The 51,688-nt window shown below is 73.2% G+C and carries 50 protein-coding genes, 1 tRNA gene and 1 pseudogene; 22 read left to right on the forward strand and 30 right to left on the reverse strand.

Features of this window, described 5'->3' with window-relative positions; genetic code table 11:
* Positions 1 to 367: 367 nt before the first annotated feature.
* Positions 368 to 1,417, reverse strand: coding sequence for an LLM class F420-dependent oxidoreductase (locus ABZY31_RS25620; RefSeq protein WP_356414340.1), 1,050 nt, complete (start codon positions 1,415 to 1,417; stop codon positions 368 to 370).
* 122 nt (positions 1,418 to 1,539) lie between these two features.
* On the opposite strand from ABZY31_RS25620, the gene ABZY31_RS25625 reads away from it, so the two are divergent.
* Together ABZY31_RS25625 and ABZY31_RS25630 are read left to right on the forward strand one after the other, a co-directional pair.
* A complete protein-coding gene (locus ABZY31_RS25625) occupies positions 1,540 to 2,532 on the forward strand; it encodes an aldo/keto reductase (RefSeq protein ID WP_356414343.1) in 993 nt (330 codons plus the stop codon).
* A 293-nt stretch (positions 2,533 to 2,825) separates the two neighbouring features.
* A complete protein-coding gene (locus ABZY31_RS25630) occupies positions 2,826 to 4,997 on the forward strand; it encodes a helix-hairpin-helix domain-containing protein (RefSeq protein WP_356414465.1) in 2,172 nt (723 codons plus the stop codon).
* Between the two features lie 336 nt (positions 4,998 to 5,333).
* Here ABZY31_RS25630 and ABZY31_RS25635 read toward each other — a convergent pair whose 3' ends face one another.
* Entirely contained in the window at positions 5,334 to 5,981 is a 648-nt protein-coding gene (locus ABZY31_RS25635; protein ID WP_356414346.1) for a hypothetical protein, read from the reverse strand.
* Positions 5,982 to 6,028: 47 nt separating this feature from the next.
* Here ABZY31_RS25635 and ABZY31_RS25640 point away from each other — a divergent pair, with 47 nt between their 5' ends.
* Complete coding sequence (locus ABZY31_RS25640; protein WP_283452490.1) at positions 6,029 to 6,217, forward strand: DUF5703 family protein; 189 nt, start codon at positions 6,029 to 6,031, stop codon at positions 6,215 to 6,217.
* Between the two features lie 57 nt (positions 6,218 to 6,274).
* Here ABZY31_RS25640 and ABZY31_RS25645 read toward each other — a convergent pair whose 3' ends face one another.
* The 3 genes from ABZY31_RS25645 to ABZY31_RS25655 all read right to left on the reverse strand — a co-directional run bounded on the left by ABZY31_RS25645 (position 6,275) and on the right by ABZY31_RS25655 (position 8,779).
* A complete protein-coding gene (locus ABZY31_RS25645) occupies positions 6,275 to 6,892 on the reverse strand; it encodes a chaplin (RefSeq protein ID WP_356414349.1) in 618 nt (205 codons plus the stop codon).
* 186 nt (positions 6,893 to 7,078) lie between these two features.
* Positions 7,079 to 7,312 (reverse strand): chaplin ChpH, encoded by a 234-nt coding sequence (gene chpH, locus ABZY31_RS25650; RefSeq protein ID WP_283452488.1) that lies wholly within the window; start codon positions 7,310 to 7,312, stop codon positions 7,079 to 7,081.
* A gap of 141 nt (positions 7,313 to 7,453) precedes the next feature.
* On the reverse strand, positions 7,454 to 8,779 hold the full coding sequence (locus ABZY31_RS25655; protein WP_356414352.1) for a M20/M25/M40 family metallo-hydrolase: 1,326 nt from the start codon (positions 8,777 to 8,779) through the stop codon (positions 7,454 to 7,456).
* A 168-nt stretch (positions 8,780 to 8,947) separates the two neighbouring features.
* Between ABZY31_RS25655 and ABZY31_RS25660 the strand changes: the two genes are divergently transcribed.
* A tRNA-Leu gene (locus tag ABZY31_RS25660) sits at positions 8,948 to 9,035 on the forward strand.
* Positions 9,036 to 9,123: 88 nt separating this feature from the next.
* Here the strand turns inward: ABZY31_RS25660 and ABZY31_RS25665 are convergent.
* From ABZY31_RS25665 to ABZY31_RS25690, 6 genes are all read right to left on the reverse strand, one after another.
* Positions 9,124 to 9,342, reverse strand: coding sequence for a hypothetical protein (locus tag ABZY31_RS25665; RefSeq protein WP_356414354.1), 219 nt, complete (start codon positions 9,340 to 9,342; stop codon positions 9,124 to 9,126).
* 281 nt (positions 9,343 to 9,623) lie between these two features.
* Complete coding sequence (locus ABZY31_RS25670; protein ID WP_356414357.1) at positions 9,624 to 9,983, reverse strand: hypothetical protein; 360 nt, start codon at positions 9,981 to 9,983, stop codon at positions 9,624 to 9,626.
* A gap of 28 nt (positions 9,984 to 10,011) precedes the next feature.
* A complete protein-coding gene (locus ABZY31_RS25675) occupies positions 10,012 to 10,479 on the reverse strand; it encodes a hypothetical protein (protein ID WP_356414360.1) in 468 nt (155 codons plus the stop codon).
* Positions 10,480 to 10,561: 82 nt separating this feature from the next.
* Complete coding sequence (locus ABZY31_RS25680) at positions 10,562 to 10,786, reverse strand: DUF397 domain-containing protein (RefSeq protein ID WP_356414363.1); 225 nt, start codon at positions 10,784 to 10,786, stop codon at positions 10,562 to 10,564.
* Positions 10,787 to 11,060: 274 nt separating this feature from the next.
* Positions 11,061 to 11,279 (reverse strand): hypothetical protein, encoded by a 219-nt coding sequence (locus tag ABZY31_RS25685; RefSeq protein WP_356414366.1) that lies wholly within the window; start codon positions 11,277 to 11,279, stop codon positions 11,061 to 11,063.
* On the reverse strand, positions 11,279 to 11,479 hold the full coding sequence (locus ABZY31_RS25690) for a hypothetical protein (RefSeq protein WP_356414468.1): 201 nt from the start codon (positions 11,477 to 11,479) through the stop codon (positions 11,279 to 11,281). The genes ABZY31_RS25685 and ABZY31_RS25690 overlap by 1 nt, the downstream gene beginning before the upstream one ends.
* Before the next feature lie 188 nt (positions 11,480 to 11,667).
* Here ABZY31_RS25690 and ABZY31_RS25695 point away from each other — a divergent pair, with 188 nt between their 5' ends.
* Genes ABZY31_RS25695 through ABZY31_RS25705 form a run of 3 tightly spaced genes read left to right on the forward strand, consistent with a single transcriptional unit; the run spans position 11,668 to position 13,272 of the window.
* A complete protein-coding gene (locus ABZY31_RS25695) occupies positions 11,668 to 11,922 on the forward strand; it encodes a hypothetical protein (protein ID WP_356414369.1) in 255 nt (84 codons plus the stop codon).
* Positions 11,894 to 12,409: a DUF6879 family protein gene (locus ABZY31_RS25700; RefSeq protein WP_356414372.1), complete on the forward strand. Its 516-nt coding sequence runs from the start codon at positions 11,894 to 11,896 to the stop codon at positions 12,407 to 12,409. The genes ABZY31_RS25695 and ABZY31_RS25700 overlap by 29 nt, the downstream gene beginning before the upstream one ends.
* Positions 12,410 to 12,423: 14 nt before the next feature.
* Complete coding sequence (locus ABZY31_RS25705; RefSeq protein WP_356414375.1) at positions 12,424 to 13,272, forward strand: helix-turn-helix transcriptional regulator; 849 nt, start codon at positions 12,424 to 12,426, stop codon at positions 13,270 to 13,272.
* 351 nt (positions 13,273 to 13,623) lie between these two features.
* On the opposite strand, the gene ABZY31_RS25710 is transcribed toward ABZY31_RS25705, so the two are convergent.
* From ABZY31_RS25710 to ABZY31_RS25720, 3 genes are all read right to left on the reverse strand, one after another.
* On the reverse strand, positions 13,624 to 15,105 hold the full coding sequence (locus ABZY31_RS25710; RefSeq protein WP_356414378.1) for an amino acid permease: 1,482 nt from the start codon (positions 15,103 to 15,105) through the stop codon (positions 13,624 to 13,626).
* 215 nt (positions 15,106 to 15,320) lie between these two features.
* Positions 15,321 to 16,871 carry an APC family permease gene (locus tag ABZY31_RS25715; protein WP_356414381.1) on the reverse strand — a complete coding sequence of 517 codons (1,551 nt, stop codon included), beginning with the start codon at positions 16,869 to 16,871 and terminating at the stop codon, positions 15,321 to 15,323.
* A gap of 64 nt (positions 16,872 to 16,935) precedes the next feature.
* Positions 16,936 to 17,892 (reverse strand): hypothetical protein, encoded by a 957-nt coding sequence (locus ABZY31_RS25720; protein WP_356414383.1) that lies wholly within the window; start codon positions 17,890 to 17,892, stop codon positions 16,936 to 16,938.
* 226 nt (positions 17,893 to 18,118) lie between these two features.
* Here ABZY31_RS25720 and ABZY31_RS25725 point away from each other — a divergent pair, with 226 nt between their 5' ends.
* Complete coding sequence (locus tag ABZY31_RS25725) at positions 18,119 to 18,556, forward strand: ASCH domain-containing protein (protein WP_356414386.1); 438 nt, start codon at positions 18,119 to 18,121, stop codon at positions 18,554 to 18,556.
* Between the two features lie 518 nt (positions 18,557 to 19,074).
* Here the strand turns inward: ABZY31_RS25725 and ABZY31_RS25730 are convergent.
* Positions 19,075 to 20,730 (reverse strand): FAD-binding dehydrogenase, encoded by a 1,656-nt coding sequence (locus ABZY31_RS25730; protein WP_356414389.1) that lies wholly within the window; start codon positions 20,728 to 20,730, stop codon positions 19,075 to 19,077.
* 85 nt (positions 20,731 to 20,815) lie between these two features.
* Here ABZY31_RS25730 and ABZY31_RS25735 point away from each other — a divergent pair, with 85 nt between their 5' ends.
* The 6 genes from ABZY31_RS25735 to ABZY31_RS25760 all read left to right on the forward strand — a co-directional run bounded on the left by ABZY31_RS25735 (position 20,816) and on the right by ABZY31_RS25760 (position 25,794).
* Positions 20,816 to 21,355 carry an NUDIX domain-containing protein gene (locus ABZY31_RS25735; protein ID WP_356414391.1) on the forward strand — a complete coding sequence of 180 codons (540 nt, stop codon included), beginning with the start codon at positions 20,816 to 20,818 and terminating at the stop codon, positions 21,353 to 21,355.
* 257 nt (positions 21,356 to 21,612) lie between these two features.
* Positions 21,613 to 22,011, forward strand: a complete 399-nt coding sequence (locus tag ABZY31_RS25740) for a DUF202 domain-containing protein (RefSeq protein WP_356414394.1) — start codon at positions 21,613 to 21,615, stop codon at positions 22,009 to 22,011.
* On the forward strand, positions 22,008 to 22,313 hold the full coding sequence (locus ABZY31_RS25745; protein WP_356414397.1) for a DUF202 domain-containing protein: 306 nt from the start codon (positions 22,008 to 22,010) through the stop codon (positions 22,311 to 22,313). The genes ABZY31_RS25740 and ABZY31_RS25745 overlap by 4 nt, the downstream gene beginning before the upstream one ends.
* Positions 22,314 to 22,439: 126 nt before the next feature.
* Positions 22,440 to 23,351: an MBL fold metallo-hydrolase gene (locus ABZY31_RS25750; RefSeq protein WP_356414400.1), complete on the forward strand. Its 912-nt coding sequence runs from the start codon at positions 22,440 to 22,442 to the stop codon at positions 23,349 to 23,351.
* Between the two features lie 146 nt (positions 23,352 to 23,497).
* The gene (locus ABZY31_RS25755) at positions 23,498 to 24,529 is read left to right on the forward strand and encodes a phosphotransferase family protein (protein ID WP_356414402.1); all 1,032 of its coding nucleotides are present in this window, start codon (positions 23,498 to 23,500) and stop codon (positions 24,527 to 24,529) included.
* Positions 24,530 to 24,540: 11 nt separating this feature from the next.
* Positions 24,541 to 25,794, forward strand: a complete 1,254-nt coding sequence (locus ABZY31_RS25760) for an acyl-CoA dehydrogenase family protein (protein WP_356414405.1) — start codon at positions 24,541 to 24,543, stop codon at positions 25,792 to 25,794.
* Between the two features lie 63 nt (positions 25,795 to 25,857).
* On the opposite strand, the gene ABZY31_RS25765 is transcribed toward ABZY31_RS25760, so the two are convergent.
* Genes ABZY31_RS25765 through ABZY31_RS25775 form a run of 3 tightly spaced genes read right to left on the reverse strand, consistent with a single transcriptional unit; the run spans position 25,858 to position 29,253 of the window.
* Positions 25,858 to 26,532, reverse strand: a complete 675-nt coding sequence (locus tag ABZY31_RS25765; protein WP_356414408.1) for a TetR/AcrR family transcriptional regulator — start codon at positions 26,530 to 26,532, stop codon at positions 25,858 to 25,860.
* Positions 26,533 to 26,587: 55 nt separating this feature from the next.
* Complete coding sequence (locus ABZY31_RS25770; RefSeq protein WP_356414411.1) at positions 26,588 to 28,390, reverse strand: AMP-binding protein; 1,803 nt, start codon at positions 28,388 to 28,390, stop codon at positions 26,588 to 26,590.
* A complete protein-coding gene (locus ABZY31_RS25775; protein ID WP_356414414.1) occupies positions 28,387 to 29,253 on the reverse strand; it encodes an SDR family oxidoreductase in 867 nt (288 codons plus the stop codon). Before ABZY31_RS25775 ends, ABZY31_RS25770 begins: the two co-directional genes overlap by 4 nt.
* A 111-nt stretch (positions 29,254 to 29,364) precedes the next feature.
* Here ABZY31_RS25775 and ABZY31_RS25780 point away from each other — a divergent pair, with 111 nt between their 5' ends.
* The 3 genes from ABZY31_RS25780 (at position 29,365) to ABZY31_RS25790 (ending at position 32,762) form a co-directional block, all read left to right on the forward strand.
* On the forward strand, positions 29,365 to 30,621 hold the full coding sequence (locus ABZY31_RS25780; protein WP_356414417.1) for a DUF1343 domain-containing protein: 1,257 nt from the start codon (positions 29,365 to 29,367) through the stop codon (positions 30,619 to 30,621).
* 124 nt (positions 30,622 to 30,745) lie between these two features.
* Entirely contained in the window at positions 30,746 to 32,080 is a 1,335-nt protein-coding gene (locus ABZY31_RS25785; RefSeq protein WP_356414420.1) for a serine-threonine protein kinase, read from the forward strand.
* Between the two features lie 139 nt (positions 32,081 to 32,219).
* Positions 32,220 to 32,762, forward strand: coding sequence for a hypothetical protein (locus ABZY31_RS25790; RefSeq protein ID WP_356414422.1), 543 nt, complete (start codon positions 32,220 to 32,222; stop codon positions 32,760 to 32,762).
* Positions 32,763 to 32,813: 51 nt separating this feature from the next.
* Here the strand turns inward: ABZY31_RS25790 and soxR are convergent, their stop codons facing one another.
* Positions 32,814 to 33,272: a redox-sensitive transcriptional activator SoxR gene (gene soxR, locus ABZY31_RS25795; RefSeq protein WP_356414425.1), complete on the reverse strand. Its 459-nt coding sequence runs from the start codon at positions 33,270 to 33,272 to the stop codon at positions 32,814 to 32,816.
* Between the two features lie 161 nt (positions 33,273 to 33,433).
* Here soxR and ABZY31_RS25800 point away from each other — a divergent pair, with 161 nt between their 5' ends.
* Complete coding sequence (locus ABZY31_RS25800) at positions 33,434 to 33,895, forward strand: MaoC family dehydratase (protein ID WP_356414428.1); 462 nt, start codon at positions 33,434 to 33,436, stop codon at positions 33,893 to 33,895.
* Between the two features lie 85 nt (positions 33,896 to 33,980).
* Here the strand turns inward: ABZY31_RS25800 and ABZY31_RS25805 are convergent, their stop codons facing one another.
* The 3 genes from ABZY31_RS25805 to ABZY31_RS25815 all read right to left on the reverse strand — a co-directional run bounded on the left by ABZY31_RS25805 (position 33,981) and on the right by ABZY31_RS25815 (position 36,297).
* Positions 33,981 to 34,607, reverse strand: a complete 627-nt coding sequence (locus tag ABZY31_RS25805; protein ID WP_356414431.1) for a TetR/AcrR family transcriptional regulator — start codon at positions 34,605 to 34,607, stop codon at positions 33,981 to 33,983.
* Between the two features lie 124 nt (positions 34,608 to 34,731).
* Positions 34,732 to 35,043: a YiaA/YiaB family inner membrane protein gene (locus ABZY31_RS25810; protein WP_356414434.1), complete on the reverse strand. Its 312-nt coding sequence runs from the start codon at positions 35,041 to 35,043 to the stop codon at positions 34,732 to 34,734.
* Between the two features lie 96 nt (positions 35,044 to 35,139).
* Positions 35,140 to 36,297 carry an acyl-CoA dehydrogenase family protein gene (locus ABZY31_RS25815; RefSeq protein ID WP_356414437.1) on the reverse strand — a complete coding sequence of 386 codons (1,158 nt, stop codon included), beginning with the start codon at positions 36,295 to 36,297 and terminating at the stop codon, positions 35,140 to 35,142.
* A 90-nt stretch (positions 36,298 to 36,387) separates the two neighbouring features.
* On the opposite strand from ABZY31_RS25815, the gene ABZY31_RS25820 reads away from it, so the two are divergent.
* Complete coding sequence (locus ABZY31_RS25820; RefSeq protein ID WP_356414440.1) at positions 36,388 to 37,032, forward strand: TetR/AcrR family transcriptional regulator; 645 nt, start codon at positions 36,388 to 36,390, stop codon at positions 37,030 to 37,032.
* Positions 37,033 to 37,267: 235 nt separating this feature from the next.
* Here the strand turns inward: ABZY31_RS25820 and ABZY31_RS25825 are convergent, their stop codons facing one another.
* From ABZY31_RS25825 to ABZY31_RS25860, 8 genes are all read right to left on the reverse strand, one after another.
* Positions 37,268 to 38,347, reverse strand: coding sequence for a Zn-dependent alcohol dehydrogenase (locus ABZY31_RS25825; protein WP_356414442.1), 1,080 nt, complete (start codon positions 38,345 to 38,347; stop codon positions 37,268 to 37,270).
* A 26-nt stretch (positions 38,348 to 38,373) separates the two neighbouring features.
* Positions 38,374 to 39,786 (reverse strand): aldehyde dehydrogenase family protein, encoded by a 1,413-nt coding sequence (locus tag ABZY31_RS25830; protein ID WP_356414445.1) that lies wholly within the window; start codon positions 39,784 to 39,786, stop codon positions 38,374 to 38,376.
* 106 nt (positions 39,787 to 39,892) lie between these two features.
* On the reverse strand, positions 39,893 to 41,380 hold the full coding sequence (locus ABZY31_RS25835; protein WP_356414448.1) for a citrate:proton symporter: 1,488 nt from the start codon (positions 41,378 to 41,380) through the stop codon (positions 39,893 to 39,895).
* Positions 41,381 to 41,453: 73 nt separating this feature from the next.
* Complete coding sequence (locus tag ABZY31_RS25840) at positions 41,454 to 43,652, reverse strand: molybdopterin oxidoreductase family protein (protein WP_356414450.1); 2,199 nt, start codon at positions 43,650 to 43,652, stop codon at positions 41,454 to 41,456.
* 217 nt (positions 43,653 to 43,869) lie between these two features.
* On the reverse strand, positions 43,870 to 44,496 hold the full coding sequence (locus tag ABZY31_RS25845) for a TetR/AcrR family transcriptional regulator (protein WP_356414471.1): 627 nt from the start codon (positions 44,494 to 44,496) through the stop codon (positions 43,870 to 43,872).
* 18 nt (positions 44,497 to 44,514) lie between these two features.
* Positions 44,515 to 45,834 carry a hypothetical protein gene (locus ABZY31_RS25850; protein ID WP_356414453.1) on the reverse strand — a complete coding sequence of 440 codons (1,320 nt, stop codon included), beginning with the start codon at positions 45,832 to 45,834 and terminating at the stop codon, positions 44,515 to 44,517.
* Entirely contained in the window at positions 45,831 to 46,661 is an 831-nt protein-coding gene (locus ABZY31_RS25855; RefSeq protein ID WP_356414474.1) for a hypothetical protein, read from the reverse strand. Before ABZY31_RS25855 ends, ABZY31_RS25850 begins: the two co-directional genes overlap by 4 nt.
* A 146-nt stretch (positions 46,662 to 46,807) precedes the next feature.
* On the reverse strand, positions 46,808 to 49,063 hold the full coding sequence (locus ABZY31_RS25860; protein ID WP_356414456.1) for a right-handed parallel beta-helix repeat-containing protein: 2,256 nt from the start codon (positions 49,061 to 49,063) through the stop codon (positions 46,808 to 46,810).
* Between the two features lie 157 nt (positions 49,064 to 49,220).
* On the opposite strand from ABZY31_RS25860, the gene hmgA reads away from it, so the two are divergent.
* From hmgA to ABZY31_RS25875, 3 genes and pseudogenes are all read left to right on the forward strand, one after another.
* Positions 49,221 to 50,534, forward strand: coding sequence for a homogentisate 1,2-dioxygenase (gene hmgA / locus ABZY31_RS25865; RefSeq protein ID WP_356414459.1), 1,314 nt, complete (start codon positions 49,221 to 49,223; stop codon positions 50,532 to 50,534).
* A 44-nt stretch (positions 50,535 to 50,578) separates the two neighbouring features.
* Positions 50,579 to 51,328, forward strand: a complete 750-nt coding sequence (locus tag ABZY31_RS25870) for a GntR family transcriptional regulator (RefSeq protein WP_356414462.1) — start codon at positions 50,579 to 50,581, stop codon at positions 51,326 to 51,328.
* 96 nt (positions 51,329 to 51,424) lie between these two features.
* Positions 51,425 to 51,688: pseudogene (locus tag ABZY31_RS25875) on the forward strand (DNA methyltransferase); the annotation flags it as partial.

Genomic DNA, 51,688 nt, shown 5'->3' on the forward strand with positions numbered 1-51,688 from the left:
ACGTTCGACCAGGAGGCGCCTGCCGAAGACGGTCAGGCGGGCGTTACGGTGGGACACGAAGACCTCCGTCGTGCAATGGGTTCCTAGACAGCTCCCACCACACCGGAGGTCTTCGTCATGTTCAAGACCTACCGAGTGTCAACAACGCTCGTGATCAATACAGCTAGGGCGTGTTTTAAAAGTAGCGCCGGGGCGCCCGGAGGGCGCGGGCCTGCGGCGTCTGGTGCCGTGCATCGCAAGGCGGAGGGGCGCCCGTGTACTGGAGTACTCGGGCGCCCCGACAACGCAGGGGGCACCTCCCAGCGGTAGCTGGGGGAGAGGTGCGGTGCCAGGCGTCGCAGGCCAGGCGGGACTTTTAAAACACGCCCTAGGCGAGTCCGGCCCGCTCCAGGGCCTCGGTGCCGGTGCGCAGGGCGGTGACCCGCTCCTCCAGGGTGAATCCGGCGGGGGCCAGGGTCAGGGTGGTGACTCCGGCTTCGGCGTAGGCCGTCATCTTGTCCGCGATCCGCTCCACGGAGCCGAGCAGCGTGGTGGAGTCGATGAGCGAGTGCGGGATCGCGGCGGCCGCGCCCGGCTTGTCGCCGGCCAGGTACTTGTCCTGGATCTCGGCGGCTTCCTTCTCGTAGCCCATGCGCTGGGCGAGCTGGTTGTAGAAGTTCTGCTTCCGGCTGCCCATGCCGCCGACGTACAGGGCGGTGTAGGGGCGGAACATGTCGGCCAGCGCGTTCACGTCGTCGCCGACGGCGAGCGGGACGGTCGGGCAGACGTCGAAGCCGTCCATGGTCAGTCCGGCCTTCTCGCGGCCCGCCCGGATGTGGGTGAGCGCGGTGGCCTCCAGGTGCTCGGCGGCCGGGAAGATCAGCAGCGCGCCGTCGGCGATCTCGCCGGTCTGCTCCAGGTTCTTGGGGCCGATGGCGGCGATGTAGAGCGGGATGTGCTCGCGCGTGGGGTGCACGGTGAGCTTGAGCGGCTTGCCGGGGCCGCCGGGCAGCGGCAGGGTCCAGTGCTCGCCGTCGTGCGAGAGGCGCTCGCGGCTCATGGCCTTGCGCACGATCTCCACGTACTCGCGGGTGCGGGCCAGCGGCTTGTCGAACTTGACGCCGTACCAGCCCTCGGAGACCTGCGGCCCGGAGACGCCGAGGCCGAGACGGAAGCGGCCGCCGGAGAGCGAGTCGAGGGTGGCGGCCGTCATCGCGGTCATGGCGGGCTGGCGGGCCGGGATCTGGAGGATCGCGGAGCCGATGTCGATGCGCTCGGTCTGGGCGGCGACCCAGGCCAGGACGGTGGGGGCGTCGGAGCCGTAGGCCTCGGCGGCCCAGCACACGTCGTAGCCGAGGCGGTCGGCCTCCTGGGCGACGGCGAGGTTGTCGGCGTCCATGCCCGCGCCCCAGTAGCCGAGATTGATGCCGAGCCGCATGTCGTCCCCTTTGAGCCGGTACACGTCTGTACTGATGAGTAACGTCGCTGTTCCCCGGGACTCTAGCGCGCCGGGGCGCCATCCGTCAGTGCCTCGGGCGTCCCGCAGTACGCTCAGCGCTCATGGAGCAGAGGCATCTCGGCCGCACCGGCCTGCGCGTGTCCCGGATCGGCCTCGGCACCCTGACGTGGGGCCGCTCGGCGGGGGGACAGGGCGAGGAGGCCGCCGCCGAGCAGCTCAAGGCCTTCTGGGACGCGGGCGGCACGCTGGTGGACACCGCGGACGTGTACGGGGACGGCGAGGCGGAGTACCTGCTGGGGCGGCTGCTGGACGGGCTGGTGCCGCGCCGGGACCTGGTGATCTCCACCAAGGCGGGCGGGGTGGCCGATCCGGAGCGCCGCTTCGACTGCTCGCGCGGGCACCTGCTGGCGGCGCTGGACGACTCGCTGGCGCGCCTCGGCACCGACTACGTCGACCTCTGGCAGGTCCATGCCTTCGATCCCTGGACCCCGCTGGAGGAGACCCTGCACGCGCTGGACCTCGCGGTCGGCAGCGGGCGGGCCCGGTACGTGGGCGTGGCCAACTTCTCCGGCTGGCAGCTTGCGAAGGCCGCGACCTGGCAGCGCGCCGCGCCCGGCGTCAGGACTCCGCTGGCGTGCACCCAGATGGAGTACTCGCTGCTCCAGCGCGGTGTGGAGCGGGAGGTGCTCCCGGCGGCCCTGGACCTGGGGGTCGGGCTGCTGCCCTCGTCCCCGCTGGGGCGCGGGGTGCTGACCGGCAAGTACCGCGAGGGCGTCCCGGCGGACTCCCGGGGCGCCTCGGAGACCCTGGCCGCCTTCGTGGACCCGTACCTGGACCAGGCCGCGAGCCGGATCGTGGAGGCGGTGGCGACGGCGGCCCACGGGCTGGCCGTCACCCCGCTCCAGGTGGCGCTGGCCTGGATCCGTGACCGCCCGGGGGTCGCGGCGCCGGTCGTGGGGGCCCGTACGCCGGCCCAGCTCGCGGCGGCCCTGTCGGTGGAGGCCCTTAGTCTTCCGGAGGAGATCTGCCGCGCGCTGGACGACGTCTCGGCGCCCGTGCACCGCTATCCCGATCCTGACTGGAGCACGCTGTGAGTACGGACCGTACGGACCCGCCCCCGGAGGCCACCCCCACCACCGAGGGCGGCCCCGGGGCCGACGCGGCGCCGGTCGCCTCCGGCGCGGCGGCGCAGGACGGCCACCCGGACCCGGCGGCCGCGGACAGTCCGGCCGGCGCGCCCGCCCCGGCCGAAGATCCCGCCGGGCCCGGGACGGGCGCACCCGCCGAGGACGGCGCCGGGCCGGGGATCACCGCGGGCAAGGACGACGGCGACCGCGCCACCGGCCCCGAGGCAGCGGGCGACGAGAACGACGCCCGGACCGGCGCGATGGGTGACGAGGCGGAGGCCGACGGCGGGCCCGGCGCGGCCGGTGAGGAGCCCCCCGCTGGGGACGAGGCGGCCGACGGCTCCGCCGAAGGGGACGGCGCGCGCTCCGGCGCGGAAGCCGTTGGGGACGCCGGAGCGGCCGAGGGACAGATCCCCGGTCAGGCGGACGGGGGCGAGGCGCCCGCGGCCGGGATCAGCGAGGCCGCGGCCGAGCTGGCCGCGCAGAAGATCGAGCGGGAGCGCATCGCCCGGCGCAAGGCGGAGCGGACCGCTCCGGTCGAGGCGGGGGCCAAGCTCAGCGGCACCGCGGCGGACCTGCTGGCCGCCGTCCGCGCCGTGGAGGGCGGGGAGAAGCCGCCCTCGCGCTATTTCGACGACGCCCCCGCCGCACCCCGCCGGACCCCGGCCCCGGCGCCCGTCGCAGAGCGCCCCCGGAGCGCGCCGCGGCCCCCCGCCCCGGCCGAGGCCGTCGACGCCGTACGCGCGCTGCTCGCCCGGACCGGAGGCCCCGAGGCGGTCGCCGCCAAGGCCGCCGAGGCGCTCGGCGAGGACGCCGCCGGGCGGCTCACCGAAGACCCCTGGCAGCTGCTGGCCGTGCCCGGCGTCCGCCCCACCCAGGCCGACGGCTTCGCCCGCGCCCTGCTCGGCGCGGACTGCGGGCCCGGGGACGAGCGCCGCACGGCCGCCCTGGTGGCCTGGCTGCTCGCCCAGGCGGCCCTGAAGGGCCACACCGCGCTGGAGGCCTCCGTGCTGACCGGCGCCCTCGGCCAGTACGCCGTGCCGGACCCGGCCGAGGCCCTGGAGCAGGCCATCGGCGACGGCGCCGTCCTCGTCTTCCAGGAGCCCGTGGGCGAGCCCGTCCCGGAGGGCGAGGAGCAGCCCGTCACGATCCTGGTGGGCCTGGAGGGCTGCGCCCTGGCCGAGGAGAGCCTCGCCGACGGCCTGGCCCGCCTGGTCAACACCTTCGGTGCGGCCGCGGACCCCGCCGAGTGGACGGCTGCCGCCCCCGCCGGGCCCGGACCCGCCGCCGCGGAGCTGATCCGCGCCGTCGCGGGCCACGGCCTGGTGACCCACACCGGTGGCGAGGCCGCCCGCGCGGAGCCGCTGGTCCTGCTGGCCACCGCCCGCGCGCTCGGGCTGCGCGCCTGGCTCGCCTGCCACGCCCCCGCCGCCCGTGACCGCGCGGGCGAGGGCGCCGCGACCGTCGCGGGGCTGCTCGACGGGACCGAGGGCCCCGGACGCGACCAGGACGGGCAGCTGGCCCTCGACCTGCTCGTCGTCACCGACGCCCCGCAGCTGGACGTGGAGAGCGCCGCCGCGCTCGTCGAGTCCGTCCCCGACGGGGCCCGGCTGGTGCTGTCCGGGGATCCCGGAGTGCTCGGATCCGCGGGACCGGGGCGGGTGTTCGCGGACGTGCTGGCGGCCCGTGCCTGCCCGCAGGTCGCCTCCCGCGTGCCCGATCCCGGTCCGCTCGGCGAGCTGGTCTCGGGGATCGGCGTCGGGGAACTGCTCGCGGTCGACGCCCCCGGCAAGGAGGTCGTCATCGTGCCGGTGCGCGACGCCGGGGAGGCCGTCCACCGCACTGTTCAGCTGGTGGCCGAGTCCGTGCCGCGCGCCTTCGGGCTCCCGGCCGAGGGGGTCCAGGTGATCACCCCCGGCCACGGCGGCTCGGCGGGTACGCGGGCGCTGAACGCCGCGCTCAAGGAGCGGCTGAACCCCGGGCCCGGGCGGTTCGGCGGGTTCGACCCCGGTGACCGGGTCGTGTACGTGCCCTCGCCGGGCCGTGCGCTGCCGGGGCGGGTGGTCACGGCCGACGCCGAGGGGCTCCACCTGGACTGCCCGGGCGCGGCGGGCGGGCGGGTCGTCGTACCGAAGGAGCGGGTCGAGTCGGCAGTGCGGCACGGGTGGGCGGTGACGGCGCACCAGGCGGTGGGCTCGCACTGGCCCGGTGTGGTCGTCGTGCTGCCCGGGGACGCGGCGGACGCGCTGTCCCGGGACTGGGTCTACACCGCCTTCGGGCGGGCCGAGCGGCACCTGTCCGTGGTGCACGGGGTGGACCAGGCGCTGCCGCGGGCGGTGGCGGAGGTCCTGCCGAAGCCGCGGACCACGCGGTTGGCGGGGCTGCTGCGGGGGCTGGCCGCCGCCGCGGCGGGTGCGGACCGGCCGGAGTGACGCCTTGGTCCCCGGGGCCCGCGCCCTGAGCGTGCGCGGGCCCCGGGACCCGGCCCGGTCGCGTCCGGGCCCGCCGGGCCACCCGCCGCCGCCGCTGTCACCGTCGCCTGCCTGGGTGCCGGTGTGCCTCCGGCGGGAGTGCCTCCGGCGGCGCCTCAAACGCCGGCGGGGCTGGATGTGGCTGGGCCCCGTTGGGCGAGCCTCACCGGGGCTGGATGTGGCTGGGCTCCGTGCGGACCCACGGGGGCTGGAATTCGCTGGGCGAGGTCGAAATTCGCTGGGTGAGGTCGGATTTCGCTGGGCTCCGTGCGGTTCCAGGGGCCCGCCGGGTGGGGGTCAGGGACCCGCCGGGTGGGGGGTGTCGAGGTCGGCTTCGTCTTCCTCGAACTCGTCGTCGAAGACGGAGCTGACGTCGAAGCGGTGCAGCACGTGCTCCGGATCGGCGTGCTCGAAGGGGGCGTTGAGCCACTCCCCCGGTTCCGCCGCTTCCTCCGACGGTGCGAGCCAGAGTGTGGAGTCGCCCTCTTCGAGACCGAACTCCTTGTAGCGGGAGGCGATCTCGTCCGGCTCGTACTCGCCGAAGAGCACGCCGAGCGCGCCCCCCGTGCCGCCGTCGTGGACCGGCTCGGCGTCCGGGTCGTGCGCGGCCACGCGTTCGGCCTGGGCGATCAGGCGCTGCGGTTCGGCGACGACGTAGTCGCGGCGGATCAGCACGCTGAAGGCGCTGGGATCGGCGGGGCCGGTGTACGCGACACCGTCCTCGGCGGCGGGAATCTCGAAGGGGGTGACCTCGTCGTAGCGGTCGTAGAGGAGTTCGTCGTACTCCTCGGCGGCGGCGGCGAGTTCGTTGAAGGCGGCGTAGACGGCCGGATCCTCGTCTCCGGACCTGCCCTCGACCGCCGCAAGGTGACGGTCCAGCGCGGTCTTGACCGCCTCGGCGGCGGCGCGTACCTCGGCAACAGTGGGCAGAGCGGCATCAGACATAGAGCAGACGCTATCCGTAGCAGGGGTCCGTCTGCACAATAGATGCGATGCCGGAATACGAATTTGTCGACGTGTACGTGCCGCGCGGGGTGCCTCGCAAGGAGGCGACCCGGCTGCTGACCGATCATGCCGAGTACGGGAACTGGGAGCTGGACCGGCTCACGCTGCACCGGGACGGGAGTCGCCGGGTGAGACTGCGGCGCCGGATCATCCGGCAGATACGCGCGACCTGGTGAGGTGCGGCGCGGGCCCCGGCGGGGGCCCGCGCCGCGTGTGGCCGCCGGACCCTCTCGTCAGGCGGCGTTGCGGGCGCGCCGGTAGAGCACGGCGCCGGCCAGCAGCATGCCGGCGGCGAGCGGTACGGCCCCGCCGAGGAGGTCGCCGGCCCCGGTGGCGGCGAGCGACTCGGTGCCGCCGGTGTGGCTGCCGCTCGGGGCTCCGGGGTAGGTGACCGGCGTTCCGGTACCCGTGCCCGTACTCGGGCCCGTCCCATGGCCGCTGCCCGTGCCGGTGGTGCCGCCCGGGTTCCCGCCGTGGCCTCCCGGCGTGCCCGGGTTCTGCCCGTGGTGGCCGCCCGGCGTGCCCGGGTTCCCGCCGTGGTGGCCCTCGTGGCTAGCCGGCTTGCCCGCGTTGTTCGCGCAGAAGGCGCCGAAGGCGGGGTTCAGCGCCCCCACCACCGTCACGGTGTTCCCGCAGAGGTTGACCGGCGCGTCCACGGGCGCCTGGAGGGCGTTCCCGGACAGCAGTCCCGGTGAGCCCGCCGCGTGCCCGGAGGCGACGGCCCCGCCGCCTCCGGCGCCGTCCGCGTGGGCGTAGCCGCCGCCCAGCGCGAGCATGCCGCCCGCGGCCGCCACCGTGATCAGCGTCTTCCTGGCGCCCTGGTTCCCGTGGGTGTGTCGTGCGTGTCGCATGTGTACGTGTCCCCAACCTGGTCCGCTGTGCGCGGCCGCAGCTCTGTACGTTCGTTACGGATCGACGTACTGGCCGTGCAGGCTCCCCCGCCTGGTACGCCGAAGGGACGGCCCGAAGGGCGCGGCCCCGGAAAGCCCGGCGCCCCGGAGCGCTGGAATGCGCTCCGGGGCTGAGGACTTCAGGCGTCAGCTGTTGACGCAGGTGTTGCCGAAGGCCGGGTTGAGCAGGCCGATCACGGAGATCGTGTTACCGCACACGTTCACCGGGACGTGGACCGGGACCTGGATGACGTTGCCCGAGGCGACACCGGGGGAACCGATGGCCGCACCCTGGGCACCGGCGTCGGCGACGGCCAGACCCGCACCAGCGAGTACGAGGCCACCAGTGGCAGCCGCAGCGGCGACAACCTTCTTGATCATTGTTCCTCCTAGTAGGCAATGCGGTACCAGCCGCGGACCGCACCACCTGTAACGAGGAGTTCCCACCGGGGCTACGAGCGTATGAGCGCATTCACTCTTCTCAGTGGCCTTCGCACGCGCTCGCGATTCCCCTCGACCGGCTCAGGCGTTGTCGATGAAACGGTCCAGGACCCGCACGCCGAACTTGAGGCCGTCGACCGGAACCCGCTCGTCCACCCCGTGGAACATCCCGGCGAAGTCCAGCTCGGGCGGCAGCTGGAGCGGTGCGAAGCCGAAGCAGCGGATGCCCAGGTCGTCGAAGGACTTGGCGTCCGTACCGCCGGAGAGCATGTACGGGACCGCGCGCGCGATCGGGTCCTCGGCCCGCAGGGCGCCCTGCATGGCGTCGACGAGCTTCCCGTCGAAGTCCGTCTCCAGCGCCTTGTCCCCGTGGACGTCCTCCCGCTTGACGCGCGGGCCGAGGATCCGGTCGAGGTCGGCGAAGAACTCGTCCTCGTAGCCGGGCAGGAAGCGGCCGTCCACGTGCGCGGTGGCCTGGCCGGGGATGACGTTGACCTTGTAGCCGGCGCCGAGCATGGTCGGGGCCGCCGAGTTGCGCAGGGTGGCGCCGACCATCTTGGCGATGCCGCCGAGCTTGGCGAGCGTGGCGTCCATGTCCTCGGGGTCGAGCGGGGTGCCGAGCGCGTCCGAGAGTTCGTCCAGGAACGACCGTACGGTCTTGGTCACCCGCACCGGCCACGTGTGGCGGCCGAGCCGGCCCACGGCCTCGCACAGCTCCGTGATGGCGTTGTCGTTGTTGGTCATCGACCCGTGGCCGGCGGTGCCGTCCACGGTGAGGCGCATCCAGTGCATGCCCTTCTGGGCGGTCTCCACCAGGTACAGCCGCAGGTTCTCGTTCACGGTGAAGGAGAAGCCGCCGACCTCGCCGATCGCCTCGGTGACCCCCTCGAAGAGCCCGGGGTGCTTGTCGACGAGGTGGCGGGCCCCGTACGTGCCGCCGGCCTCCTCGTCGGCGAGGAAGGCGAGCACGATGTCCCGGGGAGGCTTGCGGCCGCTGCGCATCCGGTCGCGCACGACCGCGAGGGTCATCGCGTCCATGTCCTTCATGTCGACCGCGCCCCGGCCCCACAGGCAGCCGTCGGCGATCTCGCCCGCGAAGGGGTCGTAGGTCCAGTCGGCGGCGTTCGCCGGGACGACGTCGGTGTGGCCGTGGATCAGCAGCGCGGGCCGTGAGGGGTCCTCGCCCTCGATCCGGGCCACGGTGGAGGCCCTGCCCTTGTGGGACTCGAAGATCTGCGGCTCCAGGCCCACCTCGGCGAGCTGCTCGGCGACCCACTCGGCCGCCTTGCGCTCGCCGGGACCCGAATGGTCGCCGTAGTTGCTGGTGTCGATCCGGATGAGGTCCCGGCAGAGGTCGACGACCTCGTCCTCGCCGGAGACGGTCCTGCCCGCGCTCGACTCGCTCACGCTGCTTCCTCCCACTGATCAGTACCGAACTCCCCCCATCCTCCCGCCCCGGACCGCTGCGCCCAAGGGCGATCCCCGGTCAGTGGGGGGCGTGATCGGGGCCCCCGGAATGTTTGGTAATGTTTTCCCTGTCGGAACGGCCCGCGAGGGACGCGAGACAGACACCTTGTCCGGGTGGCGGAATGGCAGACGCGCTAGCTTGAGGTGCTAGTGCCCTTTATCGGGCGTGGGGGTTCAAGTCCCCCCTCGGACACCAGCTAAGACCCCACTTCATGTGGGGTCTTTTGCTTTTCCAGGCTGTGGCGTGACCAACCACGTGACCAACAGCCCAGAGATTCCCCAGGTCAGACCGGGGATGACAGGCCGAGTCGACCCGCTCCGGAGGCGGCGAGCTTCCGCGCTCGATGGATACGGAAGTTCTCCGGCAGGTGCAGGCGCGTCCGGAGCGTGCGCCAGCGTGCCGAGACCTTCTTGGGGTCCTTGGGCCCACGTACCTCCCCTCGGTAGAGCTTGAAACCGTCCCGGGCGAACACGAGGTCATGGTCCGTCCATGCGGTGTCCATGCGGGCACGGTCGGCGTCCTGCCGGGCCTTCTGCCACTTGAGGACCACTCATCACGCTCTGATCCACATAGATGATCGCGTTGGCCTCACCATCCTTGGTCAGCTTCCGAAGCCGGTACGCGTTGCCCTCCTCGACCATCACCCAGTCCAGTTCGATAGCTCCCTCATCCCAGCGCACGAGAGACCACTTCATTCCCAGAGCCTCACTGCGCCGGACACCGGTCGCGGCGTAGACCGTCCACAGCGGAGCGTCCCGAGGGCAGTGGTGAGTCAGGCCGCCGTCACAGGTCCGGTTGCCGCACGGCTCCCACAGAGCCCAGAAACCGCGCTGTCTGGCCGTCGTCCACGGTCGGATAGCTCTGCTCCTGCGCCTTGATCTGCCGGGCCGTGGGCGGGTGTGCCGTCGCGGCCGGATTGGCAGGGATCAGCTTGGGTACCGCTGCCCCGAGAGCGCCGGACAGGATGTCGTGAACGTGCCGGACACTCTTGGCTCCCAGAGGTTTCCCCTTACTGGTGGGACACGGAGCGGTCTCCAGAAGCGGGTAGAGGTCGTCCAGGGTGTCATCCGTGACCTCGCACAGCTTCACACCGCCGATGTGCGGCTTGATGTGCAGACGGATCTTCGTCTCGTACCCGGCCACGTAGGCCGGGGCTTGTTCGTTGCTTCGACTACCCAAGTGGGCAGGAAAGTTCGGGACTGGAACGGTTCGGGGAGCAGGACACCAGGGCAACCGAATGGAACACGGTTCCTTTGAGGTAGTGCCCCAGTGAAACATCCCCTCCCCAGGCCACCCGTTCCACGGCCGACTTCATGAGCAGCACCAGACGGGTAGCTTCCCGGTCCTCTTCCGAGGCGAAGCGGGGGGCGAACTCGGTCAGCTGAAGCCCGAGCCATTCCCCGGCCTCCTTCGGCTCCTCCCAGGTGCCCCGGACCATTGAGGGCGGTTTGATCAGCCAGTGCGCCGTCTGGAGCGGCGGCACGTCCGTGGTGGGGAACTCGGCAACGGCCTGCCGGTGCCGGTCCATCACTTCCACCGGACTGTGCACTGTCGGCGCCTGACTCGGCGGGGGCCGCCGGATGCTCTCCTTGTCGAAGACCTGTTTCTCGCCCAGCCATGCGTATCCGTGGTGATGCACTACTACGCTCCGTTCCTGGGAGTGGCGACGGCCCCACCCGTCGGCGTGTGGGCGGGGCCGTCAGTCAGGTGGCGCTCAGGGATCAGGCGGAGAGGTCGAACCGCGCGCGGTCGATACCCGCCGCGTCCAGCTCCGCCGTGGTGAACCGCAGCGGCTCAGCACTCGGCCGCTTGCTGTCACCCAGCGCCCACGCGTCCGGGCCGATCTTGGCGAGCGTCACGCACGCCTCGCCGTCCGGGTGGGTACTGCCGCCGCATGCCTTGGAGAACTCGGCTCCCTCGATGGGAAGCCCGTACAGGTCGGTCATCGTCGTGCCCTTCTGATCTGCTTGACAGCCCCAGACAGGGCCGTCCCCCGCCCGTAGCGGACGGAAGTCTTGGAAGTGGATGCCCCGGCTTCCCTGGGTCCGGAGCGGTGCCCTCACCGCTTAGGGCGGCACCCCAGCCAAGGGGCGGACCGGGGGGAGAACCTGAGCACGTCAACCCAGACGGGACACGTCCTGTCCCTGTTCAAGCCTTGTCCGGTCGGGGGTCTGCCCGTCTCCCGTCGGGGGGTGACGGAGACCGGATTCTGTGAGTGCTTCAGTGCGCCGAGGGCAACCGCAGTGCTTCAGCGGTCTCCTCCACCACTTCAGCCTGGACCGTCCCCAGCTCCACATATGCGCGACCGGTTTTCGTCACCACCGGCCGAACGCTCGTCCAGGCGGCCTCGGGGACACCCAGCGCGGCCAGAGCCGCCCGTATCGCCTCGGCGGCGTCAGTGGCCCGCGTCCAGTCGTCTCGCCACGTCTGCATGTCCATCAGTGCCCGGTCCCGTGCATCCGCAGCAGGATGTTGCAGTCGGCAACCGTCGTGCCGTCGCCCTCCAGCCCTGCGGCCTTGCGAAGCTGCCCCAGCCGCGCGCACTCGGCGCAACCCGGCACCGGACGAGGCCGAGGCCGTTCCACCCGCACTGGCAGCACCACCGGCTTTTCCTGCCACCGATTCGGTTCCGTCTTCATCACGCCGCGCCCTCCCGATCGCTTCCGAGGTCGATGCAAGGACCCTAGGAAGTGAGCAGTGCCGGGCTCCACAAACTTGCATGAGCTTGCACAGCAATTCGCTTGACTGGTAGCACCATTGACGCTGCCTCCGCTGCTCAGCCAAGCTCATGCAAGCCCGAGCAAGCACCTATACCGGGGAGCCGGCCATGGCCGTAGAGTTCGTCGGAATCGACCCCAACACCGACCGGGACCACTGCCCCACCGTGTGGGCGGACGCGGAAGCTCAGGAGATCTTGTTGCAGGGATGGAAGCCGAGCCCCGAGACTCAGGCGGAGTGTGAGGGGAGCAGCCCCGCGAACGGTCCGGTACCCGACAGCGAAGCCATCGTCAGGATTCCGGCCCGGATGATCCCGATGATCAGGGAGGCGTGTGATGCCGTCGAGCGTGCCCAGCTTCGCTGAGCTGCTTGGCCAGTGCGAGCGGTCCGCCGTCCACCTGGAGCTGCGTGACTCCTACGGCCCGACGGACCGGTTCGAGGCATGGAAACGCGGTGAGCGGATCAATTGGGAGGATCGCGAATCCTGGTGGCACCCCTATGACCAGTTGATCACGGATACCGTGGCCCGGGGCGTGGCGATCCGCCGGGCCAGGGTTATCTCCGAGCCCGTATCGGAGTACATCCGCTGGGAGCACTACGTCACCCACGCCAACGTCACTGCGGGCGAGGAAGTCCGGTGGCTGCCACGGCGACGGGCCACGAGTATCCCCCTGCCGGGGAATGACTTCTGGCTGTTCGACGGTGTGTTTCTCCGGGTGCACCACTTCTCGGGTGACGGCGTGGTGGTGGAGGACGAGGTCACGGCCGACCCGGAAGCCCTGAAGCTGTGCTCCCAGGCCTTCGAAACGGTCTGGGAGAGAGCGATCCCGCACCACCTGTACGAGATCTGACGAAGGCCGGCTCCATGCCCCCACACCCCTCTTCCAGCGTGCAGAAGGCCCGCGAAGACCTTGCCGGGCGTCTGCGCGAGATCCGCAAGGATGCAGGGATCAGCGGGCGGGAGCTGGCTGTCAGGTGCGGCTGGTCCGAGTCAAAGTCGTCCCGGATTGAGAACGCGAAGACCCCTCCCTCGGACGCGGACATCAGGGCGTGGTGCCGAGCCTGCTCCGCCGACGATCAGGCCCGTGACTTGATCGCGGCAAACAGGCAGTCCGCCAATGCTCATGTGCAGTGGAGAGGACTCCAGCGAAGCGGTCTCCGTCGCCTGCAAGAGTCCACAGGGGACCTGTACCAACAAACCAAGATGTTCCGGGTCTACGTTTCCGACGTGATCCCCGGATTCCTCCAGACGCCCGGATACGCCTCTGCCCTTCTGTTGTCCATCGCGGACTTCCGGGGAACCCCCAACGACGTGAGTGACGCCGTGGCGGCACGCATAAGGCGTAACGCGGTGCTGAGCAACGGCGCACGCCGGTTTTCGTTCGTCCTGGAGGAGTCGGTGTTGCGGTACCGACTGTGCAGCGCCGAGACCATGGCGGCGCAGCTAGGCCACCTACTCGGGGTTATGGATCTCCAGAACGTCGCCGTGGGTATCGTCCCGTTCTCAGCGCAACGGACCGTGTGGCCCATGCCCACCTTCACGATCTTCGACGAAACCAAGGTGCACGCGGACACGCTGGATGCTGCTTCCACCCTCACACAGCCCAGCCAGGTCGAGCTGTACGCCCGAGCCTTTGAACGGCTCTCGCAGGGAGCCGCGCGGGGAGCTGCGGCACGGTCTCTCATAGGGGGTGCGTTGGCTTCCTTGGACTGAGTCCGGTGGCGGCCAGCAGGAGGCGCCATTGCCCGGCGCTGGACCGGTTGGCCACGTGACCAACACATGGCCAACAACGGTCGGAAGCAGCGAGAAACGGCAGGGGAAGGTGATCAACCGTGGGAGGCTCCGGATGGTCTCCACGGGGGCGTTCGTGCAGGTCAGCGAACTAAGAGGCTGGTGCCCGGGTGGAGTGTTCAAGTCCCCCCTCGGACACAAGAGAAGGACCCCGCTGCGGCGGGGTCCTTTTTCGTGCTCCGGCCGCGGTGGTCCGGTCGCCGGCCGGAGCCTGCGCGCGAGGGCCCCCGCCGGGTGGCGGGGGCCCTCGTGGTCAGGGGCGCGGCGGGCCGGTCAGTCGCGGGGCTGCGCGGCGGCCTCGCGCGCGGCGGCGATCTCGGCGACCCGGCGGCGGACCAGGAACCAGCCGCCGACCAGGGCAGCGGCGATGACCGGCAGGAAGAGGATGGTGCGGCGGCCGACGCCGCCGTCGCTCCACATCAGGACCAGCACGGTGACCAGGAAGACCAGGGTCACGATCTGCGTGTACGGGGCCCAGGGCAGCCGGTAGGACGGGCGCTCCACCCGGCCCTCGCGGGCCCGGCGCCAGAAGTGCAGGGAGCAGAGCATGACCATCGCCCAGGTGCCCAGGATGCCGATGGACGCGAAGTTGAGGACGATCTCGAAGGCGTCCTCGGGCATGAAGTAGTTCAGGCCCACGCCCATGACGCCGAAGGCGGCCGTGAACAGGACGCCGCCGTAGGGGACCTTGCCGCGGTTCATCTTGGCGGTGAACTTCGGGGCGGAACCGGCGGTGGCCATCGAGCGCAGGATGCGGCCGGTGGAGTAGAGGCCGGAGTTCAGGCTGGAGAGGGCCGCGGTCAGGACGACCAGGTTCATGATGCCCGCGGCGCCCGGGACGCCGAGCTTGTCGAAGACCGTGACGAAGGGGCTCTGGTCGGCGGAGTACGAGGTGTAGGGCAGGAGCAGCGCCAGCAGGACCACGGAACCGACGTAGAAGACGCCGACGCGCCACATGATCGAGTTGATCGCCTTCGGCATGATCTTCTCGGGGTTCTCGGTCTCGCCCGCGGCGACGCCGCACAGCTCCACGGAGGCGTACGCGAAGACGACGCCCTGGACCACCAGGAGCATGGGGAGCATGCCCGCGGGGAAGATGCCGCCGTTGTCGGTGATGGAGCCGAGGCCCGGGGTGTGGCCGTCGATGGGGTGGCTGGTGGCGACCAGGTAGATGCCGACCAGGAGGAAGGCGACGAGGGCGCCGACCTTGACGATCGAGAACCAGAACTCCATCTCGCCGAAGTACTTCACCGAGATCAGGTTCACGGAGAGGACGACGGAGAGGGCGATGAGGGCGAGGATCCACGGCGGGATGTCGCTGAACATCGACCAGAAGTGGGCGTAGGTCGCGGCCGCCGTGATGTCGGCGACGGTGGTGGTGGACCAGTTGAGGAAGTACAGCCAGCCCGCCGTGTACGCGCCCTTCTCGCCCATGAACTCGCGCGCGTAGGAGACGAAGGCGCCCGACGACGGCCGGTAGAGGACCAGCTCGCCCAGGGCCCGCACGACGAAGAAGGCGAAGACGCCGCACACCGCGTAGGCGATGGCGAGGGAGGGGCCGGCGTTGGCCAGGCGGCCGCCCGCGCCGAGGAACAGGCCGGTGCCTATCGCTCCGCCGATCGCGATCATGTTGATGTGGCGGGACTTCAGGTCCTTGCTGTAACCCTCGTCACCGGCGTCCACGTGGACGGCCCGGCCGGCCGTCGGTGCGGCGGGGGCCCGGGACGCGGCCTCTTTCAGGGTGCGGTCACTCATCTACGACGTCGCCTTCGTGGGGTGGACGGGCAGGTCCGGGCCGCCGCACAGGAGAGCTGGGTGGTATCGCCTGGGCCCGCGGTCCGGATTTGATCGACCCAGGAGACCATGTGTGCCGCGCTCGGACCAAAACCGGCCCTTTACCCGCCAGAGGCCCCCGGCTCCCCCCGAAAGGGGTGCCTGGGGCCTCCGCGGCCTTCTCGGGCGTACGCCGCTCAGGCGTGCGGGGTCGCCTCGGCGGCCTGGTCGAGGCGGAAGGCCTCGTTGCCCAGGCCGATCCGGGCGTGCACCTCGGGGCGCCGGGAGCGCAGGAGCGACCCGTAGGCCAGCCCGCCCGCGGCGGCGACGCCGATGATGGCGGGCAGCGCCCAGCTGAGCGCGGAGCCCTCACCCGCGCCGACCAGGACGGCGAAGTCCTTGACGGTGTAGGCGGCGATGCCGAGCAGGGCGAGGCCCGCGGCGCCCGCGGCGGCGAGGCGCCAGACCTGGGCGGAGGCGGTGCCGCGACGGACGAAGAAGGCGATGACGGCGAAGGAGGCGGCGGCCATCAGCAGGGTGATGCCGAGGGCGCCGACGCTGCCCATCCAGGTGAACAGGTGCAGGACGGGGGCGGTGGGGTCACCGACCGGCTTGTCGTCGGTGAGGGCGAAGCCGGCGACGACGAGGGCGGAGACGCCGGTCTGGAGCAGGGAGCCGGTGCCGGGGGCGCCGGTGCCCGCGTTGGTGCGGCCGAAGGCGGCGGGGAGCAGGCCCTCGCGGCCCATCGCGAAGGCGTAGCGGGCGACGACGTTGTGGAAGCTGAGCATGGCCGCGAACATGCCGGTGACGAAGAGCACGTGCAGGACGTCGGTGAAGGCACTGCCGAGGCGGTCCTCGGTGAGCGCGAACAGCAGCCCGGGGCCCGCGGCGCCGGAGGCCTTGACGACCTGGGAGGGGCCGGTGGCGACGGTGAGGGCCCAGGCGCTCAGCGCGAAGAAGAGGGCGACGAAGCCGACGGCGAGGAACATGACGCGGGAGACCACGATGTGCGGCTTGCTGGTCTCCTCGGCGTAGACCGGGGACTGCTCGAAGCCGACGAAGGCGGCGATGCAGAAGCACAGGGCAGTGCCCAGGCCCGGACCGCTGAGGGTGGCCGGGTTGAAGGCGTGCAGGGAGAGGCCTTCGGCGCCCGGCTTGCCGAGGGCGGCGGCGTCGAATATGACGACGAGCGCGCACTCGATGAGGATGAGGACGCCGATCACCTTGGCGTTGAGGTCGATCTTGAGCCAGCCGAGGGCGCCGGTGGCGGCGACCGCGAGCAGGGCGGGTATCCACCAGGCCACCTCGATGCCGAGGTAGGTGGTGAGGAGGCCGGAGACCTCGAAGCCGAGGATGCCGTACACGCCGACCTGCATGGCGCTGTACGCGACGAGGGCGACCATGGAGGCGCCCGCGCCCGCGGTGGCGCCCAGGCCGCGCGCGATGTAGGCGTAGAAGGCGCCGGCGTTGTGGACGTGCCGGCTCATTTCGGCGTAGCCGATGCTGAACAGGGCGAGGACGACGCCGAGGACGACGAAGAGCAGCGGCTGGCCGACGACGCCCATGACGCCGAAGGTGGTCGGCATCACACCGGCCACCACCATCAGGGGGGCGCTGGCGGCCAGTACGGAGAGCAGCAGTCCCGCGGTGCCGAGGCGGTCGGCGCGCAGTGCGCGGTCCTGCCCCTTGTACGTGCGGATCTCGGCCGCGGTGCTGCGCGGGGACGTCGTGGAACTGCCCGTCGCCATGGCGGGGGTCCTTTCGGAGAGGGAAGTTCAGGTCGGAGGGGGACGATCAGGCGGAGCGGGTGCTTCAGGCGGAGCCGAGCGCGGCATGGCGCGCGGCGAGGAAGGCCTTGTGCGGGTCGAGGTCCGGATAGGACCAGGGGGCCCGCGTGGCATGGCTGCCGATGCGGTGGAAGAGCGCGGCGGCCTCGGCGGGGCGGCCCTCGCAGAGTTTCGCGTGGGCGAGGAAGTTGAGGTCGACGCGGTTGCGCGGGTGGTCCTCGCGCTCCCATTCGAGCCACCAGTCGAAGGCGTGGCGCAGCACCTGGCGGGCGCGGCGGCCGGACCAGTGCTCGGCGGCCGCGGTGGCGCCCGGGCCGGTGGTGCCGTGGGCGGCGGCGAGGACGCGGTAGCGCTCGGCGTGGGCGATGACGGGGAGGACGGCCAGCGGCGAATCCGCCGGGGACTCCTCGGCGGCCCAGGCGGCGAAGTCGTAGACCTCGTGGAGCGGGTCCTGGCCGCTGCCGGGGAGGCGCTCGGCAAGCCGGGCGACCATCACGTGGTGGGCGTGGTGGTGTTCCCGGTGGCGGGCGCGGACCTGGTCGAAGTGCCGGCTGAACTCCTCCTCCGTGCCGAAGGCACGGGACAGCAGCAGCAGGCCGAGCCAGGGAGTGGGGTCGGCGGGCAGCAGGGCGGCGGCGCGGCGGCAGGCCTCGTCGGCCGCTTCGGGGGTGCCCTTGCGGCGCAGGGCGGTGAAGACGGCGGCGCAGGCGAGGAGGGTGGCGGCGTCGGCGCTCTCGGGTTCGGCGAGCAGCCATTCGCGGGCCCAGGCGGTGGCGGCGGGGGTTTCGGCGAGGACGACGACGCGGTGGCCGCGGCGGTCCCAGTCGTCGGCGGTGGCCGCGAGCAGGCTGCGGGCGGTGGCCCAGCGGCCCTGGGTGAACTGGGAGCGGACGTCGACCAGTTCGGTGTCGCACAGCGCCGGGTCGAAGAGCTGGGCGTCCCGCTTGCGGGCGCGGCCGAGGGGCGGCGGAGGCGGAGACATCCGCGGTTTCCCTCCAGAACGCGAGCGCGGGTCGACGAGCGGCGGACGAATGGCGGCCGGGCGGTGGCCGACCGGTGGATGATCACGCACAGCAAACCGGTAGGCACAGCTCCGCGTCAAGGTCCAGTCCACTGGGTGGCGAGTTTCAACTGCTGGGGTGAGACCGTCGAGTTGGGGCGGTCGCGGTGGTTCCGCGGGGTGCGCGCGCCGGCGTTAGGCTGGCCGGATGATGATCCCCGAGGACGTCCCCGCGGACCTTCCGCCGTACCTGCTGGGCTTTCCCGGGCCCCTGCGCGACCGGTTGGTGGCGGCGGTGCTGAGCGGGGCGAAGACCACCACGACGGGGCTGTTGGCCGGTTACGAGGCCGAGAACGAGCCGTTGCCTCGGCCCGGTGACCGCCGGGTGCTGATCGACTCGGCGGAGGCACCGGTGGCGGTGGTGGAGGTGCTCGACGTCCGGGTGCTGCGGCTCGCGGACGTCGACCTGCGGCACGCGGTGGACGAGGGCGAGGGGGACACCTCCGTGGCCGAATGGCGCGCCTCGCACGAGGAGTTCTGGCACAGCGCGCCGGTACGGGAAGAACTCGGCGATCCCGGCTTCACGGTGGACGAGGACACGATGGTCGTCGCGGAGCGGTTCCGTGTGCTGGGGCCGCGGAACTGACGACGCGGGCCGCTCCGGTCCGGGCGGAACTGGCCGGGGGCGCGGCCCCGACCCTGCGGCCCTGGGGCCGCAAATCCAGCCCGCCCGGCGTTTGAGGCCCCGCCGGAGGCGACGCCGACCCGCAGGGCACAATCGTCGGACCCCACCCCCCGGTCGATGGGCCCTCCGGGGGCGCCTCAAGCGCCGGCGAGGCTGGATAGGCACTCCGGGCCACCCGCCGGCAGGGCAGGAAGGGCACGCGTCCGGCCCGGCCTGCGGACGCAAAACCAGCCCGCCCGGCGATTGAGGGCCCGCCGGAGGCGACAGCCACCCGCAGGGCACAACCGTCGGACCCCACCACCCGATGGGCCGGCCCTCCGGGGGCGCTTCAAGCGCCGGCGAGGCTGGAAGGGGGCAGGGCGGCCCGTCGGCGAGGCTGGATGGGGCGCCCGGTAGCCCGGCCTGCGGCCCCGGGGAAGGGCCGCCGGGGCCGAGGCGCGTTCAGCCCGCCCGGCGCTTGAGGGCGAGGGCGGGGCCCGTCAGGTCACCGACGTGGCCGCTGCGCGGCCTGCGGCTCGGCCCGAGTAGATGCAGCCCCCGAGGAAGGTCCCCTCCAGCGCCCGGTAGCCGTGCACGCCACCGCCCCCGAACCCCGCCGCCTCCCCCGCCGCGTAGAGACCCGGCAGCGGCGCCCCGTCCGCGCCGAGGACGCGCGAGGACAGGTCGGTCTCCAGGCCGCCGAGGGACTTGCGGGTCAGGACCGAGAGCCGGACCGCGATCAGCGGCCCCGCCTTGGGGTCCAGGATCCGGTGCGGGGCGGCCGTACGGATCAGCTTGTCGCCGAGGTACCTGCGGGCCCCGTGGATCGACATCACCTGGAGGTCCTTGGTGAAGGGGTTCGCGATCTCCCGGTCGCGCGCGGTGATCTCGCGCCGCAGCGCGTCCTCCTCGATGAGGTCTTCCTTCGTGACCGCGTTCATGCCGCGGACCAGGGCGCCGAGATCGCGCTCGACGACGAAGTCCGCGCCGTTGTCCATGAAGGCCTGGACCGGTCCGGGGACGTCCTGACGGGCCCGGTTGATCACCTCGCGGACCGACTTCCCGGTGAGGTCGGGGTTCTGCTCGGAGCCGGAGAGCCCGAACTCCTTGCCGATGATCCGCCGGTTGAGGACGAACCAGGTGTGGTCGTGGCCGGTCTTCATGATGTGGTCGAGCGTGCCGAGCGTGTCGAACCCGGGGAAGAGCGGTACGGGCAGCCGCTTGCCGGTGGCGTCCAGCCACAGCGAGGAGGGGCCGGGCAGGATCCGGATGCCGTGCCGGGCCCAGATCGGGTTCCAGTTCTCGATGCCCTCGGTGTAGTGCCACATCCGGTCCTTGTTGATGTGACGGGCGCCCGCGCGCTCGGCGATGCCCAGCATCAGGCCGTCCACGTGGGCCGGGACCCCGGACAGCAGCCGCTCCGGCGGCGTGCCGAGCCGCTCGGGCCACTGGGCGCGGACCAGGTCGTGGTTGCCGCCGATGCCGCCGGAGGTGACGATGACCGCCTGGGCGCGCAGCGAGAACGCGCCCGCGACCCCGCGGCCGCTCGCGGTGCCGCGCACGGCGTCGGACGGCTCCAGGACCTCGCCGGTGACGGTGTCCAGGGTCCCGGCGGTGGAGGAGAGGCCGGTGACCCGGTGGCGGAACCGCAGCTCGACCAGCCCGCGGGCCACCCCGGCCCGGACCCGCCGCTCGAAGGGTTCGACCAGCCCGGGGCCGGTGCCCCAGGTGATGTGGAAGCGGGGTACGGAGTTCCCGTGCCCGGTGGCGTCGTAGCCGCCGCGCTCGGCCCAGCCGACGACGGGGAAGAAGCGGACCCCCCGCTGGTGCAGCCAGGACCGCTTCTCCCCCGCCGCGAAGTCGACGTACGCCTCGGCCCAGCGGCGCGGCCAGGCGTCCTCTTCCCGGTCGAAACCGGCGGTGCCGAACCAGTCCTGGAGGGCCAGCGCGTGGCTGTCCTTGATGCGCATGCGGCGCTGCTCGGGCGAGTTCACGAAGAACAGCCCGCCGAAGGACCAGTGGGCCTGGCCGCCGATCGACGCCTCGGGCTCCTGGTCGAGCAGGATGACCTTGCGGCCCGCGTCCACCAGCTCGGCGGTGGCCACGAGCCCCGCCAGCCCGGCGCCGATCACGATGACGTCTGCGTCGTACCCCATGCGTTTCCCGTCCTGCCCTCGGTGGATGGGAGTGATCCTGACTACCTGGCGGTAACCAGTCAACACCGAGGAAGGAATGCCCGACATGAACACCAACAGCCCGGTGGAAGAGCCGGCGGACGAGGTACTGGACGTGGTGGACCGGGAGGACCGGGTGACCGGCCGGGCCCGACGGGCCGAGGTCTACGCCCGCGGCCTGATCCACCGCTGCGTGTTCGTCCGGGTCCGGGACCCCGAGGGGCGGATCTTCGTGCACCGGCGCACCGCGACGAAGCTGGTCTTCCCGTCCCGCTACGACATGTTCGTGGGCGGGGTGCTGGGCGCGGGCGAGAGCTACGCGTCGGCCGCGCTGCGGGAAGCCGAGGAAGAGCTGGGGGTGAGCGGGCTCGGGCAGCCGGAGCCGGTGCTGAAGTTCCTGTACGAGGGCGAGGGCGGCACCTGGTGGTCGTACGTGCACGAGGTCCGCTGCGACCTGCCGGTGCGCCCGCAGGTCTCCGAGGTGGACTGGTACGCCTTCGTGGACGAGCCGGAGCTCACCCGCCGGGTGGCGGACGGTTCCTGGCCCTGGGTACCGGACGGCCTGGAGGCCTACCGAAGGCTGGAGGAGCACCGGCGGGGGGCGTGACCCCGAAGCCCCACACGGCGGATCGCGGCCGTGGACGGGACCGATCGGCCGCCCCCACGGCGGGTCGCGGCCGGGACGGGGACACGCAGGAGTGTCCCCGCAGGACGAGCGGCCACCACTGGTGCCCTTCCCCGACCCGGTGGGGCCGCGAGCCGAGGAGACGCTCGTGCGGGGCACCGGCCCGGCCGCGGCCCGCCCACCCCGAGCCGCCCCGACCGCTCCCGCGCTCACCCCGCTCCGCCCGCTAGATTGGCCGGATGATCGACTTCGTCAGGGACGTGCGCCTCTGGTTCGCCCCGCGGCGGCTGCGGGACGAGGGGGCGACCCCCGACTACCGGTTCTCCCTCGCCAACGAGCGGACCTTCCTCGCCTGGATCCGGACCGCGCTGGCCCTGGTCGGCGGGGGTTTCGCGGTGGACCAGTTCCTGCCGGACCTGCGCTGGGCGGTCCGGGTCGGGCTGGCGTTCGTCCTCCTGGCGGTCGGTGCGGCCTGCGCGCTGCGCGCGGTGAACCACTGGGTGCGCTGCGAGCGCGCGATGCGGCGCGGTGAGGACCTGCCCCTGTCGCCGTTCCCGGTGGTGCTGAGCCTCGGCGTGGGGGTGGTCGCCGTCGCGATGGTGGTGGTCGTCCTCATGGGCTGGACGACCGGGCGGTGAGCGCGCGCGACCCCGGGCTGCAGCCCGAACGCACCCGGATGGCGTGGCGGCGTACGACGCTGAGCGCCTCGGTGACCGCCGTCCTGGGGGTGCGGCAGGCGCTCCGCGGGTCCGGGTCGCCGTCGGCGGTGGCCGTGACGGCGGTGATCGTCGTGGTCTGGCTGGCGCTCCTGGTGGTGGCGCACCGCAGGATGACGGAGCTGGCGGACGGACGGCCCCCGGGGCTCGCCCCCCGCACCGCGCTCGCGGCCGCCCTGGGGACCGTGGCCCTCGCGGTGTGCGCGGCCGGCCTGGTCGGATGACCGGGCTTCCGCGCACCGCGGGACGTCACTGACCGGCTCCGACGAGCGGCGCCCCCGCCCTCCCCCGGCCCCGCGACGACTGGCAGGATGCTGCCCGCCCGTCAACGCGACCCGGGGAGAGCGCAGATGACCGCAGAGAAGCCCTACCTCGTCCAGCCGGCGCCCGGCGTCTTCGCCTACATACAGCCGGACGGCGGCTGGTGTCTGAACAACGCCGGGCTCGTGACCGGCGGCGGCCGCAGCCTGCTGGTCGACACCGCCGCCACCGAGCGCCGGGCGCTGGCGCTGCGGGACGCCGTCCTGTCGACCGGGTCACCGCTGCCGCGCACGGTGGTCAACACCCACCACCACGGCGACCACACCTACGGCAACGCCGTGTTCACCCCCGAGGCCCTCGTCCTCGGCCACGACCTGTGCCGCTCGGAGCAGCTCGACGCGGGCCGCCAGCTCGAACTGATCTGGCCGGAGACCGACTTCGGGGCCCTGCCGCTGACCGCTCCCGACCTCACCTACAGCGAGCGCGTCACCGTGCACGTGGGCGACACCGAGGTGGAGGTGATGCACCCGGGCGTCGCGCACACCGTCGGCGACTCCGTGGTGTGGCTGCCCCGGCAGCGGACCGTCTTCACCGGGGACCTGGTCTTCGCCGAGGGCACGCCGTTCCTGGCAATGGGTTCGCTGGCGGGCTCGCTGCGGGCGCTGGAGCTGCTGCGGGCCCTGGACGCGGAGACCGTCGTACCGGGGCACGGGCCGCTGACGGACCCGTCGGCGTACGAGGCCACCGAACGCTACCTGCGCTACGTCGACCACCTCGCCCAGGAGGGCCGCGAGCGCGGGGACACCCCGCTGGAGACCGCGCGCCGGGCGGACCTCGGGGAGTTCGCGCACTGGAGGGAGAGCGAGCGGCTGGTGGCGAACCTGCACCGGGCGTACGCGGAGCTGGACGGGGGCGTCCTCGGCGAGCCGCTGGACATCATGGCGGTGCTGCGGGACATGACGGTGATGAACGGCGGAGTGCCGGTCGCCTGCCACGCGTGACGGCGGAGTGCGCACCGGGCCGCGGCCTCGGGGGCGAAGTTCCGGTCCGCACCCTGGACGACATACCGACTGGTCGGCATGATGGCTCCGAGACACCTGCCCCCGGCCGACTGGCACCCGCCCCACCCTTCACGGAGGTCCGCACCATGACCACACCACCGGCCGACCCCCGGGGTCTCGACCTGGAGCGGCTGCGCGGCCACCTCGACCGCACGCGTCCCGGACTGGTGACCGGGCCGCTGAGCGGCCGGCTGATCGAGGGCGGCCGGTCGAACCTCACCTATGAGATCACCGACGGCGCCGGCCGCTGGGTGGTCCGCCGCCCGCCCCTCGGGCACGTCCTGGCCACCGCGCACGACATGCGCCGCGAGCACCGGGTGATCGCGGCGCTGGCGGGCACGGCCGTGCCGGTGCCCGGAGCACTGCTGCTCTGCGAGGACGAGTCGGTGCTCGGCGCCCCGTTCTACGTCATGGAGCACGTGGAGGGGGTGCCCTACCGCACGGCGGACCAGCTCGCCGCGCTCGGCCCCGACCGGACCCGGCGGGCGGTGCTCGGCCTGGTGGACACCCTGGTCGACCTGCACGCGGTGGACCCGGAGGCGGTGGGCCTCGGCGACTTCGGCCGCCCCGAGGGATTCCTCGACCGGCAGCTGCGCCGCTGGGGCAAACAGCTCGCGGCCTCCCGGGGGCGCGAGCTGGCCGGGATCGACGAGCTGCACGGAGCGCTCGGCCGGGCCCTGCCCCACTCCCCCGCGCCGACCGTCGTGCACGGCGACTTCCGGCTCGACAACGTGCTGATCGGCGGTCCTGACGACACCATCCGCGCGGTGCTGGACTGGGAGATGTCCACCCTCGGCGATCCGCTGACCGACCTCGGGCTGCTGGTCATGTACAGCTCCGACCTGGGGCTGACCGAGTCCCCGGTGAGCACGACGAGCGGCGCGCCCGGCCACCCGGCGCCCGCCGAGCTGATCGAGCGGTACGCGGCCCGCTCGGGCCGGGACACCGGGGCGATCTCCTGGTACACGGCCTTCGCCTGGTTCAAACTCGCGGTGATCCTCGAAGGCATCCACTACCGCTTCACCCTCGGCCAGACCGTGGGAGCGGGTTTCGACCGGATCGGCGAACTGGTCCCGGTCTTCATCGCACACGGTCTGACGACCCTCCAGGAAGGCTGAGGCACGCGCTCATGGACTTCGCATTCGACGCCCGGACCGAGGAACTCCGCGAGCGGCTGCTCGCGTTCATGGACGAGTACGTCTATCCGGCGGAGGCGGTGGCGGCCGAGCAGCGGGCGCTGCTCGCCTCGCCCTGGGACACTCCGGCGGTCTTCGGCGAGCTCAAGGCCGAGGCCCGCCGCCAGGGCCTGTGGAACCTCTTCTTCGTGGACGGGCACGGCGCCGGCGGACAGGGTGCCGACGGCGAGCGGTACGGCGCCGGGCTGACCAACCTCCAGTACGCGCCGCTCGCCGAGATCACCGGCCGCAGCCCGCACCTGGCCCCCATGGCCACCAACTGCGCGGCCCCGGACACCGGGAACATGGAGCTGCTGGCCCAGTTCGGCGACGACGAGCAGAAGAAGCGGTGGCTGGAGCCGCTGCTGGCCGGGGAGATCCGGTCCGCGTTCGCGATGACCGAGCCGGAGGTGGCGTCCTCGGACGCCACCAACGTCGAGACGCGGATCGAGCGGTCCGCCGACGGCGCGAGCTACGTGGTCACCGGCCGCAAGTGGTACATCTCCGGAGCCATGAACCCGGACTGCGCCGTGTTCATCGTGATGGGCAAGACCGACCCGGACCACGCCGATCCGCGCCGCCAGCAGTCGATGATCCTGGTGCCGCGCGACGCCCCGGGCGTCGAGGTCCGGCGGGCGATGAGCGTGTACGGCTACCAGGACCACGACCACGGCGGCCATGCCGAGGTGGTCTTCGACGGCGTACGCGTCCCCGCCTCTCACCTGATCGGCGAGGAGGGCGGCGGCTTCGCGATCGCCCAGGCCCGGCTCGGCCCGGGCCGCATCCACCACTGCATGCGGCTGATCGGGATGGCGGAGCGCGCCATCGAGCTGATGTGCCGGCGCGCTCTGGCGCGGACCGCCTTCGGCAAGGAGCTGGCAGCGCAGGGCGTGGTGCAGAACTGGATCGCGGACGCGCGGGTGACCGTGGAGCAGCTGCGGCTGCTGGTGCTGAAGACGGCCTGGCTGATGGACACGGTGGGCAACCGGGGCGCGCACACCGAGATCCAGGCCATCAAGATCGCGACCCCGCGCGCGGTGGTCGGGATCCTGGACCAGGCGGTGCAGTTGCACGGGGCGGGCGGGGTCAGCCAGGACTTCCCGCTCGCGGAGCTGTGGGCGGCGGCGCGGACGCTGCGCCTCGCGGACGGCCCGGACGAGGTGCACCAGCGCTCGCTGGCCCGGCGGGAGCTCAAGCGCTACCGCTGACCCGCCGGGCGCACACCCGGTGCCCCCCGACCCGCCGGCCGGGGGCACCGGGGTCACCGGGCGTCAGGGGCGCAGGGCGCGCAGCAGCAGGTCGGCGAGGTGGTCGGCCACCTGCTGCGGGGTGAGCGGGCCGTCCTCGCGGTACCAGGTGGACAGGTGGTGGACCGACCCGAAGTGGTAGTCCACGATCAGGTCGGCGGGGGTGGCGGTGGCGAAGACCCCGGCGAGCTGGCCCTCTTCGACCAGGGCCCGGAAGCGCTCGTGGTAGCGCCGGCGCTCGGCCCGTACCTGCTTGTACTTCTCCGGGCTGAGCTGGTGCATCGACCGGAAGAAGATCATCGCGTCGTCGAGGTTCTCGATCGTGGTGACCACCACGTCGGCCGCGGCCGCGCGCAGCCGCTCCTCGACCGGGGCCGGCGAGTCGGCGATCGCGTCGAGCCGCTGCTGCTGGAGGCGCAGCATGCGCGCGTACACCTCGTGGAGCAGGTCGTCCTTGGAGCCGAAGTAGTGGTAGAGCGCACCCTTGGTGACCCCGGCCGCCTCCACGATCTCCTGGACCGAGGTGCGGTCGTAGCCCCGCTCGGCGAAGAGCCGGGTGGCGACGGCCAGCAGCCGCTGCGGGACCGGCGCGTCCTGCGCGGCGGCGGACTCCTTCGGCCGTGCGGCCCCCTCGGGCGGCCGGTTGGACTCCTGCGGGCGTGCGGACTCCTGCGACCGCGCGGGCTCCCTGGTTTCCATGGCCTTCGCCTTCCCTTCGGCTTCACCTACGACATGACGCGCGCACCGCTGGTTTTCAGCCGCGCTCGCGCAGTTCCCGTCGCAGGATCTTGCCACTGGTCGTCTTCGGGAGAACAGGCAGGATCTCGACCTGGCGCGGGTACTTGTACGCGGCGATCCGCTCGGCGCAGTACGCGGACAGCTCGGCGGGCTCCACGGACATACCGGGGCGAAGGCTGACGTACGCCTTCACACTCTCCCCCCTGTACGGGTCCGGAACGCCCACGACGGCCGCTTCGCGGACCGCCGGATGGGTGTAGAGCAGGTCCTCGACCTCGCGCGGCCAGACCTTGAAACCGGAGGCGTTGATCATGTCCTTCTTGCGGTCGACCACATAGAGCCAGCCATCCGCGTCCATGAACCCCACGTCGCCGGTGCGCAGCTCGCCGTCCGGGAAGGCCTTCGCGGTGGCGTCGGGCAGCCGCCAGTAGCCCGGCACCACCTGGGGGCCGCGGACGGCGATCTCGCCGCTCTCGCCGAGCGGCACCTCGGCGCCCCGCTCGTCGAGGATCCGGACGAGCGTCTCCGCGCCCGGCAGCCCGACGGAGAGGGTGCCGGAGGCGGGGTCGACCGGCGCTTCGAGGTGCGGGGGCACCGAGGCGCAGGGGGCGGTGCACTCGGTCAGCCCGTAGCCGTTGCGGAGGTAGCAGCCGAAGGCGGCGCGCAGCCGCTCGACCAGCGCGGGCGGCAGCGGGGCCCCGCCGGAGGAGACCACCAGGAAGGAGGCGAAGTGGTCGCGGGTGACGTCCGGGTGGGCGGCCAGGGCCATGAAGGCGGTGGCCGGGCCGACGGTGTAGGCCGGGCGGTGTTCGAGGAAGGCGTCCAGGACCACGCCGGCGTCGAAGCGGTGGGCCAGGGCGAGGGTGCCCGCGTTGCGGAAGCAGGCGGCGAGTTCGCAGACCAGGCCGGTGATGTGGAAGAGCGGGGCGAGGGCGAAGTAGGTGGCGCCCTCGGGGACGGGGTGCCCGGTGACCTGCCGCTCGGCGTTGTAGGTGACCGCGCCGTGCGGGTTCATGGCGCCCTTGGGGGTGCCGCTGGTGCCGGAGGTGTAGCTGATCAGGGCGGTGTCGGCGGGGCCGGCGCCGGGGAGGGCGGGCGCCGGGTGACCGTGGCGGGCCACGGTCAGGAAGTCCTCGGCGGGGGCGCCGGGGGGCGGCGGCTCGTGCTCCGGCTCCGGTGCCAGGACCCGGGTGTCGCCGCGGCTCTGGAAGTCCAGGTCACTGGCGGTGAGCACGGTCCGTACGCCCGTGCCCGCGGTCGCCGCGGCGAGGTACGCCGACCAGGCGCGGGGCTCGCACACCAGCGCGGCGGCGCCGGAGTCGCGCAGGATGTGGCCCACCTCGGCGGACTTGTACATGGGGTTGAGCGGGACCACGACGGCCCCGGCCTTCCAGACGGCCAGGGCGGCGAGCGCGAAGTGGGGGGTGTTCTGGAGCATCACCGCGACCCGGTCCCCGGCCCGCACCCCGCGCTCCGCGAGGTACCCGGCGACGGAGTCGGAGAGCGCGTCGGCCTCGGCGTAGCCGATCCGCCCGTCGAAATAGGCGAGCGCGGTGCGGCCCGGGGCCCGGGCCACTGCGGCGCGGAAGGCGTGCAGCACGGTGGGCGGCGCATCCACCGGGGCCCGCTGCGCGGCGGTGAGCCGGCCGAGCCAGGGGCGCGCGGCGTACGGCGAGTCGGGCGCGGGGGGCTGCGTCGGGCGGGCACCGGAGGGCGCGTCCGGGGCCGGGTGCGTGTCCGGGTGTGCGTCCGGGGTCGGGGCCGGGCGCGTGTCCCGGGTCGGGTGGGCGTCCGTAGGCGGCTGCGCGTCCGGGGTCACTCCGTCTCCCACTTCTGCTGGAGGTGGTTCATCCCGGCGAGCCAGCGGTCGGGGTCGGCGGCGCGGGCGGCGGCGTACCCGGCGACCTCGGGGTGCGGGAGGATCAGGAACCGGTCCCGCGCCATGCCCTCGAAGAGGGCGTCCGCGACCGCCTCGGGCTCGATGGCGGTCGGCGCGAGCACCAGCTCACCGGCGGACCCCGCGGCCGTCAGCATGTCGGTGCGCACTCCTTGCGGGCAGATGGCGTGGACCCGGATCCCGCGGTGGCGGTAGGTCAGCGACAGCCATTCGGCGAAGGCGAGTGCACCGTGCTTGGTGACACTGTACGGCGCGGCCCCGATCATGGTCAGGAGCCCGGCGGCCGAGACGGTGGAGACGAACCGGCCGCTCCCGCGCTCCAGCCAGTGCGGCAGCAGCGCGCGGGCCGCGCGGACGTGGGCCATCACGTTCGTCTGCCAGGCCGCGTCCCAGACCGCCTCGTCGGCGAAGGCGTCGCCGCCCGAGGCCAGCCCGGCGTTCGCGCAGTAGACGTCCACCGTCCCGCCGAGCGCCTCGCGGGCCGCCTCCGCGACGGCCGAGGCGTCACCGGCCAGCGCGGTCGCCCGGGGGCCGATCTCCGCCGCGACGGCCGCGGCCTTGACCGGGTCGAGGTCGTTGACCACGACGGTCGCGCCCTCGGCGGCGAACCGGCGCGCCAGGGCGGCGCCGATCCCGCCGCCCGCGCCGGTGACGACGACGCGCGCCCCCTCGTGGGCGTTCCGGACGCCGCCGCCCCGGGTGTCCTCCCGCTCCTGCGCCTGCCCGCGCTCCCCGTATCCGCCGTCCCCGTGTCCGTCGTGCCGGCCGTACTGGTCCGTGCCCACTGGATCGCTCCTCGTCGCCTGCCGCGGCCCGCGCCGGATCGCGCCGGTCGACGGCAGACTAACCAGTCGGTATGCCGGGACGGAAGAGTGCCGACGCCTAGCGTGAGGTCGATGGATATGTCGCGGCGGGGACTGCTGGGAGTGGCCGGAGCGCTGGGCGCCGTGGGGGTGGTGGGAGCCGCGCCGCCCGCGCGGGCGGGCTCGGAGCGGTCTCCGGAGCGGGTGGTGACCGGGCTGGAGCGGCTGATGGCCGACGGGTACGCGGAACTCGCCGGTCAGCGGGTCGGCGTGCTCACCAACCCCACCGGGATCACCGCCGACGCGCGCCACCTGGTGGACGTACTGCACGCGGACGAACGGGTGCGCCTGGTCGCGGTGTTCGGGCCGGAGCACGGGTTCCGCGGGACCGCGCAGGCGGGCGGGTCGGAGGGGACCGCGCGCGATCCGGCGACCGGGCTGCCCGTGTACGACGTCTACGGCAAGAGCGGCCAGGCACTGGCGGACGTCTTCACCGCGGCCGGGGTGGACACGGTGGTCTTCGACGTCCAGGACGTGGGGGCGCGGTTCTACACCTACATCTGGACGCTCTACGACTGCATGCGGGCGGCGGCCCTGGCGGACAAGGCCGTGGTGGTGCTGGACCGGCCCAATCCGGTCGGCGGGGCGCGGGCCGCCGGTCCGGTGCTGGAGCGGGCGTACGCGAGCGGGGTGGGCCGGGAGCCGATCGCGCTCGCGCACGGGATGACCGCGGCCGAGCTGGCGCTGCTGTTCAACGGCGAGTTCCTGGCGGCGCGCCCGGCCCGGCTGCGCACGGTCCGGATGTCCGGCTGGCGGCGCGGCGCCCGGTTCGGGGCGACGGGGCTGCCGTGGGTGCCGCCGAGCCCCAACGTGCCGACCCCGGAGACGGCGCTCGCGTATGCCGGGACCTGCCTGTTCGAGGGGACGAACCTGTCCGAGGGGCGGGGCACCACCACCCCCTTCCACCTGCTGGGCGCGGAGGGCGTGGACCGGCGGTGGGCGCGGGAGGCGGAGGCACTGGGGCTGGCGGGGGTGTGGTTCCGGGAGGCCTGGTTCACGCCGTCCTTCTCCAAGCACGCGGGCCGCGTGTGCGGCGGGGTGCGGCTGCTGGTGCACGATCCGGAGGCGTTCGACCCGGTGCGGACCGGGGTCGGGCTACTGGTGAGCGCGCGCCGCGCCTGGAGCGGGTTCGCGTGGCGGGAGGACCACTGGATCGACCGGCTGACCGGCTCGGACCGGGTGCGGCGGATGGTGGACGCGGGGGCCGGGGTCGCGGAGATCGCGGCGGACTGGGAGGCGGGGCTGGCGCGGTTCGCGGCGGTGCGGGAGGGGTACCTGCTCTACCGCTGAGCCCGGCCGCGCGCGGGGCGCGTACGGCGGTCCGGCCGGGGGTCTGGCCGGACGGGGGTGGCCGCAGGATGCTGTCGGCACCGGCCGCGCGGCGGCCCGGCGGTGCGACGCGGAGGGGGACGTCATGGCGGGTGCGGGGATGGCGGGCGCGGGGGTCGCGGGGATGGGCGTACGGCCGTACGCGGAGCTGGTCTTCGACGCGGACGGGGACGTGGATCCGGCGAGCCGGGACGCGGTGGCCGGGCTGGACGTGACCGACCTGCTGGTCTTCGCGCACGGCTGGAACAGCTCCCGGGCCACCTCGACCCGGCTCTACGACCGCTTCTTCGCGCCGTTCCCCGGGCTGCTGGGGCCGGGGGTGCGGCCCGGGTACGTGGGGGTGTTCTGGCCGTCGACGGCCTTCTCCGACGAGCCGGCACCGGACTTCGAGCACCAGGGAGCGGCCGCCGGCGCCGGCTACGCGATACGGCTGGATCCGCCGACGCGACGGGCGCTCGGGGAGTTCTGGCCGGGCCGGGACGCCGAGCTGGACCGGGTGGCGGAGCTCCTGGACGAGCAGCCGGAATCGACCGCCGCCTTCGTCGAATTCGGTGCGCTGATACGGGAGTTGAGCGGCACGGACGGAGCGCCGGGCCAGAATGCCGCCGTATCCGGCGGGGTGCCCCTGATGTTCACGGCGGACGTGCTGGAGGTGTGCCGGGCCTTTACGGACGCCCTCGCGGAGACCGGGGCGCTGGACGGCGCGCCGCCGGAACCGGGGGCGCGGGGCCTGTCGCCCGGCAGCGCCGCGCACTCGCTCTGGAACGGGGCCAAGGAGCTGCTGCGGCAGGCCGCCTACTACCGGATGAAGAAGCGCGCGGGGGCCGTCGGGGAGCACGGGCTCGGCCCGGTCCTGGCGGGTCTGGCCCGGACCGCGGGCGGCGGGACCGGCCCGCGGGTGCACCTGATCGGGCACAGCTTCGGGGCGCGGGTGGTGGCGTTCGCACTGCGCGCGATGCCCGCGGGCGGCCCGCGGCCCGTGCGCTCGGTGACCCTGCTGCAAGGCGCCTTCTCCCACTACGCGTTCGCCGCGCGGCTGCCGTTCGGCCGGGGCGCGGGGGACCTGCGCGGCCTGCAGGCGCGGGTGGACGGTCCGGTGGTGGCCTGCCATTCGGACTTCGACACGGCGCTGAAGGTGTTCTACCCGCTGGCCTCCCGGCTGGCCGGGGACGCGACCGGTTTCGCGGGTTTCGACAGCCGGTGGGGCGCGCTGGGGCACGACGGCATCCAGGAGGTCCCGGGCGCGGCGCGGCTGACCCTGGAGGCGGCGCTGCGCGGCGGGCTGCCGGCGGCCGGATGCGTCAGCGTGGACGCGGCGTCCGTGGTGCGCCGCGGAGGGGCGCCTTCCGGGGCGCACAGCGACGTCTGCCACGAGGAACTGGCCCGTCTGGTCACCCTGGCGGGGCGCGTGGGGCGCTGATTTCCGGCCATGTGCCACCCACACGCATCGACCGCCCCCGCATGCGCCTGCGGATGGGCGGGCATGTTGGGCACATCAACGACATGTGACGTCACTCGATGCCCCATGCGAGCACGAGCGCGACGGAGGTGCAGGTGAGATGGCGGGTTTCCGTAGTCTGGCGTACCAGGTGCGCGACGCGGCCAACGACCGGGCCCTGCGGCGCCATTCCCTGCGCCGCTGCCTGGAGCGGTTCGCCCCGTACGGGCACCGGGCGACCTGGTCGCACCTGTGCGACCGGCACGGGATCGGGCCCGACGACCGGGGCGCGGACCCGCTCCGGCTGGTCGCGGCGCTGGAGGAGCTGGAGGACGCCCGGGCGGTGTGGCTGGAGTACGAGCGGCACTTCGCCGAGCGCAGGCGGCGGGAGAAGCACGACGGGCTGCGCCGGCCGGAGTGGGCGTGGAGCGGCGAGGCGGTGGTGCGGTGCGCCGACCCGGACGTCCGTCCCGACGGCGCGCTGGGCGAGGTGCTGCGGCGGCTGGTGAAGGCGCTGGAGTCGGAACCAAGCACGGGGTGCCCGGTGTGCGGGGACGAGGAGCTGCGCTGGCAGGCCCCGGCCGGGCCGGGCCACTGGGTCGGGCCGGTGTGCGCGGGCTGCGGAATCGTGGTGCCGAGACCCGCGCTCGCGGAGACGGCGTGAGGGGCTGCCCGTAGGTTGCCGCGTTGTGCGGACGGGGCTGCCCGTACGGGGTTACCGGGGCGTGACGTAGAGGCGGGAGCCGGTGATGCGGTCGCCGAAGACGTCGCCCGGGTTGGACAGCACGCAGGTCTCCAGGGAGAGGCAGCCGCAGCCGATGCAGTCGCTCAAGTGGTCGCGCAGGCGGCTGAGCTGCTCGATCCGCTGATCGAGTTCGGCGCGCCAGTTCTCGGACAGCCGGGCCCAGTCCTCGTGGGTGGGGGTGCGCTCCTCCGGCAGCTGGGCCAGGGCTTCGCGGATGGTGACCAGCGGGATGCCGACGCGCTGGGCGGCGCGGACGAAGGCGACCCGGCGCAGGGCGTCACGGGTGTAGCGGCGCTGGTTGCCCGCGGTGCGGCGGCTGCTGATCAGGCCCTTGGTCTCGTAGAAGTGGAGCGCGGAGACCGCCGCGCCGCTGCGCGCGGACAGCTGGCCGACGGTGAGTTCGTGGACGTTTTCGGGAATCTGCGGCACCGGGCCGAGCGTAGTCGGTGCCGTCGGGGGTGCGGTGGGGGTGCCGGAGGCCGTGGGGGGCGGTGGGCGCGGGCGTCCGTTGACAGGGCCTTGCGGCCCCAGCATGCTGAGCAAGCGCTTATTCCGTTGATCGACAGCTGTTGAGAGGCAGGGGCACCCGCATGGCCGAGCCCAGGATCTTCACGTCCGCCGAGGAGCTGCGCGCAGGGGTCGGTGAGCCGCTCGGGCCGAGCGAGTGGCTGGAGATCGACCAGAAGCGCATCGACCTCTTCGCGGACGCCACCGGCGATCACCAGTGGATCCACGTCGACCCGGAGCGGGCCGCGTCGGGGCCCTTCGGGACGACCATCGCGCACGGCTATCTGACGCTGGCACTGCTGCCGACGCTGGTGCCGCAGACGATGCGGGTCGAGGGCATGAAGATGGGCATCAACTACGGGGTGGACAAGGTGCGCTTCCCGGCGCCGGTGCCGGTCGGCTCGCGGCTGCGGTCCACCGCGGTGATCACCGCCGTCACGGAGGCGGGCGGCGGGGTGCAGGTCGCCGCCACGGTGACGATCGAGCGCGAGGGCGGCGACAAGCCGGTGTGCGTGGCGGAGACGGTGTCGCGCTACTACTTCTGACGGCGGCCGGGGCGGGCGGCGGGCGTTCGGCCGGCGCGGCGGATCAGGGAGGCCGAGGCGCGATCACCCGGGCGGCGCTACGGCGTCACGGGCGCGCCCCGACCATGCGGAGCACGAGGCCGGCATAGAGGGCGCCGACCTCCTCGGGCGTGCGCTGCCCGGACGCGCTGAACCAGCGGGCCACGTCGATGCACAGCGACAGCACGGCGAGGGTGGTGCCGGGCACGTCCGGGACGTCGAACTCCCCCGCGCGCACCCCGTCGGCGAGGATCCGGCGGACGGCGGCGTCGCTGCGGCGGCGCAGTGCCACGATCTCGGAGCGGTGCCCCGGAGCGAGAGCATCGAGCTCGTACTGGACCACCCGCGCGGTGGTGTGGTGCGCGGCGTGCCACAGCACGAAGGACCGGACGGCGGCGTCGAGCCGCTCGGCGGCGGTGCCGGCGCCGTCGGCGGCCGTCTCCAGGATCTCCAGGGCCTTGTCGTGGCCGATCCGGCTGATCCGGTGGAGCAGCTCTTCCTTGGTCTTGTAGTGGATGTACAGCGCGGCCGGGCTCATCCCGGCCCGGCCGGCGATGTCCCGCGTGGTGGTGGCGTGGTAGCCGCGCTCCGCGAAGGCCTCGACGGCCGCGAGCAGCAGCCGGCGCGCGGCGTCGGGGGTGACCTCCGACCACGGCCGGTAGCCGCCGGTCGTCGCCTGGTCCGCGATGTCCATCGCCCGCTCACCCTCTTCGCCCTGCTCGTCCCCGTGTGGAAGTGAACACCTTACCGGAGGGTGAGCAAGCGCTTAGGTCGTCCGGCGCCGGCACGGCGGTGACGCTCCGCGGCCGGCGCCGCGCTCAGCGCTCCTGCGCGGGCTTCGGCGGCCGCGGCGTGAAGGGGTCGTACTCCGTCATGATCTTCTCCATCCGCGCCTGGTCGACCCGGGTGACGATCTGGGTCACCTCCTGGCGGTCGCGGACCACCTTGGCGAGCGTGAAGGCGGAGGTGGTGAGGTAGAGCACCGCGATGCCGAGGAAGGCCCGGACCCAGGCGTTCGCCTCCAGGTTGTAGATCCCCAGGGCGACGGCGCCCATCGCGACGCCGAAGGAGGCGACGGCCTGGCCGTAGTAGGCCCCCGTGTTCTGCTGCTTGACCGGTGTCTCGTTCATGGCTCCAGCATCGCGAGCCGGCGCGGCGGGGGTAATCCGCTCGCGTACTCAGGTGCGTACTCAGGAACGGCTCGCGGGAGGCCGCGCGGCGGGCGCTCAGAAGGCCGAGACACCGGTGAGGGCGCGACCGATGAGCAGCTTCTGGATCTGGCTGGTGCCTTCGTAGAGGGTCATCACGCGGGCGTCGCGCAGGAGCTTGCCCGCCGGGTACTCGTCGATGTAGCCGTAACCGCCGTGCACCTGGAGGGCGTTGCTCGCGGCGCGGACGGCGGCCTCCGAGGCGAAGAGCTTGGCGGTGGAGGACTCGGCCGCGAAGGGGAGCCCGCGGTCGATGAGGTCGGCGACGCGCCAGGTGAGCAGCCGGGCGGCGTCCACGTCCACGGAGATGTCCGCGATCAGCTCTTGGACGAGCTGGTGACCGGCGATCGGCTTGCCGAACTGCTCGCGCTGGGCCGCATACGCGAGGGCGGCGTCCAGCGCGGCCTGCGCGATGCCGACGCAGCCCGCGGCGACCGACATCCGGCCCTTGGCCAGCGCGGACATCGCGACGGAGAAGCCCTTGCCCTCGGGGCCGAGCATCGCGGTGGCGGGCACGCGCACGTCCTCGAAGGCGAGTTCGGCGGTGGCCTGGCCGCGCAGGCCGAGTTTGCCGTGGATCTCGCGGCGGGTCAGGCCGGGGGCGTCGGCCGGGACGAGGAAGGCGGAGACGCCGCGGTGGCCCGGCTCGTCGTTGGTGCGGGCGAAGAGGAGGACGACGTCGGCCCAGGTGCCGTTGGTGATGAACTGCTTGGCGCCGTTGACGGTGTACGTGCCGGTGGCCGGGTCGAGGACGGCGCGGGTGGTGAGGTTCCCCGCGTCGGAGCCGGTGCCGGGCTCGGTGAGGCCGAAGCAGCCGAGGGCGTCGCCGGAGCACAGCCGCGGCAGCCAGGACCGCTTCTGCTCCTCGTCGCCCCAGGCTGCGATGGTCTTGGCGACCAGGCCGAGGGAGACGGAGACGATGCCGCGCACGGCGGAGTCGGCACGGCCGAGTTCCTCGGTCACCAGGACGTAGGAGAGGTGGTCGCCGCCGGAGCCGCCGTACTCCTCGGGGACGGTCAGGCCGAGGAAGCCGACGGAGCCGAGCTTCTCGACGATCCCCCGGTCCACGCTCTCGGTGCGGTCCCACGCGGCGGCGTACGGGGCGATCTCGCGGTCGGCGAAGTCGCGCGCGAGCCGGCGGACCGCCGTCTGCTCCTCGCTGAGTTCCAGGTTCATGGCCACCCCTCGCACGTCGCTCGGACGCATGGGACGACGCCTTAAATTAGCGCCGCTAGTTTAATTCGGGCAGGCCCTACTATGTGGCGCATGGCCAGACCGCGCAAGCCCCTCCTGAGCAGAGAACGCATCGTCGAGGCGGCGGGCGCGCTCGTGGACGCGGAGGGACTGGAGGCGGTCTCGACCCGGCGGCTGGCCGCGGCCCTGGGGGTCAGCGGCCCCTCCCTCTACAACCACTTCCGCACCAAGGACCAGATCCTGGAGGCGGTGGCGGACGCGGTGAGCGCGCGGGTCGACCTGTCGATGTTCGAGGCCGGAGACCCCCGCGACTGGCGCACGGCGCTGGCCGACTGGGCGCACTCCTACCGGGACGCGCTGGCCGACCACCCCCACATCGTGCCGGTACTGGCCCGGGGACCGGGGCGGCGGCCAGCCGGCCTGCGGGTCGCCGACGCGGTGTTCGGCGCGATGACGCAAGCGGGCTGGCCGCCCGCCCAGGCGACCCGCATCGGCGCCCTGATGCGCTACTTCATCCTGGGCTCGGCCGTCGCCTCCTTCGCCCGAGGTTTCGTGGACGACGAGGCGGCGTACGACCCGGCGGACTACCCCCACCTCGGCCAGGCCCACCTCCTGGCGGACCGCCAGCGCGAAGTCGACCAAGGCGCCTTCGAAACCGGCCTGACGGCCCTCCTGGACGGCCTGACCCTCCAGTACGAGGCCTTGCGGGGCGAGTAGACCAGCCCCGCCGGCGTACGAGGGGCCACGGAGGCAGCACCGGCCCGGCACCTACGCGCAGGCGCACACACCGGGCCGGGGCCAGCCAAATCCAGCCCCGCCGGCGTTTGAGGCGCCGCCGGAGGCAGCACCAGCCCGGCACCCACGCGCAGGCACCGCACCGGACCGGGCCCCCTCGTCCAAGGCCGGTACCAAGAGGCGGGGCCCGGGGGGCGAGCCCCGGGCCCGGGGTCGGCTAGAAGACGACCAGGGACCGGCCCCCCTTGCCCGCCAGCATCGCCTCGAAGGCGGCCGGAATCCCGTCGAGCCCGATCCGGTCGGTGACCAGCCCCGAAAGATCCAGCCGCCCACCCCGCACGTGCGCCGCCAGCACCGGCAGATCCCGGGCCGGATCACTGTTGCCGTAGACGCAGCCGGTCAGGGTACGGGCGAAGTGGAAGATCTCCAGGGCGTGGAAGGAGACCTGCTGCTCCTTGCCCCCGATCCCGACGACCGTCGTGCGCCCACCTCGCCGGGTGGAGTCCCAGGCCCCCCGGATCGTCTCGGCCCGCCCCACGCACTCGACGGCGACGTCCACCCCCCGCCCCCCGGTGAGGCCGCGGATCTCCTTGGCGGTGGTGTCGGAGGCCAGGACGAACTCCGTGGCCCCGGCCGCCCGGGCCAGTTCCTCCTTGGCCGGGGAGACGTCCACGGCCACGATCGGCCCCGCCATCGCGATCCGCGCCGCCTGGAGCGCGGCCAGGCCGACCCCGCCGACGCCGAAGACGGCGACGGACTCCCCCGGCCGGACCTGGGCGCTGTGGTGGACGGCCCCGTACCCGGTGAGGACGGCGCAGCCCAGCAGCGCGGCCTCCGCGAGCGGGACCCCGGCCGGCGCCGGCAGCACGCAGCGGGCCGCGACGACCGTCTCCTCGGCGAAGGCGGCCACGTTGAGCCCGGGATGCAGTTCGGTGCCCCGCGCGTCGTGGGCGTAGACCGCGCCGACGCCCGCGAGGGCGTTGACGCAGAGCCAGACCTCGCCGATCGAGCAGTGGTGGCACTGCCCGCAGGACGGGGCCCAGTTGAGGACCACCCCGTCGCCGGGCGCGACGTGGGTGACGCCCTCTCCGACGGCGAGGACGGTCCCGGACCCCTCGTGGCCGAGGACGGCGGGTACGGGCACCCGCATGGTGCCGTTGGTGAGCGAGAGGTCCGAGTGGCAGACCCCGGCGGCGGTGAGCTTGACCCGGACCTGCCCGGGTCCGGGATCGGGGAGCACGATCTCCCGGATCTCCAGGGGTGCTCCGATGGCGGGCAGAATGGCGGCGCGGACCATGATCGTCGTCTCCGTGTTCGCGGGGCTCAGAACTGCAGGGACTTGGTCTGGAGGTACTCGGCCAGGCCGTGCGGGCCCAGCTCGCGGCCGACGCCGGACTGCTTGTACCCGCCGAAGGGGGCGCGCGGGTTGAACCGGCCTCCGTTGATGTCCACCTGGCCGGTGTCCATGCGGCGCGCGAAGGCGACCGCGCTCTCCTCATCGGCCGCCCACACGGCTCCGCCCAGCCCGTAGACGGTGCCGTTGGCGATGCGCAGTGCCTCGTCCTCGTCGGCGTAGGCCAGGATCGACAGGACGGGGCCGAAGATCTCCTCCTGCGCGATGGTCATCTCCGGCGTGACATCGGCGAAGACGGTGGGCGCGACGAAGTAGCCGCGTTCGGCGGGCGCGTCGGGGCCGCCCGCGACCAGGCGGGCGCCCTCCTCGACGCCCCGGGCGATGTAGCCGCGGACGCGCTCGTGCTGCTTGGCGTTGACGACCGGGCCGAGGCGGGTGGCCGGGTCGCGCGGGTCGCCGGTGGCGTACTTGGCCACCGCGGCGGCGGCGAGGGTGACGGCTTCCTCGTAGTCGTCGCGGTGGACGAGCATCCGGGTCAGGGCGTTGCAGCTCTGGCCGGCGTTGTTCATGACGTGGCCCACTCCGGCCGCGACCGCCTTGGCGAGGTCGGCCCCGGGCAGGATGACATTGGCCGATTTGCCGCCCAGTTCGAGGGCGACGCGCTTGACGGCCGCGCCCGCGGTGGCGCCGATCTGCTTGCCGACGGCGGTCGAGCCGGTGAAGGAGACCAGGTCCACCCCGGCGTGCGCGGCGAGTGCCTGCCCGGCGACCGGGCCGGTCCCGGTCACCAGGTTGAAGACGCCGGCAGGAATGCCCGCCTCGTGCACGGCTTCGGCGAAGAGCTGTGCGGTGAGCGGGGTGTCCTCGGCGGGCTTGAGGACGACGGTGCAGCCGGCGGCGAGAGCGGGTGCCACCTTGGCAACGACCTGGTGCAGGGGATAGTTCCAGGGGGTGATGGCCCCGACCACGCCGACCGGTTCGAGCAGGACGGTGGAGTTGCCGATGCGCTCCTCGAAGGCGTACGTCGCACCCAGCTCGGCGTAGGAGTCGGCCACGGCGATGGGCGCCCCGACGTGGACCATCTCGGAGAAGCCGAGCGGGGAGCCGAGCTCCGCGGTGATGGTCTCCGCGATCTCGCCCTTGCGGGCGATCAGGACGTCCCGCAGGGCCGCTATCCGTGCGGCCCGCTCCGCGGGCGGGGTGGCCGCCCAGCCGGGGAAGGCGGTCCTGGCCGCCCGGACCGCCGCGTCCACGTCCTCCCCGGTCCCGGCCGGGACGGTGGCGATGACCTGCTCGTCGGCCGGGTTGACGACCTCGATCCGGTCCTGTCCGGCGGCGGGCCGCCATTCCCCGCCGATGTACATCCCGTCGTGGGCCTTCATCGCATTCCTCCCGAGCACGAGCGCGTGAACCACATGGACCGCTTGGACCGCATGGACGTCGCGGCCACCCTACAAACTAGCGTCGGTAGTTTTCTGTGCGCCAGGGTCAGACGGTGCCGAAAAGCATCCCCGCCGCGAGGACGACGAGCGACGTGAGGGCCGCCCACTTCACGGTGAAGCGGGTGTGGTCGCCGAACTCGACCTTGGCCATGCCCACGAGGACGTAGACGGCCGGGACCAGCGGGCTGGACATGTGCAGGGCCTGACCGGCCAGGGAGGCGCGGGCGATCGCGAGCGGCGAGACCCCGTGGGCGGCGCCCGCCTCCGCCAGCACGGGCAGGACGCCGAAGTAGAAGCCGTCGTTCGACATGAAGTAGGTGAGCGGCAGGCTGAGCAGTCCCGTGACCAGCGCCATGTGCGGGCCCATGCCGTCGGGGATCGCCCCGACCAGCCAGGCCGCCATGTCCTTGACCATGCCGGTGCCGGTGAGGACACCGGTGAAGACGGCGGCGGCGAAGACCATGCCCGCGACGTTGAGGACGTTGTCGGCGTGCGCGGCGATACGGGCCTTCTGGTCGGCCATCTTCGGGTAGTTCACGGTGAGGGCGAGGGCCGCGCCGAGGAGGAACAGCACCGGGATGGGCAGCAACTCCATGATCATGGCGGTGAGCAGGACGACGGTGAGGGCGGCGTTGAACCAGTAGAGCCGGGGCCGCAGGGTGGCCCGCGCATGGTCCAGCCCTTGGAACCCGTCGTCGTCGGGCACGCCGGGACCGGCGTCCGCGGCATCGACAGCCCCCGCCTCCGCTCCGGCTCCGGCTCCGGCTCCGGCTCCGGCTCCGGCTTGAGCCTGTCCCGCGGGCGCGGTGGTGCCCGTACCGGCCGCCACCAGCCGCCCGGTTTCGACGTGCGAGTCGACCTCGGCGACGATGTCGGAGTCGGAGTCGGAGTGGGCGTCGGCCGCGCCGGGGAGCGACAGCGCGCCCACCCGGCGGCGCTCGCGCAGCCCGAGGACGTACGCCAGGACGAAGACGCACAGCAGGCCGACCGCCAGGGCCGGGATCATCGGTACGAAGATGTCCGACGCGTCGAGCTTGAGCGCGGTCGCGGCGCGGGCGGTCGGGCCGCCCCACGGGAGGGTGTTCATGACCCCGTTCGCGGTGGCGGCGACCCCGGTCATGACGACCAGGCTGAGGCCGAGCCGCTTGTAGAGCGGGTACATCGCCGACACCGTGATCATGAAGGTGGTCGAGCCGTCCCCGTCGAGCGAGACGATCGCGGCCAGCACCGCCGTACCGACCACCACCCGCATCGGATCGGCCTTGCAGAAGCGCAGGATGCCGCGTACGACCGGGTCGAAGAGGCCCACGTCGATCATCACGCCGAAGTAGACGATGGCGAACATGAGCATGGCGGCGGTCGGCGCGAGTTTGCCAACACCGTCGATGACGTAGTCGCCCAGGTGCGCGCCCTTGCCGGCGAACACGCAGAAGAGCGCGGGAATAAGGACGAGCGCCGCGATCGGCGACATTTTCTTCATCATGATCAGGACCAGGAAGGTCGCGATCATGGCGAAGCCGAGGAAGGTCAGCATGCTGGGAAGGTAGGTGTCCCCCAGTCACCCCAACAAGACGTCTGCGCGCGAGCAATACGAGCAAAACCCCAGCTCAGGGCAGGGGCGCCAGCTCCACGGGAAAGCCGTTGAGCACGGCGGTCCCCGACAGCGGGTCGAGCCGGGAGCCGTCGAGGAGCTGGTTGACGTTGGCTCCCGGCACCTTCGCCGCCGCTCCCGTGCGGGTACCGGGCCGGTCGTGACCCCAGCCGTGCGGCAGGCTGACCACCCCGGCGCGGACGGTGTCGGTGACCTCGACCGGGACCTCCAGGCTGCCGCCGTCGGCGGTGATCCTGGCCCGGCCGCCGTCGGCGAGGCCGAGGCGCCCGGCGTCGTCGGGGTGGACGTGCAGGGTGCAGCGGTTGGAACCGCCGGTCAGAGCGGGGACGTTGTGGAGCCAGCTGTTGTTGGACCGCAGGTGGCGCCGGCCCACGAGGACCAGGGCGGTGGGACGGTCGGCGAGCGCGGCGCGCAGCCGGGGCAGGTCGGCGGCGATCGGCTCCGGCAGCAGCTCGATCCTGCCGCTGCGGGTCTTCAGCGGGCCCGGCAGCCGGGAGCCGAGGGGGCCGAGGTCCACGCCGTGCGGAGCGCGGCGCAGGTCGTCGAGGGTGAGGTCGTAGGGGCCCAGCCGCAGCATCATGTCGAGCCGCCGCTCGGGGCCGGTCCCGCCCGCGAGGGTCCGCGCCCATGCCTGCGGGTCCGCGCCGGCGAGCGGTGAGCGCGGATCTGCGGCGGCCCGCGCCGCGGTGTCGGCGATGACCAGGTCGTCGACGGCGCCGGGGTCCGCGCCGTGCTGCCCGGAGACGGCGAGGATCAGCCGGGCGTGGATCTCGCACTCGTCCATCCGCCCCTCCTCCAGCGGGATGGCGGGGGGCGAGTAGCGGGCCTGGTTGCGGACGGCGAAACCGTTGAACGCGAAGTCGAAGTGGGCGCTCTGGGCGGGCGGCGGCGGGGGCAGCACGACATGGGCGTGGCGCGAGGTCTCGTTGAGGTAGGGGTCCACCGAGACCATGAAGTCGAGCCCGGACAGGGCGCGGTCGAGCCGGTCCCCGTCGGGCGCGGACAGCACCGGGTTGGCGGCGACGGCGATCACCACCCGGACCTGCCCCTCCCCCGGGGTCTCGATCTCCTCCGCGAGGGCGGTCATGGGCAGTTCACCCTTGGCCTCGGGGTGGCCGGAGACCCGGCTGGCCCAGCGGCCCAGCGCGAACCCCCGGCCGGGACCGGCCGGACGGGGCGCCGCGGCGGTCGCGGAGAGCGGGAACAGCGCGCCGCCGGGGCGGTCGAGGTTGCCGGTGAGCACGTTCAGTACGTCGACCAGCCAGCTGGCCAGGGTGCCGTGGGCGACGGTGCAGCTGCCGATGCGGGCGTAGACGGCGGCGGTCGGGGCGGCGGCCAGGTCGCGGGCCAGCTGCCGGATCTCCTCGGCGGTCAGGTCGCAGGCGGGGGCGACCTCTTCCGGGGTGAACGCGCGGAGGGCTTCGGAGAGTTCCCCGAGTCCTTCGAGGTGTTCGGCGAGCGCTCCGGGGTCGGTGAGCTTCTCGCCGAGCAGGGTGTGCGCGAGCGCCGCGAGCAGCAGGGCGTCGCTGCCGGGGCGGGGCGCGAGGTGGCGGTCCGCCAGGCGCGCGGTGCGCGTGCGGCGCGGGTCGACGACGACGAGGGTGCCGCCGCGGGCGCGCAGGGCCTTGAGCCGCCCGGGGAAGTCGGGGGCGGTGCACAGGGAGCCGTTGGATTCGACCGGGTTGGCCCCGATGAGCAGCAGGAAATCGGTGCGGTCGAGGTCCGGCACGGGGATGGCGAAGGGGTCGCCGAAGAGAAGGCCGCTGGAGACGTGCTTGGGCATCTGGTCGAGGGTGCTGGCGGTGAAGAGGTTGCGGGTGGCGAGCGTCTTGAGGAGCACGGGCGGGTAGAGCGCGCCGGCCATGGTGTGGGTGTTGGGGTTGCCCAGGACGACGCCCACGGACTGGGGCCCGTAGCGTCCGGTGATCGCGGGGACGGCGGCGGCGATGGCGTCGAACGCCTCGTCCCAGGTGGCTTCCCGGAGTTCGCCGTCGCGGCGGACGAGGGGGGTGCGCAGCCGGTCGGGGTCGGCGTCGACGGCGCCGAAGGCGGCGCCCTTGGGGCAGATGAACCCGCGGCTGAAGATGTCGTCCCGGTCCCCGCGGGCGCCGGTGACGGCCGTTCCCGCGATGGTCAGGGTGAGGCCGCAGGTGGCCTCGCACAGGGGGCAGATGCGCAGGGCGGTACGGGGCATGGGCCCTCCAGGGACGGCAGGCTGCGGCGGCACGCGGGCGGCCCGAGCATACCGACCGGTACGGAGGCTGGGGAGACCCTGGTGCGCGCGGACCGGAGGGGGCGGGGGGCGCGTGTCCCGCCGGCCGGGTCGCGGGGGGCCCCACTGACACGGGTCGCGGGGCCCCGCCGAGCCCGTCGCGAGCGGTTCCGCCGGCGGGTCAGGGGGCCCGGCCCCGTCAGTCCAGGACCCGGGCGAGATAGGCGTGCATCATCGCGCGGATCTCGTCGATGATGTCCGGATCACCGGCGGGGGCGGCCCGGAAGGCGAGGTGGACGAGGGCGTCGGTGGCCTCGACGGCGACCAGGACCGTACGCCGCAGGGCCGGGTCGGCGGTGCGCCCGAGGTGGAGGCAGAGCAGGTCGGTGAGGCGGCCGGCGACCATGCCGTTCGGGTCGGCGGGGTCGGCGGCTTCGCTGGGCGGCGGCGGGGGCACGCCGAAATCGACCAGGGCGAAGCCGGGAACGGTGCGCTTCATCACCAGGTACTCGTCGAGGACGGCGTCGACCACGGGCCGCCAGTCGGCGTCCGGGAGCGCGGCGAGCCGGGCGGTGATGCCTTCGGCGTAGCGGTCGAGGTTGCGCTCGGCCAGGGCGTAGGCCATGGCGCGTTTGTTGCCGAAGAAGCGGTAGACGGAGCCGATCGGGACCCCGGCCCGGAGGGCGACGGCGCGGGTGCTGAGGTTCTCGTACCCCGTCTCATCGAGGAGTTCGGCGCAGGCGTCAAGGATCCGGGCGAGCCGGTCGGCGCTGCGCTGCTGGATCGGGGCGCGGCGCAGGGGGTGGGCTGGAGGCACGGGGTCCATCATGCCGGTCCTCGGTCCTCAGTTCAGCAGGAGGCTCAGCCCTCCGACGGTGTACGTGATCATCAGGGCGAGCAGGGGCAGTTGTCCGGCCACGGCCCGGGCGGGCGGAAAGAGGCGCACGGACCGGTCGTGCGCGGCGACCACCCCGAGGACGTGGCCGGTGACGACGGCGATGACCTGCAGGGCAGCGAGCCCGCCGGGCTCCAGGGGCGGCGCGGGAGCCGGAACGGAGGCGTTGTCAGTGCCGCCTGCCATCATGACTGTGCGTGCCGATTCAGTGACGAAGAGCGAGAAGTAGTGGGCCACGAGATACCCGACGGCGATCGGGAGGAGGGAGGGGGCGAAGGCGGTCAGCGGACGCGGCAGCGGGCCGGCGACCAGGCGGGTGGCCCCGCCACAGAGGCAATAGAGGAGGGCGACGAGGGTGACGGACCCGAGGAGCCCGAGCGTGGCCGCGGGGGTGCGGCCGAGGGGGGAGGTCTGTACGACGTTGATCCACCAGGGGTGGTCGGAGAAGCCGTCGTAGGCGGTGGAACCGAGCAGGACGCAGACGACGGCGACGAGTCCGGGCCGCTCGGGCGTCGCGTCGAGTCCGTGGAAGGGGTTACGGAGGACCAGGCGGCCGTCGTCGCGGCGGCCGAGGGGGGAGAAGCGGGCCAGGAGGGTCGAGTACGCCTCGAAGGGGTCTCCTTCGGCGAACCACGATGCGCCGAAGCGGGCCGCGAGGCCGAGTTGGACGGTGGCGAAGACGATGAGGGCGGTCAGGAGGGTGGTGCGCGAGGCGGGGCTACGGGACACGAGTTCGAGCCAGGTGAAGCAGAAGAGGCCGATGGCGGCGGGCCAGAGGCCGAGCTGTGGCGGGAGGGGGTGCGGGGGCCGGACCGGGCCGCGGCGGGCGGGCCGCAGGCGGCTCCGCAGCCGGGTCAGCAACCGATGCAGGGTGCGCAGCGGGTTGAGCAGGCTCCAGACGGGGCCGAGGAGAAGGGAGGCGGGGACGAGCCCGACCCAGAGCAGGACGTAGACGGCGCCGGGAGCGGGGTTGCGCGCGGGGTCGTCGGGACCGAGGAGGAGGTGCACGAGGAAGAAGAGGGCGGCCGCGAGTCCGAGGACCCGCAGCGCGGTCCGGGTGGCCGGCGCGTCGGCCACCCGCTGGACGGCTGCGGGCAGCGGGCGGCCGGAGCGGTTGCCGCGGAAGCGGGAGGCGGACCAGAGGAGGCCGAGCGCGAGGAAGGAGACGAAGAGCGCGGTGAAGGCACCGGCGAAGGCGTAGAAGGGCGAGATGGGGAGGTCGTGCTGGGAACCGATGCCGTGGGCGAGGGGGGTGGGCGCCGGGGTCACCGGACGAGGAGTTGGGTCAGGACCAGGTCGGACTCGTGGGTCTCGACCTCGAAGAGGCCCGGGCGGTCGACCGTCAGGACCAGGGTGGCCTCCTGGCCCGCGGGGAGCGTCAGTTCCTTGTCGTAGCCGTGGACGTGCAGGGTGTCCGCGCGGTCGCTGGTGACGCGCAGTGCGACCCGTTCGCCGCGCTTCAGCTCCGTCCGGCCGGGGGCGGGGGTGACCTTGCCGTCGTGGACGGTGAGGGTGACGGTCCGGTCGGCGGTGGCGGCCGGGTCCGGGGACGGGGCCTGAGCGCTGGGCGGGGACGTGGACGGGGCTCCGGGGGTGGCGTGGTCGTGGCCCGCCGCGCCCGGGGCGGGCGCGGTCAGCGGGACCGCGGCCTCCACCGGCTTGCCGTCGACCGCCCAGGCGGTGTGGTCGTCCGCGTACAGGCGGGCGGTCAGGGTGTGCGCGCCCTGGGGCACCTGGGTGGCGGACAGGTGGAACCAGGGGCCGTACAGCCGGGCCACCTTGCGGCCGTCGAGCAGCAGGTGGGCGTGGCCGCCGCCGGCGAGGGCGGCACCGCCCACGCTGTCGGGGGTGAAGCGGAAGTTGCCCACCTCCAGCTGGAGGTTCCAGCCGTCCTCGCTGTCGGGGCGGAGGGCGAGCTTCACCTCGGGCGCACCCTTGGCCGGGACTTGGCGCAGCCGGTGGCCGGCCTCGTCCCGGGCGTCCAGGAGGGTGCCGACGGAGCCGGAGGCCTGCTGGTGGGTGGTGCCGGGCTTGTGGTGAGTGGTGGCCCGCCCGCCGCAGCCGGCCGCACCGGCGGCGGCGAGCAGGAGCAGCACCGCGCAGACCGTCGCCCGCCGCCCCCGCCCGACCCGGGGGCGGGGGCGGGGGCGGCGGCGGCGCGCGCTGATGCTCGGGCTGGTGCTCGGGCTCGGGCTCGGGCGGGAACCCTGCCGCCCGGGCAGCGTCGCCCGCTCCCCGGTGCTCACGCGGCACCACCGGGGGCGGAAGCGGAGGCGCCGCCCTGCGCGGGGGCCGGGGCATCACCGTGCCCCGGAGCGGGGGCGCCGCCCTGCGCCGAACCCGGGGCACCACCGCGCCCCGAAGCCGGAGCCTCCCCCGGCCCGGACGCCCCGCCGGCCGGTCCGGATGCCCCGGCACCGGCCGCGGACGCCCCGGCACCGCCCCCATCCGAGTCGTCGGCCGTCCCCGGCCCTGGTTCCCGGGCCGGGCCCGGGCGGGCGGAGGCGGTGACGGCCCACAGGCACCACACGACCGCCACCAGGGCGCGGATCCAGGCGGGGCTCAGCGGGATCCAGGGGATCATCAGCACCGCCTTGTCGAAGGCGTCGAGCAGGGTCAGGGCGCCGAGCAGCAGGGTCAGCCGCGCCAGCCAGGGGCGGGTGGGCCGCAGTGCGATCCCCGTGCCCGTCCACCACAGCCCGAGCAGGAACAGCGCGAGCGCCGGTACGAAGGTACTGGTCAGCGCCATCGTCGAGCCGACGACGTCCAGGGCGAGTCCGGCCAGGCCGAGCAGCGCCGACACCGTGCCCAGCCGCGATCCGCGCAGCCTGCGCCACCACAGCACGCCGCCGACCAGGGCCAGTACCACCGCGACCGCCAGCGCGATCTGGGTCTCCACCCGTTCCAGACCCCGGGCGCCGTACCAGTCGCAGCCGGCCGGAAGTTTGCGCGCCTGGACGCTGTAGTCGGCGCAGACGAGGAGTTGGGCCAGCTTGACCGGTTCTCCCGCCAGCCGGGCCGAGCCGCCCGACACCGCGCCGCGCGCCGCTCCGCACTGCGGGAGCGTGCCGGGGGTGGAGCCGTCGGGTCCGTCCTGCCAGCAGTTGCCCGTGCCCTGGCCGTCCCACCACACGTCCGCGCCGTTGGGGCGGGAGGCTCCGGTCTTGTCCTTGCCCAGGACGTTCCCGGCGTACCGGTTGTGGTGCGAGGTGTCGGTCTGCTTGCCCCAGGCCGACTCGCCGCGGATGAAGGCGGGGACCGCGCTCAGGAAGAATCCGGCGCGCCGGTGTCCGTAGACCCAGTTGTTCTCGTAGATGTTCCAGTTGCCGCCCGCGGTGATGATGCCGGTGCCCGGCGGCATGGAGATCTGCGGGCAGACGACGCCCTGCTCGTAGCCGCGGTCGACGGGGGCCTTGGCGCAGGTGCCGTCGGCGACGTAGGGATAGAAGTCCGCGTTGTTGTCGTGGATCAGGTTCCGCTCGAACAGGGCGTGGTTCTGCGGGAGTCCGGGGTGGCCGGGGAAGGCGCTGTCCATCGAGGCGCCGCCCATGTTGGCGTCGAACTCGTTGTCGTGCACCCACACCGAGTCCCCCGCGGTGCCCGAGTACCCGACCATGTTGTGGTGGCTGCGGCAGCCGGTGATCTCGATGGAGTGGCGCGGGACGTCGTAGCCGCGGCCGTCGTTGATGTCGGAGGCGCTGCCCGGGTAGATGCCGGAGTCGCCGTTGCCGTAGGACTCGCAGTTCTTGTACAGGCCGTGGTCGCTGGCGAAGGTGAGGAAGCCGTATTCGTCGTTCCAGCGGGTCAGGACGTCGTCGATGACGAAGCCGTCGCCCGCGAGCACGTACAGCGAGTTGAAGGTGGTGCGCTGGGCGGTGAAGTTCCGGAAGTAGATCCCGTCGGACTTGTCGGCCCGGATGGCGTTCAGCTTCTGGTACTTGGCGTCGATGACGACGTCCTGCCGGGACGCTCCGGTGCCCTCGATCTGCAGGTTCTTCTTGCCGAGGATGGCGACCAGGTTCTGGTTGTGGCGGCACGCCACCTGCTGCTCGTAGGACAGGATCTGGTAGCCGAGCGAGGAGTTGGGGGCCTTCAGCGCCGCGCACGCGCCCGTGGGCTTGGGCAGCGAGGGCTCCTCCTCGTACAGGCCGGGCAGGATCGCGATGTTCATCCCGGGCCGGTCGACGGCGTCGACGGCGGCCTGGAGGTCGCGGAAGCCGTTCTTCTCGCACCGGTCGTACAGGGCGAGGTTGCGCTGCCTGAGCGGCTCGGGGAAGCCCGCGGTGCGGCGCTCGAAGTCGGGGCGGCCGGTCTTGCAGACGAGGAGGTCGGGTTCGCCCGCGCGGTACTGCGGCACGCTGCCGGAGCCGTCGGGGAGGGTGATCGGGCGCTCCTCGTGCGCCTGCGCGGCGGGCGCGGCGGCGAAGAGGACCACGAGGGAGAGGAGGGCGGCTGGGAGAGCCGCCGGAACGGCTGGGAACCTGCGGATCCACGACATGCGCGGAAGAGTAGAGCAATGTTCATGTTTTGGGATCCCCGCGCGCAGGAATCGTTGATCGGCAGTGCCCGTCGGTTGATCGGCAGTGCCCGTTGACGACGGCGGCGCGGAATCCTACTGTCAGGCATAGGATTCCTTCGACGGAGCGGGAGCAGCCATGAGCGAGCAGGCCAGGAAGACGGCGGAGGGGCTGGAGTACCTCACCGGCTTCGGCAACGAGCACAGCTCGGAGGCGGTTCCCGGCGCCCTGCCGGTCGGCCGGAACTCGCCCCAGCGGGCCGGGCTCGGGCTCTACGCCGAGCAGCTCAGCGGCAGCGCCTTCACCGAGCCGCGCCCGCACAACCACCGCTCCTGGCTCTACCGCATCCGCCCTTCCGCCGCGCACCCGCCCTTCACGCGCACCGGCAACGGCGCCCTGCGCACGGCTCCCTTCACCGAGTCCGTCCCGGACCCCAACCGGCTGCGCTGGAACCCGCTGCCGGACCCGGCGCCCGGCACCGACTTCGTGGCCGGCCTGTGGACCCTCGGCGGCAACGGCGACGCCACCCAGCGCACCGGCATGGCCATCCACCTCTACGCCGCCGACACCTCCATGACCGACCGGGTGTTCAGCGACTCCGACGGCGAGCTGCTGATCGTCCCCGAGCGGGGCGCTCTGCTGCTGCGCACCGAATTCGGCCTGCTCGGCGTCCGCCCCGGCGAGATCGCCCTGATCCCGCGCGGGATCCGGTTCCGCGTGGAGCTGCTCGACGCCACCGCCCGCGGTTACGTCTGCGAGAACTACGGCCGCCCCTTCGAGCTGCCCCACCTGGGCCCGATCGGGGCCAACGGGCTGGCCGCGGCCCGGGACTTCCAGGCCCCGGTGGCGGCCTACGAGGACGAGGACCGGCCGGTCGAGGTGGTCAACAAGTTCTGCGGCAACCTCTGGTCCGCCACCTACGACCACTCCCCGCTGGACGTGGTCGCCTGGCACGGCTCGCACGTCCCCTACGTCTACGACCTGCGGCGCTTCAACGTCCTGGGCAGCATCAGCTACGACCACCCGGACCCCTCGATCTTCACGGTCCTCACCGCGCCCTCGGACACCCCGGGCCTCGCGGGCGTCGACTTCGTGGTCTTCGCCCCGCGCTGGCTGGTCGGCGAGGACACCTTCCGGCCGCCCTACTTCCACCGGAACGTGATGAGCGAGTACATGGGCCTGATCGAGGGGGCCTACGACGCCAAGGCGGAGGGGTTCGTTCCGGGCGGCGGGTCCCTGCACAACATGATGTCCGCGCACGGCCCCGACCGGGAGACCTTCGACCGCGCGAGCGCCGCCGAGCTCAAGCCGCAGAAGATCGAGGACGGCCTGGCCTTCATGTTCGAGACCCGCTGGCCGGTGACCGCCACCGCGCAGGCGGCCGGCGCCGGTCACCTCCAGCGCGCCTACGACGACGTCTGGCAGGGGCTCGAACGCCACTTCCGCGCCTAACATCGCAGCACGCCGCCCCTGCCCGACCCGTACGGAGACCCGCCGTGACCGCCTTCGCCCCCGATTCCCTGGTGCTGAACCGGAAGCTCCCGCTCTGGTACCAGGTGTCGCAGTCACTGCGCGCGTCGATACTCGGCCGCACCCCGGACGCGACGCTGCGCCTGCCGACGGAGGAACAGCTCGCCGGGCACTACGGGGTGAGCGTGCTGACCATGCGCCAGGCGCTCAAGGAGCTGGAGCAGGAGGGCCTGATCAGCAGGCACCGCCGGCGCGGCACCTTCATCGAGCCGGGGGCGCGGCGCGGGGCGCCGGTGCGGCTGCTGGGCTCGGTCGACGCGATCGTGGCCCAGCAGTCGGGGGAACGTACGACGATTCTCGGCCGTACGCGGACGCCGGTGCCCGGGGAGCTGCTGGAGTACTTCCCCGGCCTCGCCGAAGTGGTGACGTACCGGCGGCTGCGGCACGACGGGGAGACCGGTGAGCCGACGAACTGGGCCGAGAACGCGGTCCGCCCGGAGCTGGCCGATGCGGTGGACCTGGCCGATCTGGAACGGTGGCCGATGACCAAGGTGCTGCGCGACGTGGTGGGCGTGCGGATCAGCCGGATCACGGACACCGTCGAGGCGCGGCTCGCCGACCCGGCCACCGCGGAGCTGCTCCAGGTGCCGCTGCTGAGCCCGATCCTGCACTACACCGGGGTGACCTACGACGAGGACGGCCGGGTGGTGGACGTGGCCCGGATCCGCTACCGCGGCGACCGCTTCTCCTTCACGGTGACGATGGACGCGCATTAGGCAGACCCGCACCCCCTGGGCGGGCCCGCAGCCCTAGCATCGGGTGCTGTGAGCGAAGACGTACCTGAGCCCGCCGTGCCCCTGCTGGACGAGCTGATGCCCTGGTCGGTGGCCGGCCTGCGGCTCGGGCGGGACTGGGTGGCCGCGCCCGGTCCCGGCGCGCTGCGGGCCCGCTGGGCGGCGCTGACCGCCGCCGAAGGCGCCGAGCGGGAGCGGCTGTTCCGGCCGAGCCGCTCGCGCGGGCCCGCCGCCGGGGCGGCCGCGGGGGCGGGGGGGCGGCGGCGCGGGCCCGCCCCCGCCCCGCGCCGCCCCGCCCTCCGGCCCGGGCCCCCAGCCGTCGTCCCCGAAGATCGTCGCGGA

The organism is Streptomyces sp. NPDC006529, from assembly GCF_040611795.1.
Classification (GTDB): Bacteria; Actinomycetota; Actinomycetes; order Streptomycetales; family Streptomycetaceae; genus Streptomyces.

Bases quoted from the DNA above. Each gene is read 5' to 3' on its own strand.
- ABZY31_RS25790 (WP_356414422.1), top strand. From the start codon at position 32,220: ATGGCGGGTTTCCGTAGTCTGGCGTACCAGGTGCGCGACGCGGCCAAC.
- ABZY31_RS25835 (WP_356414448.1), bottom strand. From the start codon at position 41,380: ATGCTGACCTTCCTCGGCTTCGCCATGATCGCGACCTTCCTGGTCCTG.
- ABZY31_RS25630 (WP_356414465.1), top strand. From the start codon at position 2,826: ATGGGTGACGAGGCGGAGGCCGACGGCGGGCCCGGCGCGGCCGGTGAG.
- ABZY31_RS25825 (WP_356414442.1), bottom strand. From the start codon at position 38,347: ATGGTCCGCGCCGCCATTCTGCCCGCCATCGGAGCACCCCTGGAGATC.
- ABZY31_RS25805 (WP_356414431.1), bottom strand. From the start codon at position 34,607: ATGGACATCGCGGACCAGGCGACGACCGGCGGCTACCGGCCGTGGTCG.
- ABZY31_RS25730 (WP_356414389.1), bottom strand. From the start codon at position 20,730: ATGGGGTACGACGCAGACGTCATCGTGATCGGCGCCGGGCTGGCGGGG.
- ABZY31_RS25690 (WP_356414468.1), bottom strand. From the start codon at position 11,479: ATGAAGACGGAACCGAATCGGTGGCAGGAAAAGCCGGTGGTGCTGCCA.
- ABZY31_RS25620 (WP_356414340.1), bottom strand. From the start codon at position 1,417: ATGCGGCTCGGCATCAATCTCGGCTACTGGGGCGCGGGCATGGACGCC.
- ABZY31_RS25755 (WP_356414402.1), top strand. From the start codon at position 23,498: ATGACCACACCACCGGCCGACCCCCGGGGTCTCGACCTGGAGCGGCTG.
- ABZY31_RS25765 (WP_356414408.1), bottom strand. From the start codon at position 26,532: ATGGAAACCAGGGAGCCCGCGCGGTCGCAGGAGTCCGCACGCCCGCAG.
- chpH (WP_283452488.1), bottom strand. From the start codon at position 7,312: ATGATCAAGAAGGTTGTCGCCGCTGCGGCTGCCACTGGTGGCCTCGTA.
- ABZY31_RS25810 (WP_356414434.1), bottom strand. From the start codon at position 35,043: ATGAACGAGACACCGGTCAAGCAGCAGAACACGGGGGCCTACTACGGC.
- ABZY31_RS25720 (WP_356414383.1), bottom strand. From the start codon at position 17,892: ATGTCTCCGCCTCCGCCGCCCCTCGGCCGCGCCCGCAAGCGGGACGCC.
- ABZY31_RS25625 (WP_356414343.1), top strand. From the start codon at position 1,540: ATGGAGCAGAGGCATCTCGGCCGCACCGGCCTGCGCGTGTCCCGGATC.
- ABZY31_RS25820 (WP_356414440.1), top strand. From the start codon at position 36,388: ATGGCCAGACCGCGCAAGCCCCTCCTGAGCAGAGAACGCATCGTCGAG.
- ABZY31_RS25725 (WP_356414386.1), top strand. From the start codon at position 18,119: ATGATGATCCCCGAGGACGTCCCCGCGGACCTTCCGCCGTACCTGCTG.
- ABZY31_RS25845 (WP_356414471.1), bottom strand. From the start codon at position 44,496: ATGGACCCCGTGCCTCCAGCCCACCCCCTGCGCCGCGCCCCGATCCAG.
- ABZY31_RS25645 (WP_356414349.1), bottom strand. From the start codon at position 6,892: ATGCGACACGCACGACACACCCACGGGAACCAGGGCGCCAGGAAGACG.
- ABZY31_RS25815 (WP_356414437.1), bottom strand. From the start codon at position 36,297: ATGAACCTGGAACTCAGCGAGGAGCAGACGGCGGTCCGCCGGCTCGCG.
- ABZY31_RS25640 (WP_283452490.1), top strand. From the start codon at position 6,029: ATGCCGGAATACGAATTTGTCGACGTGTACGTGCCGCGCGGGGTGCCT.
- ABZY31_RS25780 (WP_356414417.1), top strand. From the start codon at position 29,365: ATGGATATGTCGCGGCGGGGACTGCTGGGAGTGGCCGGAGCGCTGGGC.
- ABZY31_RS25760 (WP_356414405.1), top strand. From the start codon at position 24,541: ATGGACTTCGCATTCGACGCCCGGACCGAGGAACTCCGCGAGCGGCTG.
- ABZY31_RS25800 (WP_356414428.1), top strand. From the start codon at position 33,434: ATGGCCGAGCCCAGGATCTTCACGTCCGCCGAGGAGCTGCGCGCAGGG.
- ABZY31_RS25785 (WP_356414420.1), top strand. From the start codon at position 30,746: ATGGCGGGTGCGGGGATGGCGGGCGCGGGGGTCGCGGGGATGGGCGTA.
- ABZY31_RS25665 (WP_356414354.1), bottom strand. From the start codon at position 9,342: ATGGACACCGCATGGACGGACCATGACCTCGTGTTCGCCCGGGACGGT.
- ABZY31_RS25750 (WP_356414400.1), top strand. From the start codon at position 22,440: ATGACCGCAGAGAAGCCCTACCTCGTCCAGCCGGCGCCCGGCGTCTTC.
- ABZY31_RS25710 (WP_356414378.1), bottom strand. From the start codon at position 15,105: ATGAGTGACCGCACCCTGAAAGAGGCCGCGTCCCGGGCCCCCGCCGCA.
- ABZY31_RS25705 (WP_356414375.1), top strand. From the start codon at position 12,424: ATGCCCCCACACCCCTCTTCCAGCGTGCAGAAGGCCCGCGAAGACCTT.
- ABZY31_RS25680 (WP_356414363.1), bottom strand. From the start codon at position 10,786: ATGACCGACCTGTACGGGCTTCCCATCGAGGGAGCCGAGTTCTCCAAG.
- ABZY31_RS25635 (WP_356414346.1), bottom strand. From the start codon at position 5,981: ATGTCTGATGCCGCTCTGCCCACTGTTGCCGAGGTACGCGCCGCCGCC.
- ABZY31_RS25860 (WP_356414456.1), bottom strand. From the start codon at position 49,063: ATGTCGTGGATCCGCAGGTTCCCAGCCGTTCCGGCGGCTCTCCCAGCC.
- ABZY31_RS25840 (WP_356414450.1), bottom strand. From the start codon at position 43,652: ATGCCCCGTACCGCCCTGCGCATCTGCCCCCTGTGCGAGGCCACCTGC.
- ABZY31_RS25830 (WP_356414445.1), bottom strand. From the start codon at position 39,786: ATGAAGGCCCACGACGGGATGTACATCGGCGGGGAATGGCGGCCCGCC.
- hmgA (WP_356414459.1), top strand. From the start codon at position 49,221: ATGAGCGAGCAGGCCAGGAAGACGGCGGAGGGGCTGGAGTACCTCACC.
- ABZY31_RS25740 (WP_356414394.1), top strand. From the start codon at position 21,613: ATGATCGACTTCGTCAGGGACGTGCGCCTCTGGTTCGCCCCGCGGCGG.
- ABZY31_RS25735 (WP_356414391.1), top strand. From the start codon at position 20,816: ATGAACACCAACAGCCCGGTGGAAGAGCCGGCGGACGAGGTACTGGAC.
- ABZY31_RS25700 (WP_356414372.1), top strand. From the start codon at position 11,894: ATGCCGTCGAGCGTGCCCAGCTTCGCTGAGCTGCTTGGCCAGTGCGAG.
- ABZY31_RS25695 (WP_356414369.1), top strand. From the start codon at position 11,668: ATGGCCGTAGAGTTCGTCGGAATCGACCCCAACACCGACCGGGACCAC.
- ABZY31_RS25685 (WP_356414366.1), bottom strand. From the start codon at position 11,279: ATGGACATGCAGACGTGGCGAGACGACTGGACGCGGGCCACTGACGCC.
- ABZY31_RS25715 (WP_356414381.1), bottom strand. From the start codon at position 16,871: ATGGCGACGGGCAGTTCCACGACGTCCCCGCGCAGCACCGCGGCCGAG.